Raw genomic sequence first — 55,900 nt, 5'->3', positions numbered from 1 at the left:
GTAGTTTTGGCAATGAGGGTCTTCCCACAGCCGGGAACCCCCAAAATCAACATCCCCTTGGGTTGGGGGAGACCGTATTCACGAGCCTTTTCACTAAAGGCATTGGCGCGTTGGCGCAACCAGACTTTGAGTTCCTCTAGACCGCCGACTGAATCAATGGTTTCATCCACTTCCATGTATTCGAGGATGCCGTTGCGGCGAATAAGTTGCTTTTTCTCAGAGAGGATAATGTCCACCTCGGCTTCGGTGAGGCGACCAGCCGTCACTTTGGCTTTGCGAAAGACTTTTTCGGCTTCATCTCGTGTCAGGCCAAGGGTGGCTTTGACGAGTTTTTCGCGTGCTTCTGGAGTGAGGCGGCGGTTGCGGGGATCCAGTTGCTCCCCAAGAACTTCATCCAGTTCATTAATGCTGGGTAGAGGGTAGTCAACGACAACGATTTCTTTTTCCAGTTCAACGGGAATTCGCTGCGCCGCTTCGGGGGACATAAGAATAATCGTTTTGTGGCTGCTCTTGAAACTGGCGATCGCGTCCCGTAAAGAACGAGTCACAGGGGGCGAATCAATGAAGGGGTGCAAATCCTTGAAGACGTAGATGCCCGGCTCCCGTTGGTGAACGACCCATTGAATGGCAGCTTCCGGTGAAACGGTGTTGTGGTGACTATTGTTGCGGGGATGGCCATACTCGACCATACCGTGGGTCACCGTCCAGATGTAGAGCCTGCGGGGAGACCGCCCTTGAGGCCCTACTTGATTTTGGGCAATGGTGGCGATCGCCTGCTCAGCCCGCTCTTCCTCAGAGGTCAGGAGGTAGATCAACGGATATTGGGCTTGGATTAGGATACTCAACTCTTCTTGCACGGCAATCACCTCCTTTTTTCAAGGCTGACCCGACACCCCCACCACTAGCGGGCAGACACCAACTCAACGGAGAGTGAGGGAACACTGAGGCTATCGTCATCAATGACAGTGGGCTGATTAACCAAGGCCGTTAGCTCATCCCCCCGTAGGACAAGGGCAGTGGCGCACTCTGGGCAATGATAGACCCGATGCACATTGCCATGCTTTTGCTCGGCATACTCCGCTAAGACCTCTGGGTGAGCCAGCAAAAACTCAATGGCACGTTCAGCAAGGGTGGACATCGTTTCCTGTTCGACCACAGCGGCAATCTTTAGCTGGCGGTGTACATCGGGGGACAGATACAAAGTAACCTTTTGCTTATCTTCCATAGGGGTTAGAGACGTACCTAGGTATGTGTGCCAGTGTAGTGAGCCGCTCCAAGGGGTGTCAAGGTCAAATGCTGTTAAAACGGCAAAATCGTAACATTTAGTTACACTAGCCCCCTTCTGCTTAAGGCTTAGTTACAGAAGGGACGACATCCCCCCGAATTGGGTGGCGATCGCCAGCCGCATCCCGTTGACAAAATCCCATCCCGATTGCGCCTTGCGGCCACTCAATTGGACTTGACTCAGCAGCAGGCGACCCTTGCCCGTCTGTACCACTGGCCCCCATCCCTTAATCAACTCCACCACGGTACTGGGGGCGGAGGATGCCTCAGGCGCCCCGACAAAAGGCTGTAAGGGTTCGGGTAATTCGGCGGCAACTTCGGGTACTAACGGCCACGTTTGCAGCAGTTTCAAAGGTGTGTCTTGCCACTGGGTATAGGCATGGGGATAAAAGGCGCGCACTTGGTTGTGGAGAGCTAGAGCCGATCGCCCCCAATCAATGGCATAGTCGCTTTTTTGAATGAGGGGGGCATAGGTGGCCTCAGCCTCGTTTTGGGGTTCGGGGTGAAACTGCCCCAATTGCTGTAGGGTTTCTAGCAGCAGACCAGCACCGATGTGGCTGAGCTTGGTACTGAGGGTAGCGGCGTTATCCCCTAACTGAATGCTCACTTTTCGCTTGAGGAGCATAGGGCCTGTGTCCATCCCGGCATCCATAAGCATTGTCGTCACCCCGGTTTCCCGTTCGCCGTGGTAGAGGGCCCACTGAATCGGAGCAGCACCGCGATACTTGGGCAGCAGTGAGCCGTGGATGTTGATGCAGCCGTAACGGGGTATCTCAAGGAGCGACTGAGGCAGGATTTGACCGTAGGCAACAACGACAAAAACATCGGCGGCCAGCGATCGCAAGGTCGCAGCCAGCTCTGGATCTCGACGCAAACGTTCGGGTTGCCAAACCGCTAAGCCGTGATTAAGGGCTAAGGCCTTAACCGGCGAAGGAGACAATTGGCTGCCCCGTCCCCGCCGGCGATCGGGCTGGGTGACCACCCCCAACACTTGATAGGTCGCTGTTTCCAAAAGCCGTTGTAGCGGGGCAAGGGCAAATTCTGGTGTGCCAAAATAGACGACTTTCAACCGGTGCGCACTCCCTTGCTGATTTAGAGATTCTCAGGGACGTCGTCCTCAGGAGGGGTGAGGGCTTCCCCACCGTCGCTGGTGCCGTTGAGATCTTCTTCCGTCGCTTGGGAGCCACCACTAATCACCGCTAAGTCCACTTGCTGGCGGTAGGAGTCGACATTTTTAATCAGGACTTCAACGCGATCGCCCAAGCGGTAACGCAATCGATTGCGCCGACCCGTCAAGGTTTGGGCAGGGGCGCGGTATTCATACCAGTCATCCTTGAGAGAGCTGACATGGACTAGCCCCTCAACGTTAAAGTCAATCAGTTCAACAAAGAAGCCATAGGACTGCACCCCAGTAATAATACCGGGACGCACTTCGCCGATACAAGCTTGGACTTGGCGTACCCGTTGCAGCCCCACCAAATCTTTCCAGGCCGTGTAGGTTTGCCGCTCCCGCTCTTGGAGATGGGGGACTAATTCGCTAAGCAGGGCGTCAACTTCCCGCTGGGTATCGGTAGTGAAGACCGGCCAATTCACCTGCTCCAAGCAACCCGAGTCACCGAGATTGACACGCTCTTTTGCCCGTGGCCCGCGGCGATCGCGCCCTTCCGTCAGGAGAATATGCAAAATGCGCTGATTGACAATGTCAGTGTAGCGTTGTAGGGGCGAGCAAAAATGGGCATACCCCTCCCCACTGGCCAAACTAAAGTGGGGCAGTGCCACAGCAGAATCGCTGGCGGGTTTGAGTTTATCGAGCAAGAGTTCCTGCAACACGGCTGCCAGATCCGCAGTAGCCAACTGCGCCATAAAGCGCTGACAGTCGCGGGGCGTCACCTGCGAGGAATTGTTTAGACTCAAGGGCAAGTTCAGATTTTGGCAGAGCTTGAGAAAATCCTGCACTGCATAGAGTTCGGGCACAGGCTGCGTACGGTAGAGGGCGGGTACTCCCAACTTCGCCAAATGACGGGCAAGGAGTTCATTGGCAAGGATCACTAAGCTTGTCCAAGGGGTGACCCTCGGTAAGGGAATGGCAGGGGCGAGCCCCTCATCGGCATAGGCAAGACTCAAAGCATCCGCTGGGGTGACTTCAATGCTGCCCCGTGCCTGTCGCTGCTGACTCACGGCATTGGCAAGGTGAATTAGGGCACGCAACCAATCCCCCGAACTATCCCCCAGCGCAAGGGTCGCGGCCACCTGCTCACTGTTGACACAGGCATCGACGCGGATACGACTGCGGTAAATTCTGTAGGACTGAACCTCACCGCCATTGTTGATCACAATTAGCAGTGAAATGGCGGCGCGATCGCCCCCCGGCAACAAGCGTAGCCTCTCCAATTCCTGCGGCAATAGGGGCAAACTCAGTTCAGGCGTTGCAAGGGTCATGCCCTGACGGCGAGCAGTGCGATCCAGCAGTTCATCGCGGGGGAGCAATCCCCCCACATCGCTAATGTGAATCCCCAACTGCCAAAGATTGAGATCTAGAGGATCAACGCGGTCGAGGGAAAAGGCCACTTGGGGTTCTTGGCCGGGAGCCACTAAGGTAATGGTGACCAGTTCTCGCAAGTCTTGGCGATCGCTCAAATCCCAAGTTTCCAACTGGGCATTCAAGGTGGCTGCTGCTGTCCGCAGGGCTGGACTAAATTGGCGGGCAAGGTTGTGTTTGCAGCAAATCAAGTCAAGAACCGGTGCCGATTGGGCATCCCTTCCGAGGATCTGGCCAATTTCCCCCGTGGGTAGGTAGCCCCCCAAGGGATAGCGGCGAATGTTCACATGCACCAGTTGATCCACTACGGTGGACAGATCCGGTACTAAGTCATTCGGCTCAAGGGCAATTTCAAAGAGCAGGCGATCGTCAAGGGGAGTGGCCCGAAAACCATCTTCGGTCTGTTTGACCCGAGCAATCACCGAGGGATTTCCCCGCTCAAGGATCAGTTTTACTTCCCCCTCTGGAGATTTCTTGCGGCGGCCTTCACGGGTGACCCGCACCAGCACGCGATCGCCATTCCAAGCGGTACTGAGCTGATGCTCGCGCACAAAGATATCTTCGGCGCCCTCGGTATCTTGAATGGCAAAGCAAAAGCCCTTGCTGGAGCAGCGCAGCCGCCCTTCAATCAAGCCATCATCATTGGCACGGCGATACTTACCCCGTTCTTTGATGAGCAGGCCAATGCGCTCTAGGGCATCAAGGGCAATTTCTAGTTCTCGCTGGCTCTCAGGATCGTCACAGCCGAGTTTTTTTTCGAGAACCTTGGGGGCAACAAATTTATCTTCGCTAAAGTTAGCAAGCAGACTGGCAATCGTAAAATGCATCGGCAACTCGGTGAAGAGAGGGCAACAGTGGATGTAGCGTTCTTTGATGTCAAGTATCCAAAGTGTAGCTTATCACAGTTGCAGCAGTGTCTTAGGGGATCCCCAATCTGTCCTATAATTATGGCGCGTTGATTCTGGGCACGAAACATCCTAGATTTGAGGAATGGCGATCGCCCGCATCAATTACTGTTCTCAATCGTTGTCCATCCAGTTAAGGCATCTATGAATCAATCTGAAATTCTCGAAAAAGTAAAAGCCATTGTTGCCGATCAACTCAGTGTTGATGCAGAAAAAGTTGTGCCCGAAGCGAGTTTTGCTGAGGATCTCAATGCCGACTCCCTCGACTCTGTGGAGCTGATCATGGCACTCGAGGAGGCCTTTGGTGTGGATATTCCCGATGAAGAGGCCGAAAAACTGAAAACAGTCCAAGATGTCCTTGACTTTATCAACAGTAAGGTAGCTGCGTAGATCCATGGCAAAGGCGCACCAAAAACGGGTCGTTGTCACGGGGATGGGGGCAATTACCCCCCTCGGCAACACCCTTGCGGAGTATTGGGAAGGGTTAATGGCCGGTCGCAACGGCATTGATTACATCACGGCCTTTGATGCCAGTCGCCATGACTGCCGCATTGCGGGTGAGGTGCGGGGCTTTGATCCCACCCTCTACATGGATCGCAAAGATGCCAAGCGCATGGATCGCTTTGCCCAATTTGCCGTGGCTGCCAGTAAGCAAGCCCTTGCAGATGCCCAATTGACGATTGACGAGGGCAATGCCACCGACATTGGCATCATTATTGGTACCGGTGTGGGGGGGATCAAGGTGATGGAAGATCAGCAGGAGATCTATCTCACCAAGGGACCGGATCGCTGTAGTCCGTTTATGATCCCGATGATGATTGCCAATATGGCCGCAGGACTCACGGCGATTCACACGGGTGCTAAGGGGCCAAATTCCTGTGCTGTGACCGCCTGTGCAGCGGGTTCCAATGCCATTGGCGATGCCTTCCGCATGGTGCAACACGGCTATGCCAAGGCGATGATCTGTGGTGGCACAGAGGCGGCCATTACCCCCCTCTCGGTGGCTGGTTTTGCGGCAGCCCGTGCCCTTTCCACCCGCAACGATGACCCCCAGCATGCCAGTCGCCCTTTTGACCTCAACCGCGATGGCTTTGTCCTTGGGGAAGGGGCAGGCATCTTGATCCTTGAAGAATTGGAATTTGCCCTTGCGCGGGGGGCACGCATCTATGCCGAAATGGTGGGCTATGGTTTGACGTGTGATGCCTACCACATGACTGCTCCCTCACCGGGGGGCGAAGGGGCTGCCCGTGCCATTGAAGCCTGCCTCAAGGATGGCGAGATTGCCCCCGATCAGGTGAGCTATATCAATGCCCACGGCACCAGTACTCCCGCCAATGACAGTACGGAGACCGCCGCCATCAAGCGCGCCCTTGGTGAGGAGAATGCCCGTCGCGTTCCTGTGAGTTCGACAAAATCCATGACGGGACATCTGCTGGGGGGGTCAGGGGGCATTGAGGCGATCGCCACGGTGATGGCGGTTGCCCACGATCGCATCCCCCCTACAATTAACTTGGAGCAACCGGATCCCGCCTGCGATCTGGACTATGTTCCCCACCACAGCCGGGCTTGTCCGGTGACGGTGGCTTTGTCCAACTCCTTTGGCTTTGGTGGGCACAACGTGACGTTGGCCTTCCGCAAATACACTCCCGATCGTTAACTTCTGCTGCAAACCTAATTAGAGAGAGAAAGCAATGCCTGCGGTTACTCAGTCCCTTGATGAACTCTGTATTAATGCGATTCGTTTCCTAGCGATCGATGCGGTGCAAAAGGCCAACTCCGGGCACCCCGGTCTGCCCATGGGGGCTGCCCCCATGGCCTATGTGCTCTGGAACCAGTTTATGCGGTTTAACCCTAAAAATCCGCAGTGGTTCAATCGCGATCGCTTTGTCCTCTCGGCGGGGCATGGCTGTATGTTGCAGTATGCCCTGCTCTACCTCACGGGCTACGACAGCGTCACTATCGAAGACATCAAGCAGTTTCGCCAATGGGGGTCGCACACACCCGGTCACCCTGAAAATTTTGAAACCCCCGGTGTGGAGGTGACCACCGGCCCTCTCGGCCAAGGGATTTGTAACGCCGTTGGTTTAGCAGTGGCGGAGGCGCATTTGGCGGCTCGTTTCAACAAGCCCGATGTGAAACTGGTGGATCACTACACCTATGTCATCCTTGGCGATGGCTGCAACATGGAGGGTATCTCCGGTGAAGCCTGCTCTCTTGCCGGTCACTGGGGCTTAGGCAAACTCATTGCCCTCTATGACGACAACCACATTTCTATTGACGGTTCCACCGACATTGCCTTTACAGAGGATGTCTGCAAGCGCTTTGAGGCCTACGGTTGGCACGTGCAGCACGTTGCCGATGGCAATACGGATCTCGCAGGCATTGCCAAAGCCATTGAAGCCGCCAAAGCCGTAACTGATAAGCCTTCGCTTATTAAAGTCACCACCACGATTGGCTACGGTTCCCCCAACAAAGCCAACACCGCCGGCGTACACGGTGCCGCTCTGGGACCTGAGGAAGTCAAGCTCACCCGCGAAAACCTTGGCTGGTCCTATGAGCCTTTTGTCGTGCCCGATGAGGTCTTGAACCACTTCCGCAAGGCTATTGAGCGCGGTGCCAGCTATGAAGCGGAGTGGAACGAAACCTTGGCAACCTATCGCCAGAAGTATCCTGAGGAAGCTGCCGAATTTGAACGGCTGCTGCGGGGTGAGTTGCCTGCCAACTGGGATGCCAATCTGCCCAGCTACACGCCTGAAGACAAGGCTGTGGCCACCCGCAAGCATTCAGAAATTTGCCTGAACGCGATCGCCCCCAATCTGCCGGAACTCATTGGCGGTTCTGCGGATCTGACCCACTCCAATCTCACCGAACTCAAGTGCTCCGGTGACTTCCAAAAAGGGCAGTACCAAAATCGCAACATTCGCTTTGGCGTGCGGGAACACGGCATGGCCGCCATCTGCAACGGTATCGCCCTTCACAACTCTGGCTTGATTCCCTACTGCGCCACCTTCTTGGTTTTTGCGGATTACCTACGACCTGCCCTGCGTCTCTCGGCACTCTCCCAAGCGGGTGTGATCTACGTGATGACCCACGACTCCATTGCCCTTGGCGAAGATGGCCCTACTCACCAACCGGTAGAAACCTTGGCCTCGCTGCGGGCTATCCCTAACCTACTGGTGATTCGCCCTGCCGATGGGAATGAAACCTCCGGAGCCTATCAAGTGGCAGTCCAACGGCGCAAGCAGCCTACCCTACTCGCTCTCACCCGCCAAAATGTACCCAACTTGGCCGGTAGCTCTGCCGCCAATGTGGCCAAAGGCGCCTATACCCTTGTAGATTGCCAAGGCACCCCCGACTTGATCCTGATTGGCACTGGTTCGGAAGTCTCCCTCTGTGTCAAAGCTGCTGAAGTCCTGACTGCCAACGGCAAGAAGGTGCGAGTGGTATCCATGCCCTCTTGGGAACTCTTTGAGGAGCAGTCCCCTGAGTACAAAGCCGGTGTGCTGCCGGCGGGGGTCAAGCGTCTTGCAGTGGAAGCAGCTTCTAGTTTTGGTTGGTGTCGCTATGCCGATGCCACGGTCTCAATTGAGCGCTTTGGTGCCTCGGCGCCGGGCAATGTCCTCATGGAAAAATTTGGTTTCACTGTGGAGAATGTGGTGGCCAAGGCCAATGCCCTTCTGGGCTAACTTGCACGGGGTACCTATTTAGGCACAGAATATAACTAGATCAGCAGGGCAGGGGATCGCAACTTTCTGCCCTATTTTGTTTTTTGGGGAATGCCCTATGTCACGTCGTCGGAAACGATTTCCCTGCGGTCACCAAGGCTATGGTCAGACGTGTCATCGCTGCGCTCAGGAGAGGCAAGCAAAGACGCTAGAAGCAACAGTTCGGGAGCAAGCACGCTTAGCGCGACAGGAATGGGCGGCCTCCTTTGCACAGGATGTGGTGGATTTAGAGGGATTACCCAAGTCTATCGTTCTTAAGGCGCGGCAAGTGATTGCCGAGATTCTCGCGGGCGCCGATTATCACCAGTTCAAGGGCAAGCGCCTCAATCACGATCGCCGTGTGATTAGTATTCCCCTCAGCTATCATTACCGTCTCATTTGCTATGACACCGGCAGTGGCCTTGAACCTCGCAGCGTCCTGTCCCACGAAGCCTACAATGTGAAAAAACCAAAGGCCTAATCGCATGACTGTCAACACCGATCACCCGTGGTATGCGGCAGCACAACTGATGCAGCCGGCGCTGATTCGTCTTCTGGATCATCTGCGGCGATCGCTAGAAGCTTCCCCTTGGCAGGGCACCTATGAAACCGTTGAGATTCCCTGTGGTGAAGCCGAACCCCAAATTCTCTACTGGTTGCACTTACGGCAGGGCGATCGCCAGCAGCGGGTGAACCTGTGGGAGCTTTGCTATCAAATTTGTTTTCAACAATACACCCCAGAACTGGACTACAGCGGCATCCATGACTTTCAGGTGGGGGAGGTGCAAGCGGATCTCAGCCTCCTTGATCCGGACGGGGAGGTGAACTGGCACAAGCTAGATCAGAAGACAGCACAGGTGGTGGCGGCGCTATTTGCGGGTTTGGATCGCCCTTAATTTTAAGTTTCCGGAGAAAAATCAACCAAGGCTGCCACAGGGCATGCCCCACGACGACCCGCTGCATGGTATGCTCCAATGCCATAGGGAATCTTTCCTAAGTTGTTTTTACCGAAGCAGCATGGGTTCAAATTATCAAAACCAGCAAAACAGTAATGAGCAGCCTTGGGAGGAGGAAGACTTCGAGGAGGAGATGGAGCAGCTCCGCCTTTACGATGATGACGGTCGCTTCCTCGACTGCTATATCGAGTTTCGTCTGAATGTGCAAGGGGAAACCTATGCGCTGCTGCGGCCGGTGGACTACCCCGTAGAAATTTTTGCGGTCGTAGCCGAAAACGACGAGGAAGAAACTCTCATTCCCCTAGAGGAGCAGGAAATTGATGCCGTCTTTGATACAGCCCGTGCCATCCTTGCAGAACAAAACCTCACCCTCAAGCATACAGCGTTGACCTTAACAGTGTCTGGCGACCTCCCTAATCTTGATGAAGAGGATATTCTCACGGTGGAGGTGGAAGCCGATGATGACATCGAGGAGTATCAACCCCTCGGCAGTAGCTTCTTTTGCGGTACACGGGAATACAGCGTTTATGCCCCGCTGAGTCCCACCCTTTACGTTGCGCGTCTTGTCCCCGGCCAAGAACCTGAACTCCTGTCTCCCCAAGACTTTCAGCACCTGCAACCCCTCTTGGAGCAGCATTTGGTGAGCCATCTCATTGAAGAGGAGGACTGGGAAGATTAAATCTTGCAGATTCTTAGGGTTTGTAGCGTAGGATCGGCAGCCCCCACGATCTCTGCCCCCAGCGCTTGGAGGGTTTGCAAGGTTTCAACGACTGAGGGAGTGATCCGTTCGCCAGCGATCACTGTGGGAATTCCCGGTGGGTAGGGGGAGATCGTCTCAGCGCTAACCTCATTGAAGGACGCCTTTAGGGGAACCAAGACCTGTGGGCAAAAGTAGGCCTCCCGTGGTGAGAGCGCGGGTTCTTGGAGGTTAGGGATTGGTGGGATGGCCAGTGGCGGCAGAGGGGCATTGTGACCGTAGTCGGCATAAACACTTTTCAGGCGATCGGCCAAAATTTCGAGCATGGTTTGGCTGGTACCGAGGCCAAGGCAGAAGGTGAGCGATCGCCCGCTGGGAAACTCGGCAATGATCTCTGGTTGCAACAGTACATCGAGGTCAAACCCCGTCAGACCCAGCGGCCAAGTGCCCAAGGTCAATCGCAGGGGATCCTGAGGGATGCCCGTGGGCTGCCATTGCGGCAGATGCCATTCATAGTTTTTGACCCACTGGAAAAGCCACTCGTAGATTTGCTTGCCCTGCTGAGCCATCTGAACCCCCGCTCGCTCAAGGGCTGCAAGAAACCAATAGCTGGGACTGGTGGTTTGCACAAGATTCAGCGCTTGACTCAGGCGCTCAGGGGACACCCGCTCCCCCTTCAGATGTAGCACTGCTGTTTGCGTGAGGGTTCCGAGGGTTTTGTGCCACGACTGCACCACCACATCCGCACCTGCAACCAGAGCGGCCATGGGAAAGGCGGGATGATAGGCAAAATGACTGCCGTGGGCTTCATCCACAATGAGGGGCAAACCGTGGTCATGGACGCACTGGGCGATTTCTACCAAGGGCGAGCACAGGCCTTCATAGGTGGGACTGACAAGCACAACTGCCTTGGCATCGGGATAGGTAGCCAATCCAGCGGCAACGACATCCCAAGTAACCGGCAACGGCAGCCCCCACTGCGGATCAACGGCAACACCCAAATAGACGGGCTTTGCCCCCGTTAAAACCAGTCCTGCAATCACCGAGCGGTGGACATTGCGACCCACGAGGACGCGATCGCCCGGCCCCACGGTGGCTAGAAGTGCCGCTAAAAGACCACTGGTGGCACCATTGACCAAAAACCAAGCGCGATCGCTCCCCGCGGTGGCCGCCACCGCCGCCTGTGCCTCTGCTAGAACCCCTGTGGGCTGAGCCAAATTATCAAGGCCGGGCAACTCACTCAAATCTTGGGCTAAGGCCGTTCCCCAAAGGGCACGCAACAGCGGCTCCATGCCTCGACCTCGTTGGTGGCCGGGCGTGTGTAAGGGAATCGTGTGGTTTTGCGCTAAAAGAGCAGCAAGGAGGGAAATCGTCAACTACAATTAATATAAGGGTCTAAGTAATTATACGGATTTAGGGATGTCTATACCGCAAGACGATCGGTGGGAGTATTCGCTGCTGTCAGAGCGCGAGCTACAGATCCTAGAGCTTGTGGCCACCGGGCTAACCAACCAAGATATTGCTGCCAAACTAGACATCAGCAAGCGCACGGTAGATAACCATATTAGTAACATTTTGATGAAAACCAAAACAGAGAATCGTGTGGCGCTAGTTCGTTGGGCTTTAGCGTGGGGTAAAGTTTGCTTGAATGATGTCAACTGCTGTACCCTGCCTACTCCCCCTAACCAGTCCCATGAGTGAACGGGTGTACTACAACCGGCTGATGCCCCTAGCAATTTATCGCGAATTGGCGGCTCACTTGCAGTTGTTGGATGGGGTGTCGGTACGATTGCTGCCCCAGACCTCTTCTCACTTTGACTACGAATTGAGTCAAATTGAAGGCATTGCCGTGGCTGTGCCCCCCACCCTTGACCGAGATGCCCAAGCACGATGTGAGGAGATTCTGCAACACTACGGCCTTCAGCAGGGAGACCGGCCATGTTAAGGACAGACATTCCTAGAGCGTTGCTCCCTACTTTAGACCAACATGGACGCTGAAGAGTTTCTCGCTCGCTATGCCAAGGGCGAAACCGATTTTCAAAGTGTGAACTTGGCGGGCATGAGTCTTGTGGGGGCAGATTTAATCGGCATTGATCTGCGCGGTGCAAGTCTTCAGGGGGTACACTTGCAGTTTTGTCATTTTGGCCGGGCAAATTTAAGTGGTGCTCTCTTGAACGGCGCACGCTTGGAGGGGTGCAACTTTACCCAAGCAGTCTTGAATGAGAGCTATTTCCGCGACGCCCAATGCCATGGCTGTGTGTTTGATCGCGCCAGTTTGCAAAGTGCCGATCTGGCGTTGGCGGTTTTTCGGGATTGCAATCTCCTCGGCAGTGATTTGCGGCAGGCAAATTTAAGTCATATTCTGTTGACCGGCTCTTGTCTAAGGGGTGCCAACTTTCGCAAGGAGAACTATCAGGAAGCAGCCAATCTGGTGGGCGCCGATCTCCGCCAAGTAGATCTGCAGGGAACAAATTTGGCAGGGGCAAACTTAGCACGGGCAAACCTCCAGGGGGCAAATCTCAAGGAAGCTAACCTCAACGGCGTCAGCCTTCCGCAGGCGAATTTAGAAAGTGCCAACCTGCAAGGGGCAATTCTCACCCGTGCCCTTCTCTACGAGGCGAATTTGACAGGTAGCAATTTGCGGCAGTCGCGGCTGACCCAAGCGGATCTGCGAGGCGCTATTCTCAACCACGCCGATTTGAGTCAGGCCATTCTCTCAGAAGCCCGCCTCGATGAGGCGCAGGCCCAAGGGGTCACCCTGCGAGACGCAGTGCTGAATAGGGCGGATTTGCGGCGTGCGGATTTAACGGGGGCGGATTTGCAGGCAGCCCGCCTCATTGATGCCTACCTTGCCCGCACCATTCTCAAGGGCGCCAATTTGCGGCAGGCCAACCTGATGCGCGCCGATCTCAGTAGTGCAGTGTTGCTGGAGGCTTGCCTAGAGGAGGCACTGATGCCCGATGGCAGTGTTTTCATTTGAGGCGCTTGCTATAGTACAACAGAGGTGCAGTTTCCCTGAAGAGTATGGCAGAGTTTGCAGCAGCACTGGCACCGGAGCTAACGATTCAGTGGGTAAATGCGATCGCCAGCGTGCCCCAAGAGCAGTGGGATGCCCTTGCGCTGCCTTTAGAAACCCCTTTTTTTGAATGGGAATGGTTGCACCAACTGGAAGCCTCCGGCAGTGCAACGCCTCAAACGGGTTGGCTTCCCCATCATCTGCTGGTTTGGTGCGATCGCCAAGGCCGGCGGGAACTGGTGGCTGCCGCTCCTCTTTATGTCAAAGGCCACAGCCAAGGGGAATTTGTGTTTGATCACCAATGGGCCGATTTGGCTGCGCGGTTGGGCATTCGCTATTATCCCAAGCTGCTGGGGATGGCGCCCTTCACGCCGGCGGTGGGCTATCGCTTTCTTGTGGCAGAAGGGGTAGATGAGGCCATGATCACAACGGTGATGCTCCATGAAATTGATCGCCTCTGCCAGCGCCACCGCTTTTCCGGCTGCCACTTTCTCTACGTGGATCCGCAATGGCAGCCCACCGTTGCCGCCTACGGTTATCGGGCGTGGCTGCACCACAGCTACATCTGGCAGAATCGCAACTATCAGACCTTTGATGACTATCTGGCAGACTTCAATGCCAACCAACGTCGCAATATCAAACGGGAACGCAAGGCCGTTGCCCAAGCGGATCTCACGTTTCGGATTCATCAGGGGGATGAGGTCAGCCGCAGCCTGTTGCGGCAAATGTACGATTTCTATGCCGATACCTGCGACAAATTTGGCTGGTGGGGTAGCAAGTATCTCACACGGGAGTTTTTTGAAGCCCTGAGCGATCGCTACCGCCACCGCGTGGTGCTCTTTGCTGCCTATCCGAGTGGTGCGCAGCGTCCCATTGGGATGTCTTTTTGCATTACCAAGGGCACCAATCTCTACGGCCGCTATTGGGGCAGTGCCCGTGAAATTGATTGTCTGCACTTTAGTGCCTGCTACTATGAACCCATCGAGTGGGCGATCGCCAACGGCATTCAACGCTTTGATCCCGGCGCCGGCGGACGCCATAAAAAACGGCGGGGCTTCCCGGCCACCCCCAACTACAGCCTGCACCGCTTCTATGAACCGCGTTTAGGGCAAATTTTTGACCACTACATTGATGAAATAAATGACGAGGAGCAACGGCTCATTGACGCGATTAATGCCGATTTACCCATGAAGCCCCTTTAGGATTGGGAAGCGGTTACCAACTCTGAAGAGTACGGTGTCTCTTGGAGATGAGCAAGTTCAGCAACAAAATCACTAATCCCTTGAAACTGACGATAGACGGAGGCAAAACGGACATAGGCTACTTCGCTGAGATGGCGCAACCGTTGCAGTGCTGCTTCCCCTATTTCCGCACTGGTAACTTCACGGCGCGATCGCAACTGCAAATCCGCCTCAATATCATCCACAAGGGCTTCAATTTTTTGTTGGGGAATGTTGGTTTTGCCACAGGCGGTCATGATACCCCGCAGCAATTTCGAGCGATCAAAGGACTCGCGATCGCCATTGCGCTTAATGACGGTAATGGGAACAAACTCAATCCGCTCGTAGGTGGTAAAGCGCCGGCCACAGGCCAGACATTCTCGACGCCGCCGAATACTTTGCCCCCCCTCTGCCGATCGAGACTCTAAAACGCGACTATCCGTGTGGTGGCAATAGGGACACTGCATAGGAATCCCCGCTCATTTAGGCACCTGAGAGTATCATAGCGGATTCTTTCGACTCATTAACATTTGCGAGTGCTGCGACAGCGCTTGTTAAGCTAAGGGTATTCCTATGGGTATCCTGCCATGACCGATCCCAATCCCAAAAAGAAACGCAATCAACCCACGATCATTAACATCGAGCCAGAAAATTTACTGCTCATTGTTGCCCTGAGTCTTTTTATTCCGCTGGTGATGGTAGGCTTTTTTGTCCACTAAAATTGCCTATTAAAACTCAAAATCAATCATGATAGATACAGTATGGAGAGCCAAAGGTAAATGGTTTTCTAATACCGGCTCTTGAGTAAGACTAAGACTGATAAATCAGCTTCAAAGGAAAATAAAAAACAGATTCCTCGATTCTCTCAAGAGCGAGTCGTTCATTGACTAACTTCTATTTAAGACTAATTTCAAATTGAATAAGAATAGACTCACTTGGTATTCGTAAATACCAAAACTGGATTGACAGCAATTAGGTAGATTATCTAGGCTAGAGTCGTTAGCGAGTGATCAAACTCAGTCAAAATCAAAATAATAACTCTATGTAGGCCAAAACCAAATCTTGGGATAAAAAAGTCAAGATCATTTGTGCGGATTGTAGTCTAGAGAACAATGATTGCTCTAGATTCAGAGTTTAATCATTAATACGCAACCTTAACCTACTTGAATTTGAATGATGCGAGGTTAATTCAATGAGGGTTCTCTCTTTGTCTATTTCAATGCTCTATTACTTGCGGCGATTGTTGCGGCAGTATGAGCCATTTCTTAAGCCTGTCATCTGCCAAGGAGCAGCACTCGTGGCCAACGCAGAAGCCGATCTCTATGCAGTACTCCAGAGTCTTTACCCTGAGCCGCAAGAGTTAGCTACAGCAACTGAACAGTTGAGTAGGCTGCTTCTCTTACATCAGGAAAAAGATTTGCTGTCTGGTGAGCAATATGAGGCGATTACCCAGCAGATTTTCTGGATTTTGGGATTAAAATACACCTCCTCTAGCGGAGAACAGCGATCGCTCACTGCCTAGGTTTAATCTTTTTTGCCACCTTGCCATAGGAATTGCAAAGCAACCGCCAATGTACTTAGTGCTTTTATTGTGTCGGCCAAGTCACTCTGTGATCTCCTATACATTTTAAGATAGTATTATGGAGCACGATTCCTCATTTTTGTTTTCTCAATTCGGTCGGCAAATCATGGGTGGTCAAGCGGGCTATGGTTTCGATTTTCCAGCAAGCACGGATCCCTATGAGCTGCTGCGGACAGTGTGTGCCCGTTTGCCCCTATTAGTCGTATTTTATGACAACGAAGGGCAAATTCAGTCCATCAACCAAGAGGTGACAAGCCAATTGGGCTGGGATACAGGAGACTTGCTGTCACGGGATTTTTTGAGCCAGTGTTTTCCTGATTCAAAGACCCAACGACAGATTCGCTATTGGATGATTCATTCCCCCAGCGGTTGGCAGGAAATTCCGGTTCATAGTGTCGATGGCCAAGTTTTAGAAATGCTCTGGGCGTTTGTGCGCTTTCCCAATGGCGCGGGCTTGATGTGCGGCTACAACATTACGGATGTGAAGTTGACCCAAGCGGCCTTGCTGGAAACCAGCGATCGCTATGCGCTGCTCACCCGTGGCATCAATGATGGTATTTGGGACTGGAACCTGACGACCAATGAAACGTTTTATTCCTCCCGCTGGAAAATAATTCTTGGCTATCAGGATCACGAAATTGGCAACCATATTGATGACTGGCTGAAGCGGATTCACCCCCAAGATGTCGAGCGGGTCAAATTGAATTTAATGCTCCATGTGCGCGGCCAAACGCCTCAATTTCATCAGGAGTTTCGGATTCAACATCGCAATGGCTCCTATCGCTGGGTGTTGGCACGGGGTCTGGCGCTGCGGGATGCTCATGGCAATGCCACGCGGGTAGCAGGTTCACTCACCGACCTAACGGAACATCGCCCTGCGGAAGCCCAGTTGCTCTACGACGCCCTCCATGATTCACTGACGGGCTTAGCCAATCGCACGCTCCTCTTTGATCGCATTGAACAGGCGGCTCGCCATGGTCGTCGTCGTCCCGATTATAAATTTGCAATTTTGTTTATTGATATTGATCGCTTTAAGGTCATCAATGATAGCTTTGGCCACAGTTGGGGGGATCTGATTCTCATTGAGTTGGCCAATCGCTTGACTCGCATTGTCCGTCCCGATGACACGGTGGCGCGCATTGGGGGCGATGAGTTTGTGATTTTGCTCGATGACATTAGTAACAACAGCGATGCTTTGGGGGTTTGCGATCGCATTCACGCCACCTTAGAGAAACCCTTTATCGTCAAAGATCAACTGATTAGGCTGCGGGTGAGCATTGGCGTGGCCACGCGATCGCCCCACATGGACAAGGCAGAAGACTATTTGCGCAATGCCGATATTGCCATGTATCAGGCGAAGGTGGCCGGGGGCGATCGCTATCAAGTCTTTAGCGAAGAAATGCATTTAACGGCGCGCGATCGCCTCTCCTTTGAAGTCGGGTTGCGCCAAGCCATTGAGCGGGATGAGTTGACCCTCTTTTATCAGCCCATCTATTGCCTCAGTGATAATCGTCTCTACGGCTTTGAAGCCCTCATTCGCTGGCAACATCCGACCCAAGGTTTATTACTGCCCGATCGCTTCCTTCCCCTTGCCGAGGAAACGGGACTGATTTTGCCCGTTGGCGATTGGGTGATTTGGCGGGCTTGCCGCGACCTTCAGCACTGGCAGGAGCAATTCCCCCGCTGGCAGTTGTCTGTGAATGTGAATTTATCGAATCGGCAACTGATGCACCCTGCCCTTGTCGAACAGGTAGTGGCGGCGTTGGAGCAAACCCAGATTCCTCCTGACCGTCTGCACCTCGAAATCACCCAAAGTGTGGGCATTGACCAGCCTGAACAAGTGCGCGACAGGTTGCTGCAACTCAAGGCGCAAGGGATCAAGCTAAGCCTTGATGACTTTGGCACCGGCCATGCTTCTCTGTGCTACCTAGCCAATCTTCCCCTTGACAGCCTCAAGGTAGATCGCAGCTTCGTCAAGCTCATCACCGAAACCGCACAACAGCCCCCCATTATTGATGCCATTGTGAGCCTTGCCAAGGCTCTCCATCTGGAAGTGGTAGCAGAAGGGGTAGAGCATCCCTATCAAGTGACACGACTGCGGGAACTTGGCTGTGACTATGCCCAAGGCTATTACTTCTCGCAACCCCTCAGCATTGAGCAGGTGGAGGCCTTACTGGCTAAAAAAACTAGTTTGAACTAGGCTCTGCTCAGCCCTCTCTGCCTTAGGATGAAAGAAGCATAGATGCTTTCCCCTTGTTGTTCCTTTTGTCAGTGGCTCTGTGAATCTCACCTCCCAAACCGTTCGACTCAATCGTTTTTTGATTAAAAACCTAAGTGAGGCTGAGCGGAGGGTCTATCGCTATACCTGCCAGTGGACAGAGCATCCCGACATTGGCGAAGAAGCCCAAGCACTTAATCGGATTTGCTATCGCCTAGAGGCAGTAGCGAGCCGCTGGCAAACCTACATTCTGGTTGAGGAATCCGCTGCGAGAACGCCCCCGCTCCATTTTGAGGGGGAAACATGGAGGCTAGTAAATCCTGAGCAAATAATTTTAGATTGCCGTGACCCTAACCAGCGACAGGCGCTTGAAAGTCTCCAGCGATCGCGACTGCGACGCACCCTAGAGCGAAGTGCTCGCCAATCGCAAGCCCACGTTGTCGAAAAGGGTAGTGATAACAGTATTCTTTTTTGGAAAAAAAGCGATCCAGAAGAAGTTGAGCATGCAGGCTGGCAAGTTATCAGGGGGTACTGTTTTGATCTCATTGTGGACACAGCGGCCAATCTCTACATTGAGGTGGATTACCATTACCATTTCCACAGCCCATGGACGTTGCAGCAGTGGTTAGACCGATATCCAGAGTTGTCTTTCTCTTGGGTGCGCAATACCTATCGCAAAAATAACCAATTTTATCGCTGGCAATTTGTGGGCCTAGGCAGCGGCGAGCGGCCTGAGACGGTGTGGCTAGAGGGGTTAAACAAAACCTTAGCGGAGTACCACCGTGCTGAAGGTGCCACGGAGGCAGAAATTCAAAACTCGCAAGTGGTCTATGTCAGAAATTCCCGGAGCGGCAAACCCATCCCTCACCTCTCCTGTCGCCTTACCCCCAGCCTGACCCTAGAGATGCTCAGCGAACTCCAAGCCAGTGGCGATCGCCAGTTAAAGCAGGCGGTGGAGGCTGTGTTTCAAAAAATTCGCCTACCGGTGCAGACGCGGCTGCAAGGGGTTCAACCCTTCGTGGAGTGGCTTTGTCGAAGTTATTACCAAGTAGCTCCTCCCCAAGGCCCTGTCCAAAAAACCGCCTATCTCCTGCCCCGTGCCGTTCTTCTAGGCAAGGACGGACAAGAAGTGGAAAAGGTTGCTGACGTGTTGCACAAAGGCTGCGCCCGCTGTGGCGAAGAAAAATTTGGCCTACTGAACCTGTGCACAGAAGCACCCACCTGCCCGCCTGCAATTACCACTCTCCTGAGGGATTTGAGTCGCATCCACGGCAAATCCCTAGAAATTCAATCCTTTCGCACCCGCTCCCAGATGGGGGAAAGCGCTCTAGCACGGCATCAATTTTGGCGGGCATGGGCTGACGAGGGAATTCAAACCATCCTTGTGATGATGCCTCGCTCTTTAGAAAAGCAGCGTATTCGCAATGAAGCCCTGCGAGTAGGCATTGCCACGCAATTTTTTACTCCTGAAAACCTCAACCCATACAAAGCCCTCAACATCGTTCTAGGACTTCTGTGTAAAGCCAAGTGGCAACCCATCCACCTACAACCGCCCTCAAAGCCGGGGCACGCAGAACTGATCATCGGTTTTGATACGGGCACCAATGGCTCCCTGTATTTTGGCACTCCCGCCTTTGCCGTATTTGCCAATGGTCAATCCCTAGGCTGGGAACTGCCGACGGCACAACGGGGGGAAAAAATCAGCGGCCAAGCCATTTGGCAAACCGTCCTCAAGCTCATAGATAAGTTTTTCCGATATGAGAATCGCTACCCCACCAAAGTGTTGCTGCTGCGCGATGGCCTGGCACGTGAGGACGAGTTTCAACCCACCATCCAGGAACTCACGAAAGAAGGAATTGCCGTAGATATTCTCAGTGTGCGTAAAACCGGTGCGGGGCGGCTCGCTCTGGAAAAGAACCCTGAATATCCAGCGGCTCAAGAGGGAACCGTGGTTTTTGATAGCCAAGAACGCTCGTTCATTCTGATTAGCAGTCAACCCATCAGAAGTCGCAACCAAGAACTCGGCAGTGCTCGACCGCTGCGGGCGGTGCATGAGTATGGGGATACTGATCTTGAACTTCTAGCACTCCAGACCTATCATTTGACCCAGTTACATCCGGCCAGTGCTTTCAGTCATGCGCGTTTGCCTTGGGTACTGCACTTGGCACATCGCCATAGTCAAGAGTTTGCTCGCATTGAACCCCTGAGCCTCCTTCAGGATTTTGACCGCAATAAGCTAATTGGTGTCTAGCGGGTCAGGCCGCCCCAGCGCCTGTTATCTCCCTCAATCTATTGGGACAATGCCTTGATCAAAAGGTTGCCCATTTCCCGGCAGCCGACAAGGGTACAGCCCTCAGACATCAAATCGCCGGTGCGGTAGCCTTGATCCAAAACGGCCGTCATTGCCTCTTCGATCGCCTGCGCTGCGGCGGGTTGGTTGAGGCCATAACGCAGCATCATGGCAGCACTGAGCACCATGGCGAGGGGGTTGGCTTTGTCTTGGCCGGCAATGTCGGGGGCAGAGCCGTGAACCGGCTCAAACAGCCCCGGCCCCGATTCCCCCAAACTGGCGGAGGGGAGCATGCCAATACTGCCTGTGAGCATGGCGGCAATGTCGGAGAGGATATCGCCAAACAAGTTACTGGTGACAATCGTGTCAAATTGTTTTGGGGCGCGCACCAGTTGCATGGCGGCATTGTCCACGTAGAGATGGGTGAGTTCCACATCGGGGTATTCGGCACTGAGGGCCGTCAGGCGATCGCGCCACAGTTGGGAGACCTCCAGAACATTGGCTTTATCTACCGAGCAGAGCTTGCCCTGCCGTTTGTGGGCAGTTTCAAAGGCCACCCGCCCAATGCGATCGATTTCCGTGGCGGTGTAGGCCATGGTATTGACCCCCCGCTGCTCCCCGGTTTCCGTGGTGAAGATGCCCCGTGGTTGACCAAAGTAAATGCCACCGGTGAGTTCGCGCACCACCATCAAATCCACACCGGCAATTACTTCCGGTTTGAGGGAGGAGGCATGCACCAGTTGGGGAAAAATTTTGGCGGGGCGTAAGTTGGCAAATAACCCTAGACCGGCACGCAGAGCAAGCAATCCCGTTTCCGGGCGCAGGTGACGGGGTAGGCTATCCCACTGTGTGCCGCCAATGGCCGCTAAAAGCACGGCATCACTTTGGCGACAGGTTTCGAGGGTTGCAGCCGGCAGGGGTTCTCCTACGGCATCAATGGCAGCCCCCCCGACCAGCGCAGGGACAAACTCAAATTCCAAGTTAAAGCGAGGGGCGATCGCCCGCAACACATCGAGGGCAACAGCCGTAATTTCTGGACCAATCCCATCCCCTGCCAAAACCGCAATGCGATACGTGGTTGCCATGCCTATCTCAAAATCACCGATCCTTTACTCTACACCAGCAGCGGTCTGTCCTTGAGACTATTCCGCAAGATAGCCATCCGGCAGTATCGCCTCACTCATATCCACAGCACTGAGATCAACGCCGTTGAGACTGGCACCTGTGAGAATGGCTTCAATGAGATTAGCGCCCCGCAGATCGGCACCGCTAAGATTGGCACCCATTAAGTTGGCGCCAATGAGAATCGCTGAACTCAAATCTGCTTTGCGCAGCAGCGCTTGGGCAAGACTGACCCCCCGCAAATCGGCACCGACGAGTTTGGCGTTGTCCAAACAGGCATGGCGTAAATTGGCCTCTTTGAAGGTCACTTCGCGGAGATTGGCTTCCTCAAGACGGGCACGACGCAGATTCGCTCCGATCAAGATTGCCCGCTCTAGGTTGGCCTGCTGCAAATTGGTGGCACTGAGATTGGCACCGCGCAAATTGGCCTGCAGGAGTTGACTTTCCCGCAAGACGGCATCGGCAAGGTCGGCGCCCCGCAGGTAGGCTTCGGTTAAATTGGCACGGGTGAGGTTTGCCCGCTCAAGTTCAGCAAGGGTGAGATCCGTGAGCGTCAAGTTGGCATCCCGCAGGATGGCTTCACTGAGTTGAGCACCGGTGAGATTGGCCTCACTGAGATCGGCATTGGCAAGGTTGGCACGGGTTAAATCCGCCCCCGTCAGATTAGCCTTGCGCAGAGACACCCAGCGTAGATCGGCACTGATTAAAATCACCCCCCGCAAATCTGCCCCCCGCAAATCCGCTTGGCTGAGATTGACGCCGCTGAGAATTGCCCCCCGCAAATCCGCCCCTTGCAGGTTGGTGCTTTGTAAGGCAGCCTCGGTGAGGTCGGCACGGGAAAGGTCAATGCCCGTCAACACCGACCGACTCAGGTTAGCATGGCGCAAACGTACCCCTGCAAAGTCGCGATCGCCAACGCTATATCGTTTCAGTAAAACATCTGGTTCCACGGTGATTGCGTGACTTCCCTAAGAGGCCTCCCAGTCTTCTCCATCCTGCCTACGGCGACGCAGCGGATTTTAGGCGAATCCGAGCCGTGTAGTAGGTAAATTGATTATTGCGCACCTCGGCGGTGATGCCTAGAGCGGCAAACGGCTGAAGCGATCGCGCCACTTCGGGTGCCAGTTGGGGTAAGAGCAAGTTGTTTTGCAATGGTTCTAAATTACTCAAATTCAGATAAAATTGCGTCCCCTTCGGATGGGGAAGCACCGCGCGGTAAAGAGGGGAGTCGGCCAAGGAGCGCTCAGGGGGACGCCTCATGTCTGCTAGAGGACCGAGTCCCAAATAAAGGGTATTGTCATTGAGCCAGCCATGCTGCCCCACGGGGAGGCCGGGGGGAATGCGCCAAGTGGTGAGCGGTTGGAGTTCCGTTGTCGTTTGTTGGACTTGCCAGCGCAGGCGATCGCGAATCTGGCTATCGAGTTGGCTGAGAGCTTGGCTGGCTTGGGGGCGATCGCTGGTCTGACTGAGAAAGAGCAAACTAGGGGCATTTCCCCAAGCGGGAACGGGCACAAAGGCAGCGGCAAATTCCCCCTCCATCCAAGGGACAAAGACCTGTTGCCAATCCAGTCCGGTGAGATCTTTAACCGTGTTAGCGATCGTTTCTTGGATAGATTTGGGCGTATTCTGCCATAAATTCTTGAAGGAGCCAGTACTGTAGAAAGCAAGGGTTGTTTCAGGCACCAGGTGACTGAGTTCACGGCTTTGACCTTCACTGACCAAGGCTTGATTCTGTTGGGAACGCCAAGTTACCGCCTCCAACTCAATTTGCTCAGGGGTCATGTCTGCGGTGAGCACCATCCCTTGCAGCTCGCGGGGCGGTTCAGGAAGATTTCCCTCAGGGGCGGCCATCTGACTGGCCAAAAAGGCGGGCAAGTTCAAATAGAGTTCCACCAAAGGGCGATGATCCGATAACCCCCTTACGGCCTGTTGATAGGTGGGCTGGCGGGCAATGCCGTTGTTAGCTTGGGCGGTGGCAATGACCTGTTGCAGGGCGCTCTGGTGCTGACTCCAGAGGATGTAGGCATCGTTTGCGTGCTTGACGAGGGCGATCGCGCCGCTATTAGGGTCAGGGACAATCCCCTTGGCCTTGAAGATTTTCACCCCGTTGATTTCTGTGATCGGTTCGCCAATGACACTTTGCAAAAGTTGCTCCCCCATCGGTACATTGAGGGTCGGCACAATCCAAACGTGGGGGGGGACGGGCGATTCTCGGACGGACGCTGGGGTTATGGGCAAGAGCACCACTGTAGCTTGCTCCCCAATGAAGGGGCGCACTTGCTTGAGGTAATCCAGTTGCGCCAGAGTCACCCCGTCTGGTGAGAGCGGATCATAGGTGAGATTTAGCCAAGGTTGGGTTTGCAGCAGGCCACTTTTGACCAAGGCTTGCCAAGGCTGGGGGTCGGTGGGGAGGGTGAGCGTCAGGAGGGCGGTATTGGGGGCGATCGCCAGGCCGGGCGCGATCGGACGTTGACCAAAGCGTTGCCAGAGGAAGACGCCGGCAGCAGCGGCTGCGCCTACCATGAGGACGGCAACCCCCCCCACCAGCCAAGGGCGTGCGCGACGGGAAGAGGGAACTTCAAAGGTCATTGCGGCTCTCCAACAGGCTCATACAGGGTGGTGCGCTGACGCGGGGTTCGCCCCAAGGAGCGAATGGCGGCCACCAAATCGGCCGGGGGAACTCTCGTCCCTCCCTGGGCGCCGGCCACCGAGGTGATGTGTTCTTCCATCAGCGTTCCCCCTAAATCGTTACAGCCCCACTTCAGTGCCATTGTCGCACCCCCAAGGCCGAGCTTAACCCAACTGGGCTGATGGTTGGCAATCCACTGTCCTAGAAACAGCCGCGCTACCGCCGTCAGCACCAATGTCGGTAATAACCGGGGCTGGGCGTGTCCAACCCATTGTCGCATTGCCTTGGGAGCAAGTTCCCCGACGTACGGCAGCAGGATAAACTCGGTAATGCGGGCGGGATAGTGGCGTTCTAAGGCCTTTTGCTGAAGTTGTTGTAGGTGTTGGAGGTGGGTCACCTGCTCCGCCGGGGTTTCGATGTGGCCGCAAAGCATCGTACTGGTCGTCCAGACCCCCAAGCGATGGGCGGTTTCCACAATCTCCAGCCAAGTGGCGGTGTTAATTTTCTCAGGACAGATTTTTGAGCGCACCCGATCCACCAACACCTCGGCAGCCGTACCGGGCATGGAGTCCACCCCCGTCTGATGCAGGACATCAATCACTTGGGCATAGGAGAGACCATCCTCGCGGGCAATGAATTGAATTTCTTGGGGGGAAAAGGCATGGAGATGGATTTGAGGAAAAGCAGTTTTAATCTCCCGCACCAGGGATTGGTAATAGCGCAATGTGGAGCCGCCAGCTTTAGCTGCTGGGTTGAGTCCGCCCTGCATACAGATTTCCGTAGCTCCTTGAGCCACGGCATCAGCCACTTTGTCAAGAATCGTGTCAATGTCGAGCCAGTAGGCATCCGCAGCGGTAGCATCGCGACGAAAGGCACAGAAGCCGCAGTGTTGCTCACAGATATTCGTGAAGTTGATGTTGCGGTTAATCACATAGGTGACGGTGTCCCCCACCTGCTGTTGGCGCAGGCGATCGCCGGCACTTTGCAGTGCTCTGAGCAGGGGGGGCAAGGGTTCCTGCGGATCACTGATGGCCACTAAAGGCAGGGCAGTCATCAACAGGCTGAGGGCTTGGTGGGCAGAAATGCCGTTATTCGCTATAGCCTCCTCTAGCTCGGCGAACACCCCTATGGTCTGCATGGAATCCACTCCCCTTCAGGAAACTAGAGCACCGTTTTTCTAGCTTAACCCCAGTCCTTTTCTACAATAGGGGAGATGTGGCACGGGTAGTGGCGATGGCAGCAGAGGCGGTGGGCATGGTGCAGGTCTTGGGGTATCCGGCAGCCCTTGCGGTGGCCGATACGTTGGTCAAAGCCGCTCAGGTCACCCTCATCAGTTGTGAAGGGATTGGGGCGGGCTATTGGACGGTGGTGATCCGAGGGGAGGTGGCGGACGTGAATGCAGCGGTTCGAGCGGCGCGATCCCTCACTGGCCACGCGGTCATCTCCCATCAGATTATTGCCCGTCCTGCCGGGAATCTTGAACAGGTGCTACCGATTGTGACCCCTCACCAACCACCTGAAGATTTTCTGCTTTGAGCCAATCCTCAACTTCGGCTCATTGGCTGAAAAGCTGCTCAGCTTAGCGCGATCCTTGCAATTGCTTCACCTGCTCAGGAGTGAGGATTGTCAGCATCTCGACGCGGGTATCCTGCATCACCTTTGAAAGCTGTGTTTTTTGAGCGGGGCGCAGCGAAACGGCGCTCATGGCCTCCTCGGTGGATTTCCCTTCTTTGATGGCATTGCGAAAGATGCGCTGTTGATCGCGATCCAAAATCTTGAGGATGCGATCGTTGGTGCGCAGGGTCAGGCGCAGGACAGCTTGTTTTTGTTCCACACTGAGATTGAGTTTTTTCATTTGCTCGGCAGTCAGGAGGCCGCCACTGGTTTGCGCCACGACTTGGGGGGAAAGGGTTGCGCCACTAATGCCCGCCACAAGGGCGATCGCCACCATCCATCGCTGAATATTCTTCTTCATCCCTGCCACCTCACCACGATTGCTATCCCTATTCTAAGCAGTCCAAGCCGGATGATTGAGAAGGGCATTGAGCACTTGGACGCCCCGCAGTTGATTGGTCAGGGGTAAATGGCCGCGAGGGGCACTCAAATCCCAGATGAATTCATGGGGATAACGCGGCCACCGCTTACCTTGCCGCCAGCCAATTTTCTCCCAAAGCCGATCCCAGTTTTGACCGCAGCTCAGCCAGAGTTGCCGCTGCACCGAATAGCCAAAGCGACCCAGAGAAAACGCCAGCCACAACTGATCAATGGTTTGTAAATCCACAATGGGGAGTTGCTCCACCTCCGTGAAGTAGAGCCAGCGGCGTTTTTGGGCCAAGGAGCCTGCCAGTTCACACAGCTTTTGGGTGGTCAGGCGATCGGCGGCCTCAAATTTCTCGGCCACTAGGAGTTCAGCCAGCTCCCGATAGTCCACCCCGCGATCGGAGCGCAGGGGAATCATCCCTTGGGGATAGTGTTGTTGTAAAAAAGCTTGGACAGACGCTTCCGGACAATGAAATAGGAGGCGGTAGGCTTGACCCCGCACCCATAGGGCGGGCGGCGGAGAAAAGGTGGCACTGTCTTTGAGGAACTCCTGCAAGAGGTGATAGCCTTCACTGCCTGCCGTACTCAGGGTGGTCATGGCGGCCAGTTGGGCTTTTTCGTTGCCGCTGTACAACTGCGCCCGTAAATCGGCTAAGGCCGGTTCTGTGGTGACCATGCGCCTGCTGACTCCTCCCCATACAACTCTAGAATGCGTTGGACGATCGCCGTTGTCGAACTGGGAACCTCCACTTGAATGAGTTCAATGCGACCCCCATAGTGCTGCACAGCCGCCGCTTCCGGTAGAGTCTCCAGTTGGTAATCGCCCCCCTTGACGTAGATCTCCGGTTGGAGAACCTCGATCAGGGTCGTGGCAGTGCGATCGCTAAACAGCACCACCGCATCTACTGATCGTAAACCAGCCAGCACCTCTGCCCGCTGCTGTTCGGGAATAATCGGCCGTTTGGGCTTTAGGGCTGCCACCGAGCGATCGCTATTCAACCCCACCACCAAGCGTTTGCCAAGGGCGCGGGCTGCCGCCAGATAGCGCACATGCCCCGCGTGGATCAGGTCAAAACAGCCATTGGTAAACACCAGAGGGCGCCAATCTTGAGGCGCAGCGTTAATTGCAGCAACAAGGGTTGCAAGAGTATAGAGGTTTGAAATCAGAGGAACTCTCCTAAGAAGACTAACTGAGTGTGCCACGAAATAGCCCTTGGGGGCGCACCAAAAGCACCGCCATCATGATGACTAGGGCAACCGCCAGCTTGTATTCAGAAGGGATAAACAGTGTACTCATTTCCTGAGCGACACCAATAATCAGGGCGCCGGCGATCGCCCCATAGGGATTGCCAATGCCACCGAGAATTACACTGGCAAAGAGGGGTAAGATCAAAAACCAACCCATCGTTGGCCGCACAGCGGTAATCAGGCCATAGAGACCGCCGGCCACCCCCGTGAGCACCCCTGCCAAGAGCCAAGTACACAGCACCACCCACTCGACATCAATCCCGGAAACCCGAGCTAGGTCGAGATCATCAGCTACGGCTCGCATGGCCTTGCCAACTTTTGTGCGTTGCAGCAGGAGGTGCACACCGGCGATCGCCCCCACCGCCAACATCATCACAATCACCTTGGAGTAAATAATTTTCACGCCCCAAACATCAAGGGCGGGCATCACCGGTAGCCGATAGGTTTGGTTTTCACTGCCCCAGATGAGAATCACAGCATTGCGCAGGAAAAACGAAAGACCAATGGAAATAATAGTTAGAGTCGTTGAGGTGGCGCGGCGATCGCGCAGCGGCTGCCACAGGAACTTTTCACTTAGGAGCATTAACCCTGCCGTCCCCAAGCCACCGATCACCATTGAGAGCCAAATATCGAGTCCTGTTGCATTGGCCACCAATGTCAGGTAGGCTCCCGTCGTCATAAAGTCCCCATGGGCAAAGTTGGGCAGGCGCAAAATCCCAAATGTGAGCGTCAAACCCACCGCTGCAAGGGCAATAATACTCCCTACCGCCAAGCCATTAACAAAAAGTTGAATCAGTTGAATATCCATGAACCGTTGCGACTAAAATTTTAGAAGGCGTGAAACGGGCAACGCCTGTTCATAGAATAGCGATCAGAGGAATGTTTTCACGATACTTTTTCTCTGATTAGGAAAGTCTCTGTTGCCTAAAAAATCGCAAGGATAAGTGAAGAATTTTATCATACTCTAAATTGACAAAATGTAGCGATAATAACAAATAATAGTACGGATTCCCGAAGTTTCAGGTAGGGATTTACCCCCTTGGTTTTTTTTGTTCAGATTGCGTACCGTTGAGGCAGCCATGCTGCTGAGTCAATCGCGCGATTAGCATCAAGGCATCGGTGACCAACCGTATTGTTCGAGGAGGCTTATATGCGCATTGCTCAAATCGCCCCCCTGTGGGAACGGGTACCGCCGCCGGCCTATGGGGGTGTGGAGTTGGTGGTGAGTCTGCTCACAGAAGAATTAATCAAGCGAGGGCACGAGGTCACGCTGTTTGCCAGTGGCGATTCGATTACCCAAGCCAAGTTGGTTTCTACCTATCCCCACGCCATTCGCCTCGATCCCAATGTGCAGGAATATGCCGTCTATGAAGCCCTGCAATTAGGAGAGGTCTTTAGTCGCGCCAATGAATTCGATGTCATCCATTCCCATGTGGGCTATACGGCTTTACCCTACGCCAGTCTGGTGAAAACACCCGTTGTGCACACGCTCCATGGCCGCTTTACAACGGATAACGAGCGCATTTTTAGCCAATATCGCAACCAAAACTACGTCAGCATTTCCCATTCCCAGCGGCAACTGCGGGACTTAAACTACATTGCCACGGTCTATAACGCCATTGCCGTAGAAACCCATCACTTTTATCCCCAGCCTACTGATCCGCCCTATCTGGCCTTCTTGGGGCGGCTCTCCCCGGAAAAAGGCCCGCACCTGGCCATTGAAATTGCCAAACGGGTGGGCATTCCTTTGAAGATGGCAGGCAAGGTGGATCGGGTGGATCGTGACTACTTCAAGGAATTAGTTGAACCCCAGATTGATGGTGAATTCATCCAGTTCATCGGCGAAGCGGATCATCCAACGAAGAATGCGCTCCTCGGCGGCGCCATTGCCATGCTCTTTCCGATTACGTGGCAGGAACCCTTCGGCTTGGTGGTGATTGAATCCATGGCCGCCGGCACACCTGTGGTGGCGATCGCCAAGGGCGCAGCGCCTGAAATCATTGAACACGGCAAGACGGGTTTTCTCTGCCATTCTCTTGACGAGTGTGTGGCTGCTGTGGCAGCAGTTTCAACCCTTGATCGCCAAGCCTGTCGCGACGCCGTTTGGAAGCGATTCAGCGTTGAGCGCATGGTGACCGAGTATGAAGCAGTGTACACAGCAGTTCTAGCAGGTGCTTTTGTCAGTAATGGGCACCGCAAGGGTAGTTTAGAACTAGTGGCAAGCTAGGCAATCCACCGTTGATTTCTAGCAGGTTTTTCTCGGTCGTTATTCTAAAGGGGTATTTATGCAAGCATTATCAACCCGTACCACAAAAAATGTTTTACCACGCGCCTTTGCAACACCTCAGCTCCAAGTGCCGGCACGTCAACCCATTGCCCTGATTTCTGTTCACGGAGATCCTGCCGCCGATGTCGGCCATGAATCCGCCGGCGGTCAAAACATCTATGTGCGGCAATTGGGGGAAGCGTTGGCAGCCGCCGGCTGGCAGGTGGATATGTTTACCCGCAAAATTTCCCCCAATGACCCCGATATCATTGAGCACAGCCCCCACTGTCGCACTATCCGTCTGGAGGCAGGGCCTCTCACCTACATCCCTCGCGAAAAGCTCTTTGAGACCTTGCCGAAGTTTGTCGAAGCCTTCAAAAACTACCACACCAAATATGGCTATCCGCTGATCCACACCAATTACTGGCTTTCCGGCTGGGTGGGTTGGCAGTTGCGTCAGGAGTTGAATTTCCAATGGCTGCACACCTACCACTCCTTGGGGGTGGTGAAGTACCAGGTGGCTTTTGAGCAAGCCCAACGGGATGAAACCCGCCTCATGGTGGAAAAGGCCATCTTGGAAAATGCCGATTGCGTCATCGTCACCAGCCCCCAAGAGGAAGCCTACCTGCGGCGTTGGGTCTCTAAAGCAGGGCAAACACGCCTGATTCCCTGTGGAACAAATTTGAACCTCTTTTATCCTGTGGCAGATGCCCGTGCCCAATTGAATTTGCCTGCCGATGAGCCGATCATTCTCTATGTGGGGCGCTTCGATCGCCGCAAGGGGATTGAAACGCTGGTGGCAGCGATGGCCCAAGTGCCCCAAGGGCGCCTCCTGCTGGTGGGAGGGAGTGATCCGCAGCGCAGTGATGGTGCCGAACGGCGGCGCATCGAAGGATTGGTGCAGGATTACCAGTTGGGCGATCGCGTCACCTTCGTGGGGCAAATTGACCATGGGCGCTTAGCCGTGTACTACAGCGCTGCCAATGTCTGCGCGGTGCCCAGCTACTATGAACCCTTTGGCTTGGTGGCCATTGAAGCCATGGCCTGTGGCACACCGGTGATTGCCTCTGCGGTGGGTGGCTTGCAATTTACGGTGATTCCCGAAGAAACGGGCTTACTGGTGCCGCCGCAGGATGCTACCGCCTTGGCCAATGCCATTCAACGCCTCTTGGCCGACCCGGCTTGGGCGCGTACCCTTGGGGAAAACGGCTGCCAGCGGGTGCAAGCCCTCTTTAACTGGGAGGAGATCGCCCTTCAGATGGGGCAACTCTACCGGCAACTTTTTGCCGCCTCCTTGATGGGGCATTCACCTTGCTTAAAGACAGTTAAAAACACTACTCCCCTGCCGACAGTGACAAAAGCGGCTTTAGCCTCCTAGGAGAGGAGCAGAGCGGTTGAAGGGGACAGCGAGCAGCTTTCCTATGGATTCTGGCGATCGCTAGAGCTGCTCAAAGTAGCAACGTCTGTCTTACCGCTCTGTCAAGGGGATGATTGCCCTTGTTGTGAACAATTTGTTAAATTCTAGGGAGTTATTGATCGTTTTGTATCATTTCTGAAATCTAATGGTGCGGTGGCGATCGCTTTCTCCCCTATACCCTGATGTTATTCTGGCGGCATTAATGCTAGGCCCTCTTTTTGCCCCTTTCTTGGCCGCTAGTCATTTTCTTTTCTTGCCGCACATTGCCCAAATTATCTACACCATGGGCAATCACGTGTGTCCACAGCCAGAAATGGGCTTGATGCTCGTCCCCCCTTGGAAAATGGCGGTGTGCATGCGCTGTTATGGCACCCTTTGCGGAGTTCTCCTCACCCGTTGGTGGATTCAGCGTTCCACCACTGCCCGGGAGTGGTATTGGCTGCCGCAGTATGGTCTCAGGGGATTTTTAGTAGCGATACTCTTGATGCTGTTTTATCCCCTTGAGTGGGCACTGCAACACTATGGTGTTTGGCGCTACTCCAACTGGGTGGTTTTTCCCTTTGGGGCGATCGCTGGATTGGGCTTGGGATTATTGATCATGCCATTGCTGTATCCCAAACAGTGCCTTGCCACCTCCCGTTAGGGCGCAAACAAGGGAATTTTGGTAGCCTCCGATACAAAAACTAATTAGGGCAACTTTCTACCATAGAGTGTCGCTGTGGAGCGCCCAATACAGGAGTAATCTATACATGGCAACGCCCGAAGACATTTTGCACCTAATTGACCGTAAATACGAGCTAATTGACTTGAAATTTATTGACATGCCCGGTACGTGGCAACACCTGACAGTGCACAAGAGTCAAATTGACGAGCATTCATTTACCGAGGGGATCCCTTTTGATGGCTCCAGTATTCGTGGTTGGAAAGCCATCAATGAGTCTGATATGGTGATGGTGCCGGATCCAAATACGGCGTGGGAAGATCCCTTCATGAAAGAACCCACCCTGAGCATGATTTGCACCATCAAAGATCCGCGCACCGGAGAACTCTATGATCGCTGCCCGCGCTCCATTGCGACCCGTGCCGTTGAATATCTAAAAGCAACAGGCATTGGCGATACAGCTTACTTTGGCCCTGAAGCCGAATTCTTTATCTTTGATGACGTTCGCTACGACCAAAATCAGAAATCGGGCTACTACTACATTGACAGCATTGAGGGAAGTTGGAATACCGGCCGCGAAGAGGAAGGGGGTAACCTTGGCTACAAAATCCGTGGTAAGGAGGGCTACTTCCCTGTCGCTCCCGCTGACACCCTTCAAGACCTGCGCACAGAAATGCTTTTAACCATGGCTAAGTGTGGTGTGCCCATTGAAAAGCATCACCACGAAGTGGCCACGGCCGGTCAATGTGAGTTGGGCTTTCGCTTTGGCACACTCATTCAAGCGGCTGACTGGCTGATGACCTATAAATACTGCGTCAAGAATGTGGCGCGTAAGCACGGCAAAGTGGCGACCTTTATGCCCAAGCCCGTCTTCAACGATAACGGTTCAGGGATGCACACTCACCAGTCCATTTGGAAAGATGGTCAGCCGCTGTTTTGGGGAGAAGGCTATGCCAATTTGAGCCAAATTGCCCTCTGGTATATTGGGGGTATCCTCAAGCACGCTCCAGCGCTGTTGGCTTTTACCAATCCGACAACAAACTCCTACAAACGATTAGTTCCGGGCTTTGAAGCCCCCGTGAACCTTACCTATTCCCAAGGCAACCGCTCTGCCTCCGTGCGGATTCCTCTCACCGGTCCCGATCCCAAAGCGAAGCGCCTAGAGTTCCGTTGCCCCGATGCCACCAGTAACCCCTACCTTGCCTTTGCGGCGATGCTGTGTGCGGGGATTGACGGCATCAAGAATCAAATTGATCCGGGTAGCCCCCTAGATGTTGATATTTACGACCTCAGCCCTGAAGAACTGGCCAAAATTCCCTCGACTCCCGGTTCGCTCATGGCGGCTCTGGAAAACCTGCAAAAAGATCATAGCTTCCTCACAGCGGGGGGGGTTTTTAGTGAAGACTTTATTCTCAACTGGATTCAGTACAAACTAGACACAGAAGTGATTCCCATGTCACTGCGTCCTCACCCCTATGAATTCACTCTCTACTTTGATGCCTAGGGCAGTGAATCGCTAGAGCCTTGCATTTAGGGATATAGCAATCAGAGGCACTCATTAAGGGTTGCCTCTTTTATTTTTGCTATTTTTGCTGCTGATGCCTCTCCGAGAGGGGGTCTGAAGATGATATGGCTACTTGAATAAAAGGGGGATAGCTTGAACAAAATACCCCCTGACTCTGAACTCCACTTGTGCCTAGTGTTGCAGGTAACTGGGTACCAAGGGCAGCGCATCCTGAAACAGGGGTGTGCTCAAGTAGCGTTCGCCAAAGCTGGGCTGTACCATGACAATTAACTTGCCCGCATTTTCGGGACGTTGGGCGACTTGAATCGCAGCACAGAGGGCAGCGCCGCTGGAAATACCGGAAAGAAGACCCTCCTCCCGGGCTAAACGACGACCGAAATAAATGGCCTGATCGTCGGAGACGGTGATCACCTCATCAATGAGTTCCCGCTTGAGCACAGGGGGGATAAATCCTGCCCCAATCCCTTGAATTTTGTGAGGGCCTGGTTTGCCGCCTGAGAGAACAGGACTATTGCTGGGTTCAACGGCGATCGCCCGAAAGCTGGGTTTCTTGGCCTTAATCACTTCCGCCACCCCCGTAATGGTGCCACCCGTGCCGACCCCGGCAACCAAAATATCCACTTGGCCATCGGTATCCTGCCAAATTTCGAGGGCAGTGGTTTCACGGTGAATCTTGGGATTGGCGGGGTTTTTGAACTGTTGCAGCATGAAAGCATCTTCCAAGGAGGCGACAATCTCTTCGGCACGACGAATGGCGCCACTCATGCCCTCAGCGCCGGGGGTCAAATCCAGCTCTGCCCCATAGGCCCGCAGCATAGCCCGCCGCTCTGCACTCATGGTTTCCGGCATGGTCAGAATCAAACGGTACCCCTTTGCCGCCGCCACCATTGCCAAGGCAATTCCGGTGTTGCCCGAGGTGGGTTCCACAAGCACGGTTTTGCCGGGGGTAATGAGACCGGCCGCTTCTGCCTCCTGAATCATACTTAGGCCGATGCGATCCTTCACGGAGGCCGCAGGATTCATGCTCTCTAATTTGACGACAATTTGTGCCACGCAGCCTTCCGCTTGGGGAATACGGTTCAGGCGGACAAGGGGAGTGCGACCGATGAGGGCAGTAATGTCGGGGGCAATGTTCATGGGGACTCACTCTCCAATTTGAGACAAAAAATTTAGAAACGCAGCGCCGGCCTAGATGTAGTACATGAGATCCACCTGCCGGTAAGCTTGGTGGCGATCGCACAAATCTTGGAGGGTATAGTTTCGCAAAACTTCATTGGCGGCTTTGCAGGCCTCTAACCATACCGAACGAATCAAACTGCGCGCTAAATCGCGGTCTTCAGGGGGCTTCTGCGCCAGCTTAGACTCAATCCCCTCAATGCAGTTGAGCACGTCCAATATTGAGATTTGCCAAGGTGCTTTCGCCAGTAGATAGCCTCCCCGTGCCCCCCGCTGACTGCGAATGAGACCTTTGCGGCGTAGGGTCGCCATCAGTTGCTCCAAATAGCGATCGGGAATGTTGTGCACGGCAGCAATTTGGCGAATTTGGAGAGGTTCCGCCTGTTTATAGGCCGCTGACATTTCCAAGAGCGCCAAGAGGGCGTACTCACTTTTGGCAGACAGTTCCACAAGACGTTTGGCACACGCACGACATTGAGCAGATTGCCCAACCCATAGTATATCCTACTTCTTGATCGGGATTTAGGAGATTCTTACGAATCTTCACCGTAGAGCAGGTTGACCCCTCTAGAATTCACGGCATTGAGAACTCCCCCTCAGCAACTTTATTCCAGAAAGAAACAAGCTAGACTTAGAAAGGCTCTAGCTTCATGCCTAAGTTTGCCCGATGGTGAGAATTCTGGCCATTGAAACCAGTTGCGATGAAACGGCGGCGGCGGTGGTGCGCGATCGCACCATTGAAAGTAATGTGATTGCCTCCCAAGTGCGCGCCCATCAACCCTTTGGCGGTGTCGTGCCGGAAGTCGCCTCCCGTGCCCACTTGGAAAACATAAACGGTGTAATCACAACCGCGATGAGTGAGGCCGGTTGCGATTGGTCAGCCATTGATGCCATTGCTGTCACCTGTGCCCCCGGCTTGGTGGGGTCGCTGCTCATTGGGGTTACGGCAGCAAAAACCCTTGCCCTTGTCAAACAAAAACCCCTTTTGGGGATTCACCACCTTGAAGGCCATCTCTATGCCTCCTACCTAGCGGAGCCGACCCTTGAACCGCCGTTCCTCTGCCTGTTGGTTTCGGGCGGGCACACCAGTCTCATCGGCGTCTATGGCTGTGGCGAGTATCAGCTTTTGGGCCAAACGCGGGATGATGCAGCGGGGGAAGCCTACGATAAAGTAGCGCGCCTACTGGGCTTGGGGTATCCGGGCGGGCCGGTGTTGGATCGCTTGGCGCAAGGGGGCAATCCAGACGCCTTTGATCTGCCGGAGGGCAATATCCGCCTGCCGGATGGCAAGGTGCATCCCTATGACTCCAGCTTTAGTGGCTTGAAAACCGCCGTGGCACGACTGGTGGCGGAGCTGCGTCAAACCCGGGATGAATTGCCGCTGGCGGATCTCGCTGCCAGTTTTCAAAAAGCGGTAGCCCAAGCCTTGACCAAGCGGGCGATCGCCGCAGCAGTGGATCATGGCTTCAAAACCTTAGCGATTGGGGGGGGAGTAGCGGCAAATTCCGGACTGCGCCAACACCTGAGAGCAGCGGCGAACCCCTTGGGGCTGCGTCTCATTTTTCCGCCTCTGCGGCTGTGTACCGACAATGCGGCAATGATTGCCTGTGCAGCAGTGGATCATTTCCGGCGGGGCGATCGCTCCCCTTTCGATTTAACAGCGCGCTCACGCCTTAGTTTGCCGGCGATTTCGACCCTCTATGAGCCGACCCCCTTGGCAAGGAATTAATTGCCACCGATGCCAAAAAGAAGGCCAGTTGACAGACAACAATACTCGGTCCCGACGGCCAATTCATCCCTGCCGACAACAACATGCCGACAATGGCGCTGCCGACCCCCACCAGGGCTGCCAAAACTACGTACTGGGAAAATTGCCGACTCCACAGGCGCGCCCCACAGGCAGGAATCACCACAAAGGCACTGATGAGCAGCACCCCTACTGTCTTGATCGAGACGGCAACCACCAAGGCCAACAGGGTAATAAACAGCAGCCGCTGTATGCCCACCGCCGCCCCCCGCGCTACCGCCAAGGCCTCATTCACCGTGATTAACAATTGCACCCGCAACGTCAGGAGGATGAACAGGCCAACCATCACGCACAGGGCACCACTCAGGAGGAGATCCGCCGGGCGCACCGCCAGAATATCGCCAAACAGTAGGTTATTCAGCCCCCCTTGGTAGCGATCGCTCAGACTCAATAAAATCACCGCCAACGCCAAGGAGGAAGAGTAGATGATATTCAAGAGGGCATCCGTCCACAGCCGCGTATGCTCCAGCAAATACGTGACCCCCAAGGCAAAAATGACCGCAAAGGGCAGCAACATCAGGGAAGGATTTAGTCCCAAGATAATCCCCAAACTCATCCCCAACAGCGCCGAATGCCCTAGGGCATCGCTAAAGAAAGAGAGCTGGCGTAGGATGGTAAAGCTACCGAGGGCACCCGCCATCCCTCCCGTAAAGATGCCTGCCCACAGTGCCCGCTGCATAAAGGGCAACTGCAACAGTTCAATCATGCGTTCCAACATCGTGCGGACCTCGGGCTGGAGCCTGCCAAAGGGGAATAGAAGAATAATATGCTATTGAACAGGTGGTTGTGAGGATGGGGCTGCGTGTACTCTCTGCTGGCGCCTGCCAAAATTAATCTCTTTTTACAGATTGTCGGCAATTGCCTAGAGAACAGTGGCTATCACGAGCTGGTGATGGTCATGCAGGCGGTCTCCCTCATGGATCGCCTTGAACTCATCCCGCGGCGCGATCGCCAGATTACCGTCCACTGTACGAATCCCGCCGTTCCCTGCGATCGCCGAAATCTTGCCTACAAAGCAGCCGCCCTCCTCCAGCAGCATTTTCCCAATTGCGAGGGCGTTGAAATTTTCATCGAAAAACGGATTCCCATGGGAGCCGGTTTGGCCGGCGGGTCAACCAATGCAGCAGCCGTCCTTGTGGGCTTGGATCTCCTGTGGCAGTTGGGTCTCACCCAAGAGGAATTGCAAACCTTTGCCGCTCAATTGGGGGCCGATGTTCCTTTTTGTTTGCGGGGGGGAACCGCCTTGGCCTTAGGACGGGGGGAACAGTTGAACCCCCTCCCTGATTTGCAGGGATTGACCGTTCTTTTGGGGAAGTATCGCTCCCTCAGTGTGGCCACCCCTTGGGCCTATCAAACCTATCGGCAGGAATTTGCCGCCACCTATGCCCAAACCCCCCAGGAGCAGGACAAGGCTCGCCAGGAGGGAGGATCCGCCACCCTTTTACAGGCGATTCAGCAGCGTGACATTGCCACCTTGGCAGCCAGTCTCCGCAATGACCTAGAGAAGGTGGTGTTGCCCCGCTATCCTTTGGTGGCAGAGTTAAAGGCGCACTTCCTCGCCGCGGGGGCGATCGCCAGCTTGATGTCGGGATCGGGGCCAACGGTGTTTGCCCTCGCGCCCTCTGCCGAGGAAGGCTACAGCATCATGCAGCGGGTACGACGCGCCCTGCCCGACCCCGATTTGGATTTATGGATCTGTGAGTGCTGTCCCCACGGCATTCAGTTAGAGGCACCCTAGGCAAACTCCTCCAGATAGTCTTGAATCTCCCGTCGCCGCTGGGGCTGGCGCAACTTTTGCAGGGCACGGTGCTCAATTTGGCGAATCCGCTCCCGACTCAGTCCCAATAGGGCTGCAATTTCCGCTATCTCAAGGGCAGGCTGCTCCCCTAAGCCATAGCGCAGTTCCATCACTTGGCGCTCCCGTAGCGATAAATCACGGAGGAGTTGCTGCAGAGTGGTCCGTAGCGACTCGCGCATGATCACCTCATGGGGGGTGGGAGCGGTAGATTCGATCAGCTCCTGCAATTCCGTTTCTTGGTCGGCGCCAACCCGCTGTTCTAAGGCCACGGATTTAGGAACGGCCATGAGTACTTCCCGCACCTGGGACACCTCAAGATTGAGTTCTTGGGCAATGTCCGCCAGACTCGGCATCACCCCCTGTTGAGCTGCAAGACGCCGCTGGGCACGCTTAATTTTGTTGAGCTTTTCCACCATGTGGATCGGGAGGCGGATCGTGCGACTTTGGCTTGCAACAGCACGGGTCACACTTTGGCGAATCCACCAGTAGGCATAGGTGCTAAAGCGAAACCCCTTGGTCGGATCAAACTTTTCAACAGCGCGTTCTAAACCCAATGTGCCCTCTTGAATCAAGTCCAAAAATTCCACACCGCGATGCTGATATTTTTTGGCAATATTCACCACTAAGCGCAGGTTGGCTTGCAGCAGTTGTGTTTTCGCCCGCTGCCCTTGACGCTCAATGTGCTGAAGTTCAGCAAGAGTGACATTCGCTGCCTTTGCCCAAGCCTGACGACCTGCTTGTACGCACATTTGTAGCTCAGCCACGCTCATATTGAGTAGAGACGCCCATTGGGTACGGGTGAGGCGAGACCCCAACTGCTGCTGCCGGCGATCGCGTTCTGCCACAGCCGCCACATAGCGCTTGATCTGGGGATCATCGGACTGATCTCGCACGGTGAGCAGAGCTTGGTACTGCTGAACCTGTTGGGCAAGGCGGAGTTCTTGGCTGGGGGTGAGCAAAGGCACCCGGCCAATTTCCTGCAAGTACTGCCGCACCAAATCCGTTGTCAATGGACGGTTGGGCACGGGTTGAATGGGGGTAGCCACCATAGGACAACTCAAACTCACAACATCGAGAATCCAGCTCGATAGTGGTATTCTCTGTCCTAGGCACGGAGGGTGGCAGTGATGGAGCCTGTGTCCCAGTTGTGATACGGATCAACCTATTCTGTACTTTCCGATGAACCCGTCATAAGTTTTGTGGCTGAAGACAGCTCTTCCTTGAGAATGGTGGTATCAATCACGCAGGGCAATCGAGCAGCCTTGAGACCACGCTTGATCACCGTAAGGGTCTCCGGAAAGAGCACAAAGAGGGGCAGTTGACGATTGGCTCCCTCGCTAAAGACATCCCGATGGGGCAAGGGCATCTCCCAACTGTAGCTGCGGCTGAGGAGCACTTGGGATTGGCGCCAGCGAGTAAGTAGTTCCGTAAAGCTTTCCCCCGGACGATGGATAAAGATGAGCAGTTCAATGTCGGTTTTGACTTTCCACTCCGGATCGCACATGACAAAGACCAGATCACAGGGCACCATCACCGACTTCACTTGGGGACGTTGGCTCGCGGTTGCAGCCGCAGGCACCTGAAGGTGGGCGATCGGCAGTGGAATCGGAATTAAACTCTCTTGCGGCCGCCGCAGACTGGGAATCATTTCGAGGTAAGGGCGATATTGCCGCAGTAATTCGGTGGCGTGCAGCGGATCCGTGTAGTGAACCAATGTGTGTTCGTAAAGGTTGGGAGCGATCGCCATAACAGAAAGAGCTTGCAACTATTGTTATCCTAGGCGAGGTCACTCCTCGTCAACAAGCCATCAAACTTTAACTCACTGCTTGCTGGGCCAATTGCTCTAGTTGCGGCAAATTGAGGATTTGGAGTTGTTGCTTGGCCGCGTCAATTTTAATCCAGTTTTTCGCCCCCAGTTTATCCAGCAGTTGATGGGCTTCCTCGGCGCCAATGCCGGCCAGATCCGCTAAATCCTTAACAGGCACATTGAAAATCGCAGCTGTGTTGGCATTGCCCCCCAGCGGCTGACCATAGCGCCGTGCCAAATTCACCAAGACATGGGCTAGCTTCACCGCCGGCGGTTGATGCCACAGCTCAATACGGCTATTGGTCAGGCGCAGCCGTTGTGCCATCACTTGCAGCATCCGATAGTGCACCTCCGGCTCCTGGCGCAGGACATGGACAAATTTTTGCGCAGGCACAGACAACACTTCCGCCGGGCAGAGCGCCACCACATCCGTCGAGCGGGGGGATTGATCCAGGATGGCCATTTCACCAAAAAAATCCCCCGGCCCTAGAATTGCTAGGGTCACAAACTCCCCATTGGCGCGCAGTCGCCGCACCTTCACCCAGCCTGAGAGGATAAAGTAAACGGCATTGCCCCACGCATCTTCGATGAGAATGGCCCGCCCTGCCGGATAGGTGTTATGCCAAGCTACTGCTAGCGTCGAAGAAAGCACCTCTTGGGAAGCGGCGGCAAAAAGCGGAAAGAGTTGACAAAAGTGTTCGATCTCAATACTTGCCATAACAACGTTTAGATACCAATGACATATTTGCGCCACTCTTGGTGAGTGCCGCTGCGCACATGCTTCGTTACTTCAAAATACAGACTGCTAAGAGGACGGCGTGGCTTCTGTCGTAGGGGCATATTGGCTTCCTCAGGGGTGCGGTTTCCTTTTTTAACGTTGCAGCGTACACAAGCAGTAACAATATTTTCCCATGTATCCCCACCGCCCCGCGATTTAGGAATGACGTGATCAAGGGTGAGGTCATCGCCTGTGTAGCCACAATACTGGCAAGAATGACCATCTCGATGCAGGATGTTGCGGCGGGTCAGAGGAATCTCTTTGTAGGGGGTAACAACGTAGTGGCGCAGGCGAATCACGGTTGGCAGGGGGAAATTGTTGTAAATGATCTTGCCGTTGTGCTCAACCTGCTCCGCTTTGCCCTTGATTAAAAGGACAACTGCGCGCTGCCAACTCGTAATATTGAGTGGTTCATAGGAGGCATTGAGTACCAGAACCTTTGCCATATCTGTTGACACGCGGCATTCTCTCAGATGGTAGCATATCCCTTGTTATTGGAGTAACAACGGAGAGGATTTTTGCAGTTCCCACCCTCCCTGCGGATCGTGCTAGGCTGACGAAAGCATTTCTCTTTATAAGTGGACTGTTCCATGGCCATTAGGTCTCTGGCAGCACTCCTACAACCGAATTTAATTCTTGAAACCACAGTTGAAGAGTTGCACCCCAGTCTGTTGGCACAATATCACCTGCGGGGGATAGTACTCGATGTGGACGATACCCTCCTCCCCACTTGGGATGCGGATCTGCCGCCGCAAATTCTGGCATGGCTACTAGAGATGAAGCGCCAAGCGCCGATCTGGCTGGTTAGTAATAACTTAAACCATCGCCGCATTGAACGGATTGCCCAGCAGGTGGAGTTGCCGTTTTTAGTGGGGGCGGGCAAGCCCTCGCGGCGTAAGATTCGTCAGGCTGTAGAAGCGATGAATTTGCCCTATGCTCAAGTGGCGATGGTGGGCGATCGCCTGTTTACGGATATTCTGGCGGGCAATCGCTTGGGGATGTTCACGATCTTGGTGCAACCGGTTCTCGTCAAGCGCCTTGATGGTAAATCTTGGGTACGCCATCTAGAGTTTTGGCTGGCACGGCAACTGGGAACGCCGCTGGCGATCGCCCCCTCCTCCGAGAATTAGGAGCATTAACCTTTTCTTTGTAGATAACTCACCAGTGCCCGTAGCCCCAACAAATAACTATCAGCACCAAAGCCAGCAATTTGACCGATCGCCACCGCAGCAATGTAGGAATCGTGGCGAAAGGCTTCCCGTTGATGAATGTTACTCAGGTGAACCTCAACGGTTGGTAGGGCAACAGCAGCAATGGCATCTCGCAAGGCCACGCTGGTATGGGTATAGGCGGCGGGATTGATTAAGATGCCGTGGGCACGCCCTTTTGCTGCCTGAATGGCATCCACTAAGGCACCTTCGTGATTGGACTGGAGACACTCAATGGTTACCCCTAACTCTTGTGCCAAGGTCTCCAAAGATTGGTTAATGCTTGCCAGTGTTACAACCCCATAAATCCCCGGCTCCCGCTGCCCCAACAGGTTCAAGTTCGGCCCATGGAGCACCAAGATATGAAAAGACAAGCTTCAACTAACCCTTCAAAACTGCACGGATAACGATATTCTGAATGAACTATTGGCGATCGCGCACGGGAATCGGGATCGGCTCCAGTTCAGGGGTAGGTTCAGCACCGCCTAGAAGCTCCAACAGTTTTTTTAACCACGATTTGAGGGTGTCAAGCAGGCTCTCTAGATAATCCATTGATGTCCCTACTGTATCGCTATAGTATTTGCAGATGCCCTGTGTCCTGAATAAAGACAAAAAAGGCATTGTACCTTTAAGCTAGCACAATCTTTTTGAATCGGCATCCGATCAATTTAAGACTTCTAAGACTTTTGGAAGCCAAGGCCATGGCTAGCGGCGTAGCGATCCATAAAGCGAATAAAGCGATCCCATTCTTGGGGGCTGCGCATCGTGTAGGTAGCCTCAATGGCAACAGGTTGGCCATTAATGAATTTGGCGTTAACGTCCCGGGTCACAATTTCTCCTTCCTCGTCAATCATGTACATTCCCGTCACTTCTAGGTTGCCCTCTTGAACAACTTTCGGGTTATCGAAGTAAAAGATGGCTTGACCACTACTGCCATCCCGTGCCCGTGTCAACCGCACATCAGGAACCACTTCTTCATCAACGCCACGAATAAATTGAATTTCTGCCATTGCACCTACACTTCAAGCAATACTTCTAGGATACCTGTATCGGGGACAACTCAACCCAAAAAATCGCGCCGCAGACTGTAGATCACCCATTCGGGCTGCTCCAGATGGGGTAAGACCCCTGCCTTGGGGATCACTTGCAACTGTTGCAGGCGATCGCGGGCGGTGGCATAGAGCCGCTCCCCCAACGAAAGGGGCGTAAGCTTTGCCTGTTCTCCCCAGAGGATCACGGTGGGGACGGTCAACTGCGGTAAATAGCGGCTCAGATCAAAGGAGAGATTGCCCTTCAGGGTAGCAAGGGCTGCCCACTCGGCATTGGGACGACAGGCAGCCTCAAGGTAGGCTTCAACCGTTTCGGGGCGTAGCCGTTGCGGATCGGCAAAAATAAATTGGGTAAGGAAGTTGCGCACTGCCAAGGGGTTAGCAGCAGCAACGGTGTAAATGAGGCGATCAAGGATCGGAACACTCAGCAGGGCATTAGCGATCGCCTGTCCTTGATCTTCGCCAAAGTCATTGAACCCACTGGGACACACCAAGCACAAACGCTGAAAAAGATGGGGTTGCTGAATGGCCAGCCGCACCACAATCCCTGCCGTGAGGGATGAAGCGATCACGGTGACGGGTGTGCCCAGCATGCGCAGCAGTTCAGCCATCATGAGCCAGTAGTCACTACTGGTGTAGTCACAGGCCGGATGATCCGACTCGCCCCAACCAATGAGATCCGGAGCAATGACACGGTAGCGAGCCGCAAAGGCAGGATATACCTGCGACCATTCATAGTGGCTAGAGCCACCCCCCAAACTATGGAGAAAGACCAAGGGAGGACGAGATTGCACCTGACCCCAGTAGCGATCGCTAGGGGTGTAATAGACCATGCGGCCCATACTGGTGCGAAAACTTTGCCGAATAAAGGTGGGCGGGCAAAAGGCCATACTACTGCAAGGGGCGAATCAAATAACCACAGCGATGCTCGCCATCCACAATCCAATGGGTGCGCTCAACAGCACAATCCCCAAGGGCGATCGCAAACATCTCTAACTCATGATGACAGACCGTGGGAAAAGACTGGGCAACGGCGGAAATTGCACAATTGTACTCCGTAAATAGATAAGCACCTTTAGGCTCACTCACCGGATAACACTCTGCCATGTAACCTTCCTGTCGCCGCAGGGTCACCAGTCGTGCCAAGCGTTCCGCCAAGGTACCCGTTCCCATTTGCTCGCGGTAGGCCAAGGCCTTGCGCTGCCAAGCTGCCTGCAAGACATCCTGCATCTGTTTTGGGCCAAGGGTGGCTGCGACGGATTCCAAGAGTTCTACCGCAAAGCCCTTTGTCTGACTCGACTGTTGCCGGAGTTGCAGTTGCCGTAGTTCTTCCCGTCCTGCCTCGCTAATCGTGTAACGGTATTGGGGACGCCCCACTGTACCCGACAGGACTTGATAGGTTACCAGTTGCTCTGCCTCCAAATCCTTAAGATGCCGCCGCACTGCCTGCGGACTAATCGCCAGTTGTGCTGCCAACTCCTGGGCACTGAGGTGACCGTCGCGGAGAAGGCAGTGTAAGATGTCCTGTTTAGTATCGGATGTGAGCGTCACACAACGCCCCCTTGACTAAAACAACGGTTTTGTTGCTAAATTAGTCCTAGGAGATAAGGCAACCATTCTGTTGCTTAATATACTCTATTTTTTATTTGTCCTTTTGCCCATTCCTTCACCAGAGAACACTCGATGTCGGCAACACTCCAATCCCTCGTCAATCAGCCCTACAAGTACGGCTTTGTCACCCAAATCGAGACGGAAACCATTCCCCGCGGTCTGAATGAGGACATTATCCGCCTCATCTCGGCCAAAAAGAACGAGCCAGAGTTCATGCTGGAGTTTCGCCTACGGGCCTATCGCCAGTGGCTCAAGATGAGCGAACCCACATGGCCACGGGTCAGCTATCCCCCGATTAACTATCAAGACATCGTCTATTATTCGGCTCCGAAACAGAAGGAAAAACTGAAAAGCTTGGATGAAGTGGATCCTGTCCTGTTGGAAACCTTTGAGAAACTGGGGATTCCCCTCTCAGAGCAAAAGCGGCTGACGAATGTGGCCGTAGATGCCATTTTTGATAGCGTGTCAGTAGCCACCACCTTCCGCGAGGAGTTGGCCAAGCAGGGGATTATTTTCTGCTCCATTTCCGAAGCGCTCCACGAATACCCTGACTTGGTGCAGAAATACTTGGGCAGTGTTGTCCCCATTGGTGATAACTTTTATGCGGCTTTGAACTCGGCAGTCTTTTCCGACGGCTCCTTTGTCTATGTTCCCAAGAACACGCGCTGTCCGATGGAGCTATCCACCTATTTCCGCATTAACAATGGCGAGTCGGGGCAGTTTGAGCGTACGCTGATTATTGCAGATGAGGGCAGCTATGTTAGCTATCTTGAGGGGTGTACAGCTCCCATGTTCGACACCAATCAACTCCACGCAGCGGTGGTAGAACTGGTTGCCCTTGACAATGCCGAAATCAAATACTCCACCGTGCAAAACTGGTATGCCGGGGATGAAAACGGCAAGGGAGGCATCTACAACTTTGTCACCAAGCGGGGGCTGTGCCTAGGCCGTAATTCCAAGATTTCTTGGACGCAGGTGGAAACCGGTTCAGCCATTACTTGGAAGTACCCCAGTTGTGTCTTGGTGGGGGAGAATTCGGTGGGGGAATTCTACTCCGTTGCCCTCACCAACAACTACCAGCAGGCGGATACAGGCACCAAGATGATCCACATTGGCAAGAATACCCGCAGCCGCATTATCTCCAAAGGGATTTCAGCGGGGCACTCCCAAAATAGCTATCGCGGTTTGGTGAAAATCGGACCAAAGGCCACGGGGGCGCGTAACTACTCCCAATGCGATTCGATGCTCATCGGAGATACGGCAGCCGCCAATACGTTTCCCTATATTCAGGTGCAAAACCCCACGGCACAGGTGGAACACGAGGCCTCCACGTCAAAAATCGGTGAGGATCAACTCTTCTACTTTGCCCAGCGGGGAATTTCCGCTGAAGATGCGGTCTCAATGATGATCAGTGGCTTCTGCCGCGATGTTTTTAACCAATTGCCGATGGAATTTGCGGTCGAGGCCGATCGCCTGCTGAGTCTGAAGCTGGAAGGCAGTGTTGGCTAACGCTCTGGGGATGTCTCCGGAAATAGACGCCAGACCTTGATCGTGTGATCGTGCCGTCTTCACTGGCGGAGATTAGCTGATCCTGACCAAAGACGACACTGTACACGGCGCCAGAGTGCCCCTTGAGGTTGCGCAATAGCTGACCGGAGAGAGACCACAGTTTGACGGTTTGATCGCCGTGGCCACTGGCAAGGGTGCTGCCCTCGGGACTTACCGCCACGCTAAAGACTTGCCCGCCCTCGGTGCCAAACTGATGCTGAAGTTCGCCTGTGGTCAGGTTCCAGACTTTGATGCCGTCTTTGTCGCTGCCGCTGACCAATTGGCTGCTGTCGGGGGTAAAAGCTAGGCTATTGACATCACTGGTGTGGCCTTCAAGGGTGCGCAGGAGTCGGCGGGAGGGGAGATCCCAAATGCGGATGAGCTTATCCACGCCACCGCTAGCTAAGAAACGCCCATCGCGACTGATGGCAACGCTGAGCATGATGCCCTCACTGCCTTTGAGCGTCGTGATTTCCTGAAGACTAGGGACATCCCACAGTTTGACGGTGTGATCATAGCTGGCACTGGCAAGGGTGCGGCCATCGGGACTGAGGGCTAAGCCATTCACAAAATCTCGGTGGCTGGTGAGGGTGGCCTCCAGCTGGCGATCGCCCACGCGCCAGAGTTTGATGGTTTTGTCTTTGCTGCCGCTGATGACCGTTTGACCATCGGGCGTGATCACTAACGCGTAGATCCAGTCGGTGTGACCTTTGGCTTGTCCTAGGGCAGTTCCCGTCGCCAAGTTCCAAAAATACAGCGTGCGATCGTCCCCACCGCTTACAAGCAGATTGCCATCGGGACTCAGAGCGATCGCGTTCACTTCATCTTGATGGCCGCGCAGGGTGGTAGCAAGGGCAATTTTTTGCCACTTCGAGGCAGTCTGCTCCGGGATGGATTCACCGGTTGGAATCGAGGGGCGAAGCGTCCAGTGTTGACGCAGTTGCCAATAGGCCAGTCCTGCAACCAATCCACTGATCACAAGGGTACTCAAAAGAATTCGGAGATCAGAACTGCCGGTGTTACGCATCCGTTACATCTCCCAAGAGTTTGGCAAGGGGCTGTACCCTACATTAACAATAAAGGCTGTGGTACGTTTTTGCTATGGCCGAGAACCCCGGCTTTTCTCTATGGGAGCAGAGATGAATACGATCCCACTGCGAGCCTATGAGCGTACAGTGCATTTTGCCGATACCGATGCCGCCGGGGTAGTTTACTTTGCCAATCTGCTGCGGTTTTGCCATGAGGCCTACGAGGATGCCCTTGCCCAGTTGGGGGTGGATTTGCGGGAGTTTTTCGGTAGCCGTGGCCTGATGGTGCCGATTACGGAGGCGCAGGTGCGGTTTTTGCAACCCCTCTACTGTGGCGATCGCCTGCGGGTGACCATTGACCCCCAAAGACTAGATCACAGCCGTTTTCAGCTGAGCTATACGCTCTACAGGGCAGAGGGCGATCGCGTGGCCGTGGCTCAGACGCAACATATTTGCCTGCAATTACCGGAGCGCCGACGGGTGGCCATTCCTGACCCTTTGAGCTGCTGGCTAAAGTCTGCCCTCGAGGAGGGGGGCGATCGCACGGATTAGGGCGATAATCAGAGATGTAGTCTCGTAGCTTACTGGCAGAATGACCCAAACCTTTCGTGTTGAGATTCTGCACCGGGGGCAGACCTACACCTTTGAAGCCCCTGCCGACAAATCCCTCCTGCAATCGGCCACCGCTGCGGGAATCGATCTCCCCAGTTCCTGTAATGCCGGGGTGTGTACCACCTGTGCCGCCCAAATTCAGGAGGGGAGCGTTGACCACGGCGATGCCATGGGCTTAAGTCCTGAACTGCGGGAAAAGGGCTATGTGCTCCTCTGTGTGGCTCGCCCCTGCTCGGATTTGAAACTGATCTCTGAAAAAGAGGAAGAGGTCTATCATTTGCAATTCGGTCAATTCCAAAAAGCTTAAGGCCTATGGCGGAGTCTCCCCTGCCCGAGGAGTTCCTCAGTCGCACGCAGGTGCTAGTGGCCATGGCATTGACGGCCATCCTGTGGCTGATTTTGGCGCGGGTGTGGCTATTGACCCCCTTTTCAGGAGGACTCTTGCCGCTGCGCTGGGAGGGCCGGACGGTTGTTCTGGGGATTGCCCTCTGTTTAGGAATTACAGGCATGGGAACTATTTTGTATCACCTCTGGCCGGCCTATCGCCATGCCTCCGATACCTACCTGAAACTGGTGCTTTCACCGCTGCTGTGGCCGGATTTATTTTGGATTGGTATTCTGCCCGGCCTCAGTGAAGAGCTGCTCTTTCGGGGCGTACTCCTACCGAGTCTGGGTCTGGACTGGACAGGGATTATCGGCAGTTCGGTGTGCTTTGGCATTTTGCATGCCGGATCGCGGCAGCAGTGGCCCTATGCTGTGTGGGCAACCGTTGTTGGCGGCCTCTTTGCCTATAGTGCTGTGGCAACGAATAATTTACTCTTGGCGATTGTCGCCCATACCTGTACCAATTGGCTGGCGGCAACCCTTTGGAAGGTTTCGTTTTCGGGATCGTCGCCCCCTCAGCCCTAGCGCTGGTGCCCCAGCACTCGAAAGACCTCCTGCTGCTCAAAGAGTTCAACGAGATCGGGATTGATCTTAAATTCCTGAGCCTCCTGCCGCAAAATCTTGAGGGCGGCATCTACGGGCAGGCTCTTTTTGTAGGGGCGATCCTTGGCGGTCAGGGCATCGTAAATGTCGGCGATCGCCAGCATTTGGGTTTGTAGAGGAATCTCCGTTGCCCCAATCCCACGGGGGTAGCCGCTGCCATCTAAGCGCTCATGGTGACCATAGGCAATGATGGGCACATCCTTCAGGTGGGGGGTCCAAGGAATGCGGGACAGGAACTGGTACGTATGGGTCACGTGGGCTTCAATGAGCCGCCGCTCCCGTTGGGTAAGATTGCCCCGCCGCACCAAGAGTTGTTCCAGTTCCTCGGCTGTAAGCAGGGGATGGAGTTCCCCGTCAATTCCGCGATAATAAAACTGGGTTAATTCCTGAAGGCGGGCAAGGGGTTCTTGGTCGAGAATTTGCGGCTCGTTGGCCTGCTCTAGCAACTGCCAATAGGTTTCAAGGGTAACCAGTTGTTGCCGCAGTTCTTCATCCAAGTGCCGCAAAAAGGCGCAGTGGTGACAGGCCTGCTCTGGGCTGTGAGCCGTATGGGGATGGCAGAGGAGATAGTTCACCTTGGCTTGCGCGGTTTCCATTTCGAGGGTGCGGCGCACAAGGGCAAAGCGTTGGCGAATCACCTCTAGTTGTTCTGGGAACAATTTCTTTTGCTTATTGAGAATAGCTTCGGGCACCCCCACTTTGCCAAAGTCATGGAGCAACGCCGCATAGCGCAGTTCTTGCAGTTGGCGATCGCTAAAGAAGACATCCCGAAAGACCCCCCTAGAGGTCTCATGAGTCACCTCCGCAAGGTGCACCGTCAGCGCTGCCACCCGTTCGGAATGACCGGCAGTGGTCGGATCCCGTGCCTCAATTGCCTGCACTGAGGCCTTAACAAACCCTTCAAAAAGCTGCTCAATGCTCTCTAAAAGATGGTTGCGCTCGATAATCACCGCCGCTTGACCGGCCAGCGATCGCACGATGTGTTCTTCCCAAGGGCTATAGGGTTGGGTGAGAGCCACGGTGGTTGCCGGCGTCAGGCGGGTGTCGGGCGATCGCTTGCGGTTGATCAGTTGCAGAACACCAATCACCTCACCATTGACATTTTGCATCGGCACCACCAACACCGAGCAGGTTCGATAGTGCAGGACTTCATCAAAGGAGCGATTGAACTGGTACACCTCGCTGCCTTCGAGGGCATAGACATCGGCAATATTCAGGGATTCCCCCGTCAGCGCGGCATAGCCCACCAAGCTCGTTGGCGTTAGGGGAATGGTGGTATCGTGCACCTGCTCAAGCAGAGCTACGCTGTCGTTTTGCGCCGCCTTAAATTCCAGCACCGCCGGCTCTGTTTGCCGCTGTACCAGAAAAATTGTGCCCGCATCGCTAGCAGTAATTTGGCGACTTTTGGTGAGAATAAGATGCAGCAGTTCCTCTAGAGATTGGCTTGCCGAAAGAGCAATCCCGATTTCTAAAAGCTGATCGACAAGCGTTTCAGCATCGGAGCCGAGAATGGCTCGTTCAAGGGAGCTGACCGTCATGGCAAAAGACCCGTAAGGAATGCGCCCATTATAGAGGCGTCTCAAAAGAGCAGTTGTGATCTAATTGCTAATTGCGGTGATTGTTGTGATAGCGAATGCGTGCCCCTGCCCAAGCCAACTTCTCCCGCAATGTCTGATAAAAGGAGTAGTGATCCCGCAGGATAATAAAGCGGGCTTGACAATCGGCCATTGTCACCTGTACCCGCTGTCCCGGCCAAATGGAGGTGGCCAGTACGCCATCCATCCACAGTTTGGTATTCAAGCTGTGATCATCCAACGGCCAAATGCTCACTGCGGAGCGGGCAGGCAAGACAATCGGGCGGCTCGATAAACTCAGGGGACAAATGGGGGTGACCACGAGGGCTTCCATCCCCGGATGCAAAATGGGGCCATTGGCTGCGACTGTATAGCAGGTGGAACCAGTGGGGGTGGCCACCAACAACCCATCCCCTTGGTACTGATCCACAACATCGCCATCAATTTCCATTTCGAGGATAGATGTAATCATGCGATCGGCAGACGCCGGCTTAATACACATTTCATTCAGCGCATAGTAGCGATCGCCCACCACTTCAGGATGCAATTTTGACCCTTCAAAAACTTGGGCTTGCAGCATCATCCGCTGTTGCATCGCGTACTCGTCCCGTTCAAGGCGATCCCAAACCACCTCCATATCACGAAACAGTTCCAGCGGCTCCGTCAAAAACCCCAAATGCCCCCCCACATTTACCGCCAGAATGGGAACCCCAGCCGCAGCCAAATGCCGTGCTGCCGCTAAGGAGGTGCCATCTCCCCCCAACACCACTGCTAGATCAATGGGTTCGGTCACCGACGCCATAAAGACGGGGTAGGGATTGTCCTTAGGGCCACTTGGTCCGACGAGCACATTGGCACCCCGTTGTTGCAGTTGACGGCAAGCACGATCCGCCCATTCCTTACTCTGGCGATCGCCTGCTTTGTGCACCACAATCACTTGGTTTAACTGCATGGGGCTACTCGTTTTCTAGGTTCTGCATCCCCTTGGCAATCCGTGCCAGCTCCGTTTTTTCGTCCACTGAAATACGGGTGGGGGTACCGCTGATAATGCCCTCGAAATTGCGGAAAGAATCGCGGATTTCGGCCCCTTTCTCAGTGATGACATACTCGCGGATGCCCTTATCATGCCAAGACCCCCGCATCTTAAACACGTTAATTGCCCGCGACATTTCACCGCGAATTTCTACATACTGCAACAGCAAAATTGTGTCTGTGATCGTGGAGATATGGGACTCTGTAATGGAGTTTGACCCCATAAACTGATCCGTCGTGTTGGTGAAAAAGCCCGTGATCTCCTCCTGCTTGGCAAAGCCTGTAACCCCAATCACAAACTGACGGAAGGCATTATTACTTACGCCCCGTGCCAAAGCGGACAGAGAGTCAATGGCCACCCGCGAGGGCTTAAAGTCGGCAATCTCGGACTTAATAATCTGCAAGTGATCCTCTAGGCCGGCAGACTCGGGATAAGCACAGATAATCCGCAAGAGACCCCGCCGCTCCAGCTCCTCAAAGTCAATGCCCCAAGAGGAGGCATTGCGGGACAGTTGCGCCCGCGACTCTTCATAGGCAAACAGCAGTGCCCGTTCGCCCTGTTGGCACCCTGTCTCCAAGAACTTGCTGACCAAGAGGGTTTTGCCGGTTCCGGTGGCTCCTGTGGCCAGAATAATCGAGTCCTTGAAAAATCCGCCGCCACACATTTCATCGAGGGTTTTGACGCCCGAGGAGACCCGCACATTAGAGGAGCGTTGGGTGAGGCGCATCGCCCCCAAGGGGAAGATATTGATGCCGTTGTTGATTGTAAAGGGATATTCTCCTTTCATGTGGGTAGTGCCCCGCAGCTTGAGAATTTCCACCGTCCGCCGCCGCCGTTCCCCCTCCAGCACATTGCGCAAAATCACCACATTATCGGAGACAAACTCCTCCACCCCAAAACGCGCCACCGGGCCATATTCATCCACCCGCTCCGTGGTCATAATCGTCGTCACCCCCAACTGTTTGAGGCGAAACGCCAAGCGAAAAATTTCCCGCCGCACCACTGAAGCTGCATCGTACTGTTGAAAAACGGCCGTTACCGAATCAATCGAGACGCGGGTGGCTTTGTATTTGCGAATGGCATATTGAATACGCTCAATGAGAGCGGACAGATCAAAATCTCCAGCCACCTCTTGGCCGTCGGGATCCGGAGAGGCGTCGAGGATAAACAGCTTCCCTTGATCAATGAGACTTTGCAGATTCCAGCCAAAGCTAAGGGCGTTTTTAATAATGTCTTGGGGAGACTCTTCAAAGGTAACAAAAATGCCTGCTTCGTTAAAAATTGTGATGCCGTTATAAAGAAATTGCACCGCAAAAAGGGTCTTGCCGGTTCCGGAGGTGCCACTGACCAATGTGGTACGTCCTTGGGGGAGTCCACCATGACTAATGTCGTCAAATCCCTCGATCATCGTTGGGATTTTCTTAACTTCCGCAGGGGACTGCCTAGGGGTGCCTAACTGACTTTCTGGTAGGTTCGTCATAGAAGATTTTTAGATCGAGTATTCTGCAAAAAATTCCAAAAGGTTATTCTAAACCGAGACACTTTAACCACTGTGCTTATTCCAAATCAAGTTCCTCGTCGGACTGCTCACCAATCTCTTCGTACAGCAAGTCCAAGCCGATGAGAACTTTCTCACGGTTCGACAAATCGCCGATGATACGACGTACCGGTGGCGGTAAGACCTTGGCGAGGGTCGGTGTAGCCAAAATTTTATCCTCCTCGGCCAATTGGGGATTTTTGAGGACATCAATCACCTTCAGGGCATAGACGCCCTTAAATTCTTTTTCAAGGATATTATTGAGGGTTTTAAGAGCACGCACGGAGTTGGGCGTATTCCCGGCCACGTACAGTTTAAGCACGTAAGTCTTCCGCAGAGGAGCCATAGGAGTTACACCTCACGCGGAATAGAGCGACGATACATTTCGCACAGATGGGCGATGACATCAATCAGTGTCAAGCGATAATCGAGCAAAATGTCCTCACTGCGACCTTCAAGTTTGAGCTGCTTAGAAAAATTATCCATGAGTTCAACGTGAATCTCTAGGACTTGGGAGACGGAAATATCTGCGAAGAATGCCTTACTCACAAATTCGTCAATATGCTCATTGACTTTGGCATCGGTGTTAAAGTACTCAAGAACAATGGTACGATAAATAGAGCGTAATTCATCGAGGAGTTTGCGCTTATCGGCGGCAGACATACGGCGGAAGAAAAATGCGGTGTCCCGCTTGTAATAGACGCCAAGATAGCCCAGACGTTCTTTTAACTTTTGGGAGAGGCGGTGCTGCGGATCAACGTTACTACTGTCTTTGAGGGCCGGCATGCGAAACATGACGTGGGGAGGCACCGCACACCCCGGACAGAGCTTCACAAATCCGGTAATCGCCTCTTCGATTTGCTGGTTGAGCTGATGTAGCTGATCGGTGGTGAGAATGACTTCAGCTACGTGGTAGTGAGGCCCAAGGGGTGGGGGAGAGGGAGCCGCAGGAAAAATGAGAATGGCGGGCAACAGCGTGGCACTATGGTGGAGATAGGTAATGATTTGCGGAGTGCCCTCTCCCCATTCTAGAATTAAACAAGCAACGCTATTTCGCCGTTCCTCTAAATAGGTACAAAATTCTTTTTCATTTGAAAAGTAAACGAGTTCATCGATCTCGGAGTTATGCAAACGTACCAGTTCTTGGCCAATGGCGGGCGAGTAAACTAAGCCACAGATTGTTAGTGCGGTTGACTGCGCCACGTGCTTTCAGGACTTGGGTTTGCATCTGATAGCATCCTATCACTTTCTCGCTAGCGGTGGCAGTGTTTTCTGGAGGAGTGTTGCCATTTCATTACAAGCTTAGAACCGACAGCCCTGCCCATAAAACACGCTCAAAAATGGAAAAGCCTGCGTAAAACGGCATCCTATCTCATTATTTGATGTATCCCCCATTTCACAAAAGGGCTTTATCCATGAATTCCCTCTCCTTAGCCAACTTTACTGAACCTGCGATGACAGTGGGTGCAGGTCTATCTCTCAGCGAGGTGTACCAGCGTTGGCAAGAAACGCTCCCAGAAGTGATCGTCATTGTGGACGGCGGCCAAGTGCCCATAGGGGTGGTGCAGGGTTGGCGGTTGGCGTTGAGTTTGGAGCGGGAAGAGCAGTTAGCCAACTTGGCAGTGGGCAGTGTGACGGCTTCTTGGCGATCGCCCGTGGTGGTGGTACCCGCAGCGTGGACACTATTGCAGTTTCAGGGGTGGTTGCGCAGCCAAGCCCAGATGCCGGCCTATATTGCGCTTGTGGATGCAGAGGGTTGCTTTTTGGGACTACTGGATCAGCAACGCTTACTCTATCGCTGGGCGTGCCAGCCCCCCTTGCCTTGGCTGGAGGTGATTGAACAATTGCCTTTGCCGGTACAAATTCAAAACACCCAAGGCAGAGTCGTTTGGCAAAATCGGGCTTGGTCAGAATACTTAACTGACTTTTTGCCCCTAGTACAGCCTAAATTTGAGGGCCTCAATTGTCAGGCGCTAGAGGCGCAATCGCTCTGGCAGGTGTGTTCGTTTCCCTTGAGTTTAAAGTCGTTGCAGGGGGAGAAGACAAAGAGTGGCGTCGCGGTGGCTAGCGATCGCTACTGGCTCTTTTTTGCCCAACGGCGGCCAGAGACCGATCCCACAATCCCCACCCGCTTGCACCAACTGCGTCTACATCAGCAAAAGCGCCTTCTTCTGAGCCTAGGGCATGAGCTGAAAAATCCCTTGACTGCCATTCTCAGCCTCACCCAACTCCTGTGGCAACACCCTCTACCAGAGCAACAGGACTACCTTACTCTCATCCAACGTAGCAGTTGGCAAATGAATCGCCTCATTCAGGCGTGGCAGGACTACACCCGTGCCCTCTGGCGAGAGTTGGAATTGCAATGGGAAGCGGTAGAATTGGCGGGCTTATGGTTGCGATCGCAGGAGTTGGCGGAGCATCTCTACAATCTGACCCCGCCGGGTTGGCAGTGGCAGTGGCAAATTGATCAGCCCTTGAGCCATGTGTACCTCTACGGCGATGCTCTACGGCTACGGCAGATTTTTGCCCATCTCTTGGGGTGGCTGATGCGCTTTCCCAGCGATCGCTACGGACTGCGCCTGAGTCGCTGGCAAAACTGGCTGGCTCTGCACCTATGGGAAGAAGGACATGGCATTCCCCTCAAAGATCACGATCGCCTGCTGCACGAATGCGTCGAGGACTACGCCGAAGTAACAATGGGGCTGATGCTCGCCCGCCAACTGTGTCGTCTCCACAATGGTGAGCTTTCCTTTATCGCCCAAGCTGACGACTCCAGTGAATGGACGATACTCCTGCCCTTTGCCGAGGAACTTCCCCCTGAATTACCCACTACAGCTCAATTGATCCTTTTAGTCAGTAATGATGCCACGTGGCTCGTGGACACGACTGCCGCATTGCGACGCAGTCACTACGGCTATATGGTCGCTCGGCATCCCCTTGAAGCCCTTGATAAGCTGGAGCAACTGCAACCCACGGCAATTGTCGTGCGCCCCGCCAGTAGTTTGATTTTGGCTGATGTGGTCGAAAG

The 55,900-nt window shown here is 54.1% G+C and carries 59 protein-coding genes (2 of these 59 only partly in view); 27 read left to right on the top strand and 32 right to left on the bottom strand.

The genetic code is table 11. The features are described 5' to 3' along the window. From ACK4IR_RS03570 to ACK4IR_RS03555, 4 genes are all read right to left on the bottom strand, one after another. Positions 1-857, bottom strand: partial view of an AAA family ATPase gene (locus tag ACK4IR_RS03570; protein ID WP_409872586.1) — the 5' portion only. 673 nt of this gene lie to the left of the window's left edge; 857 of the gene's 1,530 nt are visible here — the first part of the coding sequence; the start codon lies at positions 855-857; the stop codon falls past the left edge of the window. 44 nt (positions 858-901) lie between these two features. Next, positions 902-1,225, bottom strand: a complete 324-nt coding sequence (locus ACK4IR_RS03565) for a ribbon-helix-helix domain-containing protein (protein ID WP_409872585.1) — start codon at positions 1,223-1,225, stop codon at positions 902-904. 132 nt (positions 1,226-1,357) lie between these two features. Next, positions 1,358-2,353 carry a methionyl-tRNA formyltransferase gene (gene fmt / locus ACK4IR_RS03560; protein WP_409872583.1) on the bottom strand — a complete coding sequence of 332 codons (996 nt, stop codon included), beginning with the start codon at positions 2,351-2,353 and terminating at the stop codon, positions 1,358-1,360. Positions 2,354-2,376: 23 nt separating this feature from the next. Next, positions 2,377-4,650, bottom strand: coding sequence for a ribonuclease R family protein (locus ACK4IR_RS03555; RefSeq protein ID WP_409872581.1), 2,274 nt, complete (start codon positions 4,648-4,650; stop codon positions 2,377-2,379). A gap of 222 nt (positions 4,651-4,872) precedes the next feature. Here ACK4IR_RS03555 and acpP point away from each other — a divergent pair, with 222 nt between their 5' ends. The 6 genes from acpP to ACK4IR_RS03525 all read left to right on the top strand — a co-directional run bounded on the left by acpP (position 4,873) and on the right by ACK4IR_RS03525 (position 10,067). Further along, a complete protein-coding gene (gene acpP, locus ACK4IR_RS03550; protein ID WP_409872580.1) occupies positions 4,873-5,118 on the top strand; it encodes an acyl carrier protein in 246 nt (81 codons plus the stop codon). Positions 5,119-5,122: 4 nt separating this feature from the next. Continuing rightward, positions 5,123-6,385 carry a beta-ketoacyl-ACP synthase II gene (gene fabF, locus ACK4IR_RS03545; protein ID WP_409872578.1) on the top strand — a complete coding sequence of 421 codons (1,263 nt, stop codon included), beginning with the start codon at positions 5,123-5,125 and terminating at the stop codon, positions 6,383-6,385. A gap of 34 nt (positions 6,386-6,419) precedes the next feature. Beyond that, the gene (tkt, locus tag ACK4IR_RS03540) at positions 6,420-8,414 is read left to right on the top strand and encodes a transketolase (RefSeq protein WP_409872577.1); all 1,995 of its coding nucleotides are present in this window, start codon (positions 6,420-6,422) and stop codon (positions 8,412-8,414) included. A gap of 97 nt (positions 8,415-8,511) precedes the next feature. Continuing rightward, positions 8,512-8,913: a hypothetical protein gene (locus ACK4IR_RS03535; protein WP_409872576.1), complete on the top strand. Its 402-nt coding sequence runs from the start codon at positions 8,512-8,514 to the stop codon at positions 8,911-8,913. Positions 8,914-8,917: 4 nt separating this feature from the next. Next, on the top strand, positions 8,918-9,328 hold the full coding sequence (locus tag ACK4IR_RS03530) for a hypothetical protein (RefSeq protein WP_409872574.1): 411 nt from the start codon (positions 8,918-8,920) through the stop codon (positions 9,326-9,328). Between the two features lie 121 nt (positions 9,329-9,449). Continuing rightward, positions 9,450-10,067 (top strand): DUF3727 domain-containing protein, encoded by a 618-nt coding sequence (locus ACK4IR_RS03525; protein WP_409872573.1) that lies wholly within the window; start codon positions 9,450-9,452, stop codon positions 10,065-10,067. Here ACK4IR_RS03525 and ACK4IR_RS03520 read toward each other — a convergent pair. Next, complete coding sequence (locus ACK4IR_RS03520; RefSeq protein WP_409872571.1) at positions 10,064-11,461, bottom strand: aminotransferase class I/II-fold pyridoxal phosphate-dependent enzyme; 1,398 nt, start codon at positions 11,459-11,461, stop codon at positions 10,064-10,066. The two genes, ACK4IR_RS03525 and ACK4IR_RS03520, sit on opposite strands and share 4 nt — an antisense overlap. Before the next feature lie 43 nt (positions 11,462-11,504). On the opposite strand from ACK4IR_RS03520, the gene ACK4IR_RS03515 reads away from it, so the two are divergent. The 4 genes from ACK4IR_RS03515 to ACK4IR_RS03500 are packed head-to-tail and all read left to right on the top strand — an operon-like array spanning position 11,505 to position 14,303. After that, a complete protein-coding gene (locus ACK4IR_RS03515) occupies positions 11,505-11,786 on the top strand; it encodes a helix-turn-helix domain-containing protein (protein ID WP_409872569.1) in 282 nt (93 codons plus the stop codon). Then, on the top strand, positions 11,779-12,030 hold the full coding sequence (locus tag ACK4IR_RS03510; protein ID WP_409872567.1) for a hypothetical protein: 252 nt from the start codon (positions 11,779-11,781) through the stop codon (positions 12,028-12,030). The genes ACK4IR_RS03515 and ACK4IR_RS03510 overlap by 8 nt, the downstream gene beginning before the upstream one ends. Before the next feature lie 42 nt (positions 12,031-12,072). Continuing rightward, positions 12,073-13,065 carry a pentapeptide repeat-containing protein gene (locus ACK4IR_RS03505; protein ID WP_409872565.1) on the top strand — a complete coding sequence of 331 codons (993 nt, stop codon included), beginning with the start codon at positions 12,073-12,075 and terminating at the stop codon, positions 13,063-13,065. Positions 13,066-13,109: 44 nt separating this feature from the next. Then, positions 13,110-14,303, top strand: a complete 1,194-nt coding sequence (locus tag ACK4IR_RS03500; RefSeq protein WP_409872563.1) for a GNAT family N-acetyltransferase — start codon at positions 13,110-13,112, stop codon at positions 14,301-14,303. Here the strand turns inward: ACK4IR_RS03500 and nrdR are convergent. Then, positions 14,300-14,788 (bottom strand): transcriptional regulator NrdR, encoded by a 489-nt coding sequence (nrdR, locus tag ACK4IR_RS03495; protein ID WP_409872562.1) that lies wholly within the window; start codon positions 14,786-14,788, stop codon positions 14,300-14,302. The two genes, ACK4IR_RS03500 and nrdR, sit on opposite strands and share 4 nt — an antisense overlap. Before the next feature lie 120 nt (positions 14,789-14,908). On the opposite strand from nrdR, the gene ACK4IR_RS03490 reads away from it, so the two are divergent. From ACK4IR_RS03490 to ACK4IR_RS03475, 4 genes are all read left to right on the top strand, one after another. Then, positions 14,909-15,040 (top strand): hypothetical protein, encoded by a 132-nt coding sequence (locus ACK4IR_RS03490; protein WP_409872561.1) that lies wholly within the window; start codon positions 14,909-14,911, stop codon positions 15,038-15,040. 473 nt (positions 15,041-15,513) lie between these two features. Continuing rightward, positions 15,514-15,843 (top strand): hypothetical protein, encoded by a 330-nt coding sequence (locus ACK4IR_RS03485; RefSeq protein ID WP_409872559.1) that lies wholly within the window; start codon positions 15,514-15,516, stop codon positions 15,841-15,843. 118 nt (positions 15,844-15,961) lie between these two features. Then, entirely contained in the window at positions 15,962-18,103 is a 2,142-nt protein-coding gene (locus tag ACK4IR_RS03480) for a putative bifunctional diguanylate cyclase/phosphodiesterase (protein WP_409872557.1), read from the top strand. A gap of 79 nt (positions 18,104-18,182) precedes the next feature. Further along, complete coding sequence (locus tag ACK4IR_RS03475; protein WP_409872555.1) at positions 18,183-20,372, top strand: argonaute PAZ domain-containing protein; 2,190 nt, start codon at positions 18,183-18,185, stop codon at positions 20,370-20,372. Between the two features lie 38 nt (positions 20,373-20,410). Here the strand turns inward: ACK4IR_RS03475 and leuB are convergent, their stop codons facing one another. Genes leuB through cofH form a run of 4 tightly spaced genes read right to left on the bottom strand, consistent with a single transcriptional unit; the run spans position 20,411 to position 25,300 of the window. Next, a complete protein-coding gene (gene leuB / locus ACK4IR_RS03470) occupies positions 20,411-21,496 on the bottom strand; it encodes a 3-isopropylmalate dehydrogenase (RefSeq protein WP_409872553.1) in 1,086 nt (361 codons plus the stop codon). A 57-nt stretch (positions 21,497-21,553) separates the two neighbouring features. After that, positions 21,554-22,483 carry a pentapeptide repeat-containing protein gene (locus ACK4IR_RS03465; protein ID WP_409872551.1) on the bottom strand — a complete coding sequence of 310 codons (930 nt, stop codon included), beginning with the start codon at positions 22,481-22,483 and terminating at the stop codon, positions 21,554-21,556. A 49-nt stretch (positions 22,484-22,532) separates the two neighbouring features. Next, positions 22,533-24,122 (bottom strand): DUF3352 domain-containing protein, encoded by a 1,590-nt coding sequence (locus ACK4IR_RS03460; protein ID WP_409872549.1) that lies wholly within the window; start codon positions 24,120-24,122, stop codon positions 22,533-22,535. Beyond that, entirely contained in the window at positions 24,119-25,300 is a 1,182-nt protein-coding gene (gene cofH / locus ACK4IR_RS03455) for a 7,8-didemethyl-8-hydroxy-5-deazariboflavin synthase subunit CofH (RefSeq protein ID WP_409872547.1), read from the bottom strand. Before cofH ends, ACK4IR_RS03460 begins: the two co-directional genes overlap by 4 nt. Positions 25,301-25,395: 95 nt before the next feature. Between cofH and ACK4IR_RS03450 the strand changes: the two genes are divergently transcribed. Continuing rightward, entirely contained in the window at positions 25,396-25,698 is a 303-nt protein-coding gene (locus ACK4IR_RS03450; protein ID WP_409872598.1) for a carbon dioxide-concentrating mechanism protein CcmK, read from the top strand. A gap of 43 nt (positions 25,699-25,741) precedes the next feature. Here the strand turns inward: ACK4IR_RS03450 and ACK4IR_RS03445 are convergent, their stop codons facing one another. From ACK4IR_RS03445 to ACK4IR_RS03430, 4 genes are read right to left on the bottom strand one after another with little or no spacing between them, the layout of a single operon-like run. Next, the gene (locus ACK4IR_RS03445; protein WP_409872545.1) at positions 25,742-26,137 is read right to left on the bottom strand and encodes a hypothetical protein; all 396 of its coding nucleotides are present in this window, start codon (positions 26,135-26,137) and stop codon (positions 25,742-25,744) included. 33 nt (positions 26,138-26,170) lie between these two features. After that, positions 26,171-26,878 (bottom strand): GUN4 N-terminal ARM-like repeat domain-containing protein, encoded by a 708-nt coding sequence (locus ACK4IR_RS03440; RefSeq protein WP_409872543.1) that lies wholly within the window; start codon positions 26,876-26,878, stop codon positions 26,171-26,173. Beyond that, entirely contained in the window at positions 26,854-27,405 is a 552-nt protein-coding gene (gene rfaE2, locus ACK4IR_RS03435) for a D-glycero-beta-D-manno-heptose 1-phosphate adenylyltransferase (RefSeq protein ID WP_409872541.1), read from the bottom strand. The genes ACK4IR_RS03440 and rfaE2 overlap by 25 nt, the downstream gene beginning before the upstream one ends. Further along, complete coding sequence (locus ACK4IR_RS03430; RefSeq protein WP_409872540.1) at positions 27,389-28,258, bottom strand: branched-chain amino acid ABC transporter permease; 870 nt, start codon at positions 28,256-28,258, stop codon at positions 27,389-27,391. Before ACK4IR_RS03430 ends, rfaE2 begins: the two co-directional genes overlap by 17 nt. A gap of 342 nt (positions 28,259-28,600) precedes the next feature. Here ACK4IR_RS03430 and ACK4IR_RS03425 point away from each other — a divergent pair, with 342 nt between their 5' ends. The 4 genes from ACK4IR_RS03425 (at position 28,601) to glnA (ending at position 33,298) form a co-directional block, all read left to right on the top strand. Beyond that, the gene (locus ACK4IR_RS03425) at positions 28,601-29,677 is read left to right on the top strand and encodes a glycosyltransferase family 4 protein (protein ID WP_409872538.1); all 1,077 of its coding nucleotides are present in this window, start codon (positions 28,601-28,603) and stop codon (positions 29,675-29,677) included. A gap of 58 nt (positions 29,678-29,735) precedes the next feature. Continuing rightward, the gene (locus tag ACK4IR_RS03420) at positions 29,736-31,094 is read left to right on the top strand and encodes a glycosyltransferase family 4 protein (protein WP_409872536.1); all 1,359 of its coding nucleotides are present in this window, start codon (positions 29,736-29,738) and stop codon (positions 31,092-31,094) included. Positions 31,095-31,335: 241 nt separating this feature from the next. Beyond that, positions 31,336-31,776, top strand: coding sequence for a DUF2085 domain-containing protein (locus ACK4IR_RS03415; RefSeq protein ID WP_409872534.1), 441 nt, complete (start codon positions 31,336-31,338; stop codon positions 31,774-31,776). A gap of 106 nt (positions 31,777-31,882) precedes the next feature. Continuing rightward, positions 31,883-33,298 (top strand): type I glutamate--ammonia ligase, encoded by a 1,416-nt coding sequence (gene glnA / locus ACK4IR_RS03410; protein ID WP_409872532.1) that lies wholly within the window; start codon positions 31,883-31,885, stop codon positions 33,296-33,298. Between the two features lie 192 nt (positions 33,299-33,490). On the opposite strand, the gene cysK is transcribed toward glnA, so the two are convergent. Both cysK and ACK4IR_RS03400 read right to left on the bottom strand, forming a co-directional pair. Beyond that, on the bottom strand, positions 33,491-34,456 hold the full coding sequence (cysK, locus tag ACK4IR_RS03405) for a cysteine synthase A (protein ID WP_409872531.1): 966 nt from the start codon (positions 34,454-34,456) through the stop codon (positions 33,491-33,493). 51 nt (positions 34,457-34,507) lie between these two features. Next, positions 34,508-34,945, bottom strand: coding sequence for an Rrf2 family transcriptional regulator (locus ACK4IR_RS03400; protein ID WP_409872529.1), 438 nt, complete (start codon positions 34,943-34,945; stop codon positions 34,508-34,510). A gap of 217 nt (positions 34,946-35,162) precedes the next feature. Here ACK4IR_RS03400 and tsaD point away from each other — a divergent pair, with 217 nt between their 5' ends. After that, entirely contained in the window at positions 35,163-36,224 is a 1,062-nt protein-coding gene (gene tsaD, locus ACK4IR_RS03395; protein WP_409872527.1) for a tRNA (adenosine(37)-N6)-threonylcarbamoyltransferase complex transferase subunit TsaD, read from the top strand. Here tsaD and ACK4IR_RS03390 read toward each other — a convergent pair. Beyond that, complete coding sequence (locus ACK4IR_RS03390; protein ID WP_409872526.1) at positions 36,169-37,020, bottom strand: metal ABC transporter permease; 852 nt, start codon at positions 37,018-37,020, stop codon at positions 36,169-36,171. The genes tsaD and ACK4IR_RS03390 overlap by 56 nt on opposite strands. An 84-nt stretch (positions 37,021-37,104) precedes the next feature. Here ACK4IR_RS03390 and ispE point away from each other — a divergent pair, with 84 nt between their 5' ends. Further along, positions 37,105-38,040 (top strand): 4-(cytidine 5'-diphospho)-2-C-methyl-D-erythritol kinase, encoded by a 936-nt coding sequence (gene ispE / locus ACK4IR_RS03385; protein WP_409872525.1) that lies wholly within the window; start codon positions 37,105-37,107, stop codon positions 38,038-38,040. Here ispE and ACK4IR_RS03380 read toward each other — a convergent pair. From ACK4IR_RS03380 to ACK4IR_RS03365, 4 genes are all read right to left on the bottom strand, one after another. Beyond that, positions 38,037-39,149, bottom strand: coding sequence for an RNA polymerase sigma factor, RpoD/SigA family (locus tag ACK4IR_RS03380; RefSeq protein WP_409872524.1), 1,113 nt, complete (start codon positions 39,147-39,149; stop codon positions 38,037-38,039). The two genes, ispE and ACK4IR_RS03380, sit on opposite strands and share 4 nt — an antisense overlap. 113 nt (positions 39,150-39,262) lie before the next feature. Beyond that, complete coding sequence (locus tag ACK4IR_RS03375) at positions 39,263-39,865, bottom strand: hypothetical protein (RefSeq protein WP_409872523.1); 603 nt, start codon at positions 39,863-39,865, stop codon at positions 39,263-39,265. Positions 39,866-39,914: 49 nt separating this feature from the next. Further along, on the bottom strand, positions 39,915-40,625 hold the full coding sequence (locus ACK4IR_RS03370; protein WP_409872522.1) for a Crp/Fnr family transcriptional regulator: 711 nt from the start codon (positions 40,623-40,625) through the stop codon (positions 39,915-39,917). Between the two features lie 8 nt (positions 40,626-40,633). After that, a complete protein-coding gene (locus ACK4IR_RS03365) occupies positions 40,634-41,131 on the bottom strand; it encodes an HNH endonuclease (protein ID WP_409872520.1) in 498 nt (165 codons plus the stop codon). A 144-nt stretch (positions 41,132-41,275) separates the two neighbouring features. Here ACK4IR_RS03365 and ACK4IR_RS03360 point away from each other — a divergent pair, with 144 nt between their 5' ends. After that, on the top strand, positions 41,276-41,815 hold the full coding sequence (locus tag ACK4IR_RS03360; protein ID WP_409872519.1) for a YqeG family HAD IIIA-type phosphatase: 540 nt from the start codon (positions 41,276-41,278) through the stop codon (positions 41,813-41,815). 5 nt (positions 41,816-41,820) lie between these two features. On the opposite strand, the gene aroQ is transcribed toward ACK4IR_RS03360, so the two are convergent. From aroQ to sufR, 5 genes are all read right to left on the bottom strand, one after another. After that, positions 41,821-42,267, bottom strand: coding sequence for a type II 3-dehydroquinate dehydratase (aroQ, locus tag ACK4IR_RS03355; protein ID WP_409872517.1), 447 nt, complete (start codon positions 42,265-42,267; stop codon positions 41,821-41,823). A gap of 49 nt (positions 42,268-42,316) precedes the next feature. Then, positions 42,317-42,445: a hypothetical protein gene (locus ACK4IR_RS03350; protein WP_024125381.1), complete on the bottom strand. Its 129-nt coding sequence runs from the start codon at positions 42,443-42,445 to the stop codon at positions 42,317-42,319. A 125-nt stretch (positions 42,446-42,570) separates the two neighbouring features. Further along, positions 42,571-42,903 (bottom strand): photosystem II reaction center protein Psb28, encoded by a 333-nt coding sequence (psb28, locus tag ACK4IR_RS03345; protein ID WP_409872515.1) that lies wholly within the window; start codon positions 42,901-42,903, stop codon positions 42,571-42,573. A gap of 50 nt (positions 42,904-42,953) precedes the next feature. Continuing rightward, positions 42,954-43,832 (bottom strand): alpha/beta fold hydrolase, encoded by an 879-nt coding sequence (locus tag ACK4IR_RS03340; RefSeq protein WP_409872513.1) that lies wholly within the window; start codon positions 43,830-43,832, stop codon positions 42,954-42,956. 1 nt (position 43,833) lies between these two features. Beyond that, positions 43,834-44,493, bottom strand: coding sequence for an iron-sulfur cluster biosynthesis transcriptional regulator SufR (gene sufR / locus ACK4IR_RS03335; RefSeq protein WP_409872512.1), 660 nt, complete (start codon positions 44,491-44,493; stop codon positions 43,834-43,836). 132 nt (positions 44,494-44,625) lie between these two features. Here sufR and sufB point away from each other — a divergent pair, with 132 nt between their 5' ends. Then, entirely contained in the window at positions 44,626-46,062 is a 1,437-nt protein-coding gene (gene sufB, locus ACK4IR_RS03330) for a Fe-S cluster assembly protein SufB (RefSeq protein ID WP_409872510.1), read from the top strand. On the opposite strand, the gene ACK4IR_RS03325 is transcribed toward sufB, so the two are convergent. Continuing rightward, positions 45,986-47,128 (bottom strand): WD40 repeat domain-containing protein, encoded by a 1,143-nt coding sequence (locus ACK4IR_RS03325; RefSeq protein WP_409872508.1) that lies wholly within the window; start codon positions 47,126-47,128, stop codon positions 45,986-45,988. The genes sufB and ACK4IR_RS03325 overlap by 77 nt on opposite strands. Before the next feature lie 112 nt (positions 47,129-47,240). Between ACK4IR_RS03325 and ACK4IR_RS03320 the strand changes: the two genes are divergently transcribed. From ACK4IR_RS03320 to ACK4IR_RS03310, 3 genes are read left to right on the top strand one after another with little or no spacing between them, the layout of a single operon-like run. Continuing rightward, positions 47,241-47,681, top strand: a complete 441-nt coding sequence (locus ACK4IR_RS03320) for an acyl-CoA thioesterase (protein WP_409872507.1) — start codon at positions 47,241-47,243, stop codon at positions 47,679-47,681. A gap of 40 nt (positions 47,682-47,721) precedes the next feature. Further along, a complete protein-coding gene (locus tag ACK4IR_RS03315; RefSeq protein WP_409872506.1) occupies positions 47,722-48,048 on the top strand; it encodes a 2Fe-2S iron-sulfur cluster-binding protein in 327 nt (108 codons plus the stop codon). A gap of 5 nt (positions 48,049-48,053) precedes the next feature. Continuing rightward, positions 48,054-48,650, top strand: a complete 597-nt coding sequence (locus tag ACK4IR_RS03310; protein WP_409872505.1) for a CPBP family intramembrane glutamic endopeptidase — start codon at positions 48,054-48,056, stop codon at positions 48,648-48,650. Here ACK4IR_RS03310 and ACK4IR_RS03305 read toward each other — a convergent pair. The 5 genes from ACK4IR_RS03305 to ACK4IR_RS03285 all read right to left on the bottom strand — a co-directional run bounded on the left by ACK4IR_RS03305 (position 48,647) and on the right by ACK4IR_RS03285 (position 54,075). After that, positions 48,647-50,266 carry an HD domain-containing phosphohydrolase gene (locus ACK4IR_RS03305; RefSeq protein ID WP_409872503.1) on the bottom strand — a complete coding sequence of 540 codons (1,620 nt, stop codon included), beginning with the start codon at positions 50,264-50,266 and terminating at the stop codon, positions 48,647-48,649. The two genes, ACK4IR_RS03310 and ACK4IR_RS03305, sit on opposite strands and share 4 nt — an antisense overlap. Positions 50,267-50,333: 67 nt before the next feature. Beyond that, positions 50,334-51,254, bottom strand: coding sequence for an NAD(+) kinase (locus tag ACK4IR_RS03300; protein WP_409872501.1), 921 nt, complete (start codon positions 51,252-51,254; stop codon positions 50,334-50,336). A gap of 4 nt (positions 51,255-51,258) precedes the next feature. Continuing rightward, positions 51,259-52,815 carry a circadian clock protein KaiC gene (gene kaiC, locus ACK4IR_RS03295; protein WP_409872499.1) on the bottom strand — a complete coding sequence of 519 codons (1,557 nt, stop codon included), beginning with the start codon at positions 52,813-52,815 and terminating at the stop codon, positions 51,259-51,261. 76 nt (positions 52,816-52,891) lie between these two features. Continuing rightward, on the bottom strand, positions 52,892-53,218 hold the full coding sequence (kaiB, locus tag ACK4IR_RS03290; RefSeq protein ID WP_409872497.1) for a circadian clock protein KaiB: 327 nt from the start codon (positions 53,216-53,218) through the stop codon (positions 52,892-52,894). Between the two features lie 5 nt (positions 53,219-53,223). Next, complete coding sequence (locus ACK4IR_RS03285) at positions 53,224-54,075, bottom strand: circadian clock protein KaiA (protein ID WP_409872495.1); 852 nt, start codon at positions 54,073-54,075, stop codon at positions 53,224-53,226. Positions 54,076-54,287: 212 nt separating this feature from the next. On the opposite strand from ACK4IR_RS03285, the gene ACK4IR_RS03280 reads away from it, so the two are divergent. Continuing rightward, on the top strand, positions 54,288-55,900 hold the 5' portion of the coding sequence (locus ACK4IR_RS03280) for a histidine kinase dimerization/phospho-acceptor domain-containing protein (protein WP_409872493.1). It continues 520 nt past the right edge of the window; the window shows 1,613 of its 2,133 coding nt (coding positions 1-1,613); it begins with the start codon at positions 54,288-54,290; its stop codon lies beyond the right edge, outside the window.

This window comes from Thermosynechococcus sp. (assembly GCF_046299635.1).
Classification (GTDB): Bacteria; Cyanobacteriota; Cyanobacteriia; order Thermosynechococcales; family Thermosynechococcaceae; genus Thermosynechococcus.
The sequence above is the reverse complement of the archived record's forward strand: the minus strand, read 5'-3'. Positions and strand labels throughout refer to the sequence as shown.

Bases quoted from the DNA above. Each gene is read 5' to 3' on its own strand.
- ACK4IR_RS03380 (WP_409872524.1), bottom strand. From the start codon at position 39,149: ATGGTGGCTACCCCCATTCAACCCGTGCCCAACCGTCCATTGACAACG.
- kaiB (WP_409872497.1), bottom strand. From the start codon at position 53,218: ATGGCTCCTCTGCGGAAGACTTACGTGCTTAAACTGTACGTGGCCGGG.
- cofH (WP_409872547.1), bottom strand. From the start codon at position 25,300: ATGCAGACCATAGGGGTGTTCGCCGAGCTAGAGGAGGCTATAGCGAAT.
- ACK4IR_RS03485 (WP_409872559.1), top strand. From the start codon at position 15,514: ATGAGGGTTCTCTCTTTGTCTATTTCAATGCTCTATTACTTGCGGCGA.
- ACK4IR_RS03490 (WP_409872561.1), top strand. From the start codon at position 14,909: ATGACCGATCCCAATCCCAAAAAGAAACGCAATCAACCCACGATCATT.
- kaiC (WP_409872499.1), bottom strand. From the start codon at position 52,815: ATGACGAACCTACCAGAAAGTCAGTTAGGCACCCCTAGGCAGTCCCCT.
- fabF (WP_409872578.1), top strand. From the start codon at position 5,123: ATGGCAAAGGCGCACCAAAAACGGGTCGTTGTCACGGGGATGGGGGCA.
- ACK4IR_RS03360 (WP_409872519.1), top strand. From the start codon at position 41,276: ATGGCCATTAGGTCTCTGGCAGCACTCCTACAACCGAATTTAATTCTT.
- ACK4IR_RS03565 (WP_409872585.1), bottom strand. From the start codon at position 1,225: ATGGAAGATAAGCAAAAGGTTACTTTGTATCTGTCCCCCGATGTACAC.
- cysK (WP_409872531.1), bottom strand. From the start codon at position 34,456: ATGAACATTGCCCCCGACATTACTGCCCTCATCGGTCGCACTCCCCTT.
- ACK4IR_RS03340 (WP_409872513.1), bottom strand. From the start codon at position 43,832: ATGGCCTTTTGCCCGCCCACCTTTATTCGGCAAAGTTTTCGCACCAGT.
- ACK4IR_RS03320 (WP_409872507.1), top strand. From the start codon at position 47,241: ATGAATACGATCCCACTGCGAGCCTATGAGCGTACAGTGCATTTTGCC.
- glnA (WP_409872532.1), top strand. From the start codon at position 31,883: ATGGCAACGCCCGAAGACATTTTGCACCTAATTGACCGTAAATACGAG.
- ACK4IR_RS03450 (WP_409872598.1), top strand. From the start codon at position 25,396: ATGGCAGCAGAGGCGGTGGGCATGGTGCAGGTCTTGGGGTATCCGGCA.
- ACK4IR_RS03370 (WP_409872522.1), bottom strand. From the start codon at position 40,625: ATGGCAAGTATTGAGATCGAACACTTTTGTCAACTCTTTCCGCTTTTT.
- sufB (WP_409872510.1), top strand. From the start codon at position 44,626: ATGTCGGCAACACTCCAATCCCTCGTCAATCAGCCCTACAAGTACGGC.
- ACK4IR_RS03515 (WP_409872569.1), top strand. From the start codon at position 11,505: ATGTCTATACCGCAAGACGATCGGTGGGAGTATTCGCTGCTGTCAGAG.
- ACK4IR_RS03440 (WP_409872543.1), bottom strand. From the start codon at position 26,878: ATGGTCACCACAGAACCGGCCTTAGCCGATTTACGGGCGCAGTTGTAC.
- tsaD (WP_409872527.1), top strand. From the start codon at position 35,163: ATGGTGAGAATTCTGGCCATTGAAACCAGTTGCGATGAAACGGCGGCG.
- ACK4IR_RS03500 (WP_409872563.1), top strand. From the start codon at position 13,110: ATGGCAGAGTTTGCAGCAGCACTGGCACCGGAGCTAACGATTCAGTGG.
- ACK4IR_RS03510 (WP_409872567.1), top strand. From the start codon at position 11,779: ATGAGTGAACGGGTGTACTACAACCGGCTGATGCCCCTAGCAATTTAT.
- ACK4IR_RS03420 (WP_409872536.1), top strand. From the start codon at position 29,736: ATGCAAGCATTATCAACCCGTACCACAAAAAATGTTTTACCACGCGCC.
- ACK4IR_RS03300 (WP_409872501.1), bottom strand. From the start codon at position 51,254: ATGCAGTTAAACCAAGTGATTGTGGTGCACAAAGCAGGCGATCGCCAG.
- ACK4IR_RS03365 (WP_409872520.1), bottom strand. From the start codon at position 41,131: ATGGCAAAGGTTCTGGTACTCAATGCCTCCTATGAACCACTCAATATT.
- tkt (WP_409872577.1), top strand. From the start codon at position 6,420: ATGCCTGCGGTTACTCAGTCCCTTGATGAACTCTGTATTAATGCGATT.
- acpP (WP_409872580.1), top strand. From the start codon at position 4,873: ATGAATCAATCTGAAATTCTCGAAAAAGTAAAAGCCATTGTTGCCGAT.
- ACK4IR_RS03505 (WP_409872565.1), top strand. From the start codon at position 12,073: ATGGACGCTGAAGAGTTTCTCGCTCGCTATGCCAAGGGCGAAACCGAT.
- ACK4IR_RS03530 (WP_409872574.1), top strand. From the start codon at position 8,918: ATGACTGTCAACACCGATCACCCGTGGTATGCGGCAGCACAACTGATG.
- ACK4IR_RS03305 (WP_409872503.1), bottom strand. From the start codon at position 50,266: ATGACGGTCAGCTCCCTTGAACGAGCCATTCTCGGCTCCGATGCTGAA.
- ACK4IR_RS03445 (WP_409872545.1), bottom strand. From the start codon at position 26,137: ATGAAGAAGAATATTCAGCGATGGATGGTGGCGATCGCCCTTGTGGCG.
- ACK4IR_RS03415 (WP_409872534.1), top strand. From the start codon at position 31,336: ATGCTAGGCCCTCTTTTTGCCCCTTTCTTGGCCGCTAGTCATTTTCTT.
- ACK4IR_RS03525 (WP_409872573.1), top strand. From the start codon at position 9,450: ATGGGTTCAAATTATCAAAACCAGCAAAACAGTAATGAGCAGCCTTGG.
- nrdR (WP_409872562.1), bottom strand. From the start codon at position 14,788: ATGCAGTGTCCCTATTGCCACCACACGGATAGTCGCGTTTTAGAGTCT.
- ACK4IR_RS03425 (WP_409872538.1), top strand. From the start codon at position 28,601: ATGCGCATTGCTCAAATCGCCCCCCTGTGGGAACGGGTACCGCCGCCG.
- ACK4IR_RS03430 (WP_409872540.1), bottom strand. From the start codon at position 28,258: ATGGATATTCAACTGATTCAACTTTTTGTTAATGGCTTGGCGGTAGGG.
- ACK4IR_RS03310 (WP_409872505.1), top strand. From the start codon at position 48,054: ATGGCGGAGTCTCCCCTGCCCGAGGAGTTCCTCAGTCGCACGCAGGTG.
- ACK4IR_RS03460 (WP_409872549.1), bottom strand. From the start codon at position 24,122: ATGACCTTTGAAGTTCCCTCTTCCCGTCGCGCACGCCCTTGGCTGGTG.
- ACK4IR_RS03350 (WP_024125381.1), bottom strand. From the start codon at position 42,445: ATGGATTATCTAGAGAGCCTGCTTGACACCCTCAAATCGTGGTTAAAA.
- ACK4IR_RS03535 (WP_409872576.1), top strand. From the start codon at position 8,512: ATGTCACGTCGTCGGAAACGATTTCCCTGCGGTCACCAAGGCTATGGT.
- ACK4IR_RS03390 (WP_409872526.1), bottom strand. From the start codon at position 37,020: ATGTTGGAACGCATGATTGAACTGTTGCAGTTGCCCTTTATGCAGCGG.
- ACK4IR_RS03480 (WP_409872557.1), top strand. From the start codon at position 15,962: ATGGAGCACGATTCCTCATTTTTGTTTTCTCAATTCGGTCGGCAAATC.
- ACK4IR_RS03315 (WP_409872506.1), top strand. From the start codon at position 47,722: ATGACCCAAACCTTTCGTGTTGAGATTCTGCACCGGGGGCAGACCTAC.
- leuB (WP_409872553.1), bottom strand. From the start codon at position 21,496: ATGGCAACCACGTATCGCATTGCGGTTTTGGCAGGGGATGGGATTGGT.
- ACK4IR_RS03555 (WP_409872581.1), bottom strand. From the start codon at position 4,650: ATGCATTTTACGATTGCCAGTCTGCTTGCTAACTTTAGCGAAGATAAA.
- psb28 (WP_409872515.1), bottom strand. From the start codon at position 42,903: ATGGCAGAAATTCAATTTATTCGTGGCGTTGATGAAGAAGTGGTTCCT.
- ACK4IR_RS03325 (WP_409872508.1), bottom strand. From the start codon at position 47,128: ATGCGTAACACCGGCAGTTCTGATCTCCGAATTCTTTTGAGTACCCTT.